Origin of the sequence: Herbivorax alkaliphila (assembly GCF_030848475.1) — a bacterium.
Classification (GTDB): domain Bacteria; phylum Bacillota; class Clostridia; order Acetivibrionales; family Acetivibrionaceae; genus Herbivorax.
Map to the genome: position 1 here is coordinate 1 of NZ_JAVDDS010000029.1, position 50,629 is coordinate 50,629.

The 50,629-nt window shown below is 31.9% G+C and carries 35 protein-coding genes, 2 tRNA genes and 1 other annotated feature; of the genes, 8 read left to right on the top strand and 29 right to left on the bottom strand.

The genetic code is table 11. The features are described from left to right. Positions 1-480 precede the first annotated feature (480 nt). Complete coding sequence (locus RBH29_RS11385; protein ID WP_306696950.1) at positions 481-1,827, bottom strand: glucose-6-phosphate isomerase; 1,347 nt, start codon at positions 1,825-1,827, stop codon at positions 481-483. Positions 1,828-2,124: 297 nt separating this feature from the next. Between RBH29_RS11385 and RBH29_RS11390 the strand changes: the two genes are divergently transcribed. After that, positions 2,125-2,346 carry an alpha/beta-type small acid-soluble spore protein gene (locus tag RBH29_RS11390; protein WP_306696951.1) on the top strand — a complete coding sequence of 74 codons (222 nt, stop codon included), beginning with the start codon at positions 2,125-2,127 and terminating at the stop codon, positions 2,344-2,346. 109 nt (positions 2,347-2,455) lie between these two features. Here RBH29_RS11390 and pheT read toward each other — a convergent pair whose 3' ends face one another. Both pheT and pheS read right to left on the bottom strand, forming a co-directional pair. Next, entirely contained in the window at positions 2,456-4,843 is a 2,388-nt protein-coding gene (pheT, locus tag RBH29_RS11395; RefSeq protein ID WP_306696952.1) for a phenylalanine--tRNA ligase subunit beta, read from the bottom strand. Between the two features lie 39 nt (positions 4,844-4,882). Then, entirely contained in the window at positions 4,883-5,902 is a 1,020-nt protein-coding gene (gene pheS, locus RBH29_RS11400; RefSeq protein WP_306696953.1) for a phenylalanine--tRNA ligase subunit alpha, read from the bottom strand. Positions 5,903-5,993: 91 nt separating this feature from the next. Next, positions 5,994-6,228: a binding site (T-box leader), on the bottom strand. Positions 6,229-6,475: 247 nt separating this feature from the next. On the opposite strand from pheS, the gene RBH29_RS11405 reads away from it, so the two are divergent. Next, positions 6,476-7,816, top strand: a complete 1,341-nt coding sequence (locus RBH29_RS11405; RefSeq protein WP_306696954.1) for a GH1 family beta-glucosidase — start codon at positions 6,476-6,478, stop codon at positions 7,814-7,816. A 102-nt stretch (positions 7,817-7,918) separates the two neighbouring features. Here the strand turns inward: RBH29_RS11405 and RBH29_RS11410 are convergent, their stop codons facing one another. The 8 genes from RBH29_RS11410 to RBH29_RS11445 all read right to left on the bottom strand — a co-directional run bounded on the left by RBH29_RS11410 (position 7,919) and on the right by RBH29_RS11445 (position 16,382). Beyond that, on the bottom strand, positions 7,919-8,113 hold the full coding sequence (locus tag RBH29_RS11410; RefSeq protein ID WP_306696955.1) for a DUF6897 domain-containing protein: 195 nt from the start codon (positions 8,111-8,113) through the stop codon (positions 7,919-7,921). Positions 8,114-8,253: 140 nt separating this feature from the next. Further along, a complete protein-coding gene (locus RBH29_RS11415; RefSeq protein ID WP_306696956.1) occupies positions 8,254-8,565 on the bottom strand; it encodes a YbjQ family protein in 312 nt (103 codons plus the stop codon). Beyond that, entirely contained in the window at positions 8,546-8,764 is a 219-nt protein-coding gene (locus RBH29_RS11420) for a hypothetical protein (RefSeq protein ID WP_306696957.1), read from the bottom strand. Before RBH29_RS11420 ends, RBH29_RS11415 begins: the two co-directional genes overlap by 20 nt. A 130-nt stretch (positions 8,765-8,894) precedes the next feature. Then, a complete protein-coding gene (recJ, locus tag RBH29_RS11425) occupies positions 8,895-11,189 on the bottom strand; it encodes a single-stranded-DNA-specific exonuclease RecJ (RefSeq protein ID WP_306696958.1) in 2,295 nt (764 codons plus the stop codon). A 4-nt stretch (positions 11,190-11,193) separates the two neighbouring features. Beyond that, the gene (locus tag RBH29_RS11430) at positions 11,194-12,027 is read right to left on the bottom strand and encodes a PD-(D/E)XK nuclease family protein (RefSeq protein WP_306696959.1); all 834 of its coding nucleotides are present in this window, start codon (positions 12,025-12,027) and stop codon (positions 11,194-11,196) included. After that, entirely contained in the window at positions 12,021-14,261 is a 2,241-nt protein-coding gene (locus RBH29_RS11435) for an ATP-dependent helicase (protein ID WP_306696960.1), read from the bottom strand. The genes RBH29_RS11430 and RBH29_RS11435 overlap by 7 nt, the downstream gene beginning before the upstream one ends. A 73-nt stretch (positions 14,262-14,334) precedes the next feature. Next, entirely contained in the window at positions 14,335-14,514 is a 180-nt protein-coding gene (locus RBH29_RS11440) for a DUF6199 family natural product biosynthesis protein (protein ID WP_306696961.1), read from the bottom strand. Positions 14,515-14,702: 188 nt separating this feature from the next. Beyond that, positions 14,703-16,382, bottom strand: coding sequence for an AAA family ATPase (locus RBH29_RS11445; RefSeq protein WP_306696962.1), 1,680 nt, complete (start codon positions 16,380-16,382; stop codon positions 14,703-14,705). A gap of 175 nt (positions 16,383-16,557) precedes the next feature. On the opposite strand from RBH29_RS11445, the gene RBH29_RS11450 reads away from it, so the two are divergent. Continuing rightward, the gene (locus tag RBH29_RS11450; protein ID WP_306696963.1) at positions 16,558-18,231 is read left to right on the top strand and encodes a stalk domain-containing protein; all 1,674 of its coding nucleotides are present in this window, start codon (positions 16,558-16,560) and stop codon (positions 18,229-18,231) included. A 156-nt stretch (positions 18,232-18,387) separates the two neighbouring features. Here the strand turns inward: RBH29_RS11450 and RBH29_RS11455 are convergent, their stop codons facing one another. The 5 genes from RBH29_RS11455 to RBH29_RS11475 all read right to left on the bottom strand — a co-directional run bounded on the left by RBH29_RS11455 (position 18,388) and on the right by RBH29_RS11475 (position 27,973). After that, positions 18,388-20,067, bottom strand: coding sequence for an AAA family ATPase (locus RBH29_RS11455; RefSeq protein ID WP_306696964.1), 1,680 nt, complete (start codon positions 20,065-20,067; stop codon positions 18,388-18,390). 199 nt (positions 20,068-20,266) lie between these two features. Beyond that, a complete protein-coding gene (locus tag RBH29_RS11460) occupies positions 20,267-21,448 on the bottom strand; it encodes a DUF5050 domain-containing protein (RefSeq protein WP_306696965.1) in 1,182 nt (393 codons plus the stop codon). 147 nt (positions 21,449-21,595) lie between these two features. Then, the gene (locus RBH29_RS11465; protein ID WP_306696966.1) at positions 21,596-24,676 is read right to left on the bottom strand and encodes a S8 family serine peptidase; all 3,081 of its coding nucleotides are present in this window, start codon (positions 24,674-24,676) and stop codon (positions 21,596-21,598) included. Positions 24,677-24,771: 95 nt separating this feature from the next. Continuing rightward, entirely contained in the window at positions 24,772-26,850 is a 2,079-nt protein-coding gene (locus RBH29_RS11470; RefSeq protein WP_306696967.1) for a UvrD-helicase domain-containing protein, read from the bottom strand. Positions 26,851-27,139: 289 nt separating this feature from the next. Further along, positions 27,140-27,973: a hypothetical protein gene (locus tag RBH29_RS11475; protein WP_306696968.1), complete on the bottom strand. Its 834-nt coding sequence runs from the start codon at positions 27,971-27,973 to the stop codon at positions 27,140-27,142. 703 nt (positions 27,974-28,676) lie between these two features. Between RBH29_RS11475 and RBH29_RS11480 the strand changes: the two genes are divergently transcribed. Next, entirely contained in the window at positions 28,677-29,528 is an 852-nt protein-coding gene (locus tag RBH29_RS11480) for a divergent polysaccharide deacetylase family protein (RefSeq protein WP_306696969.1), read from the top strand. Between the two features lie 112 nt (positions 29,529-29,640). On the opposite strand, the gene RBH29_RS11485 is transcribed toward RBH29_RS11480, so the two are convergent. Then, positions 29,641-31,578: a glycosyltransferase gene (locus RBH29_RS11485; RefSeq protein ID WP_306696970.1), complete on the bottom strand. Its 1,938-nt coding sequence runs from the start codon at positions 31,576-31,578 to the stop codon at positions 29,641-29,643. A gap of 284 nt (positions 31,579-31,862) precedes the next feature. On the opposite strand from RBH29_RS11485, the gene RBH29_RS11490 reads away from it, so the two are divergent. The 4 genes from RBH29_RS11490 (at position 31,863) to RBH29_RS11505 (ending at position 36,346) form a co-directional block, all read left to right on the top strand. Next, the gene (locus RBH29_RS11490; RefSeq protein WP_306696971.1) at positions 31,863-32,378 is read left to right on the top strand and encodes an NADH-quinone oxidoreductase subunit NuoE family protein; all 516 of its coding nucleotides are present in this window, start codon (positions 31,863-31,865) and stop codon (positions 32,376-32,378) included. Positions 32,379-32,425: 47 nt separating this feature from the next. Next, positions 32,426-32,818, top strand: coding sequence for a (2Fe-2S) ferredoxin domain-containing protein (locus RBH29_RS11495; protein ID WP_306696972.1), 393 nt, complete (start codon positions 32,426-32,428; stop codon positions 32,816-32,818). A gap of 78 nt (positions 32,819-32,896) precedes the next feature. Then, positions 32,897-34,543: a NuoF family protein gene (locus tag RBH29_RS11500; RefSeq protein ID WP_306696973.1), complete on the top strand. Its 1,647-nt coding sequence runs from the start codon at positions 32,897-32,899 to the stop codon at positions 34,541-34,543. An 18-nt stretch (positions 34,544-34,561) separates the two neighbouring features. Continuing rightward, positions 34,562-36,346 carry an NADH-dependent [FeFe] hydrogenase, group A6 gene (locus tag RBH29_RS11505; RefSeq protein WP_306696974.1) on the top strand — a complete coding sequence of 595 codons (1,785 nt, stop codon included), beginning with the start codon at positions 34,562-34,564 and terminating at the stop codon, positions 36,344-36,346. 44 nt (positions 36,347-36,390) lie between these two features. Here the strand turns inward: RBH29_RS11505 and RBH29_RS11510 are convergent, their stop codons facing one another. From RBH29_RS11510 to RBH29_RS11565, 12 genes are all read right to left on the bottom strand, one after another. Continuing rightward, positions 36,391-37,152: a hypothetical protein gene (locus tag RBH29_RS11510; RefSeq protein ID WP_306696975.1), complete on the bottom strand. Its 762-nt coding sequence runs from the start codon at positions 37,150-37,152 to the stop codon at positions 36,391-36,393. A 103-nt stretch (positions 37,153-37,255) separates the two neighbouring features. After that, positions 37,256-37,332 (bottom strand) — tRNA-Arg (locus tag RBH29_RS11515). A gap of 5 nt (positions 37,333-37,337) precedes the next feature. After that, a tRNA-Gly gene (locus RBH29_RS11520) sits at positions 37,338-37,411 on the bottom strand. A 159-nt stretch (positions 37,412-37,570) separates the two neighbouring features. Then, the gene (locus tag RBH29_RS11525) at positions 37,571-38,164 is read right to left on the bottom strand and encodes an XTP/dITP diphosphatase (RefSeq protein WP_306696976.1); all 594 of its coding nucleotides are present in this window, start codon (positions 38,162-38,164) and stop codon (positions 37,571-37,573) included. Beyond that, positions 38,121-38,912 (bottom strand): ribonuclease PH, encoded by a 792-nt coding sequence (gene rph / locus RBH29_RS11530; RefSeq protein ID WP_306696985.1) that lies wholly within the window; start codon positions 38,910-38,912, stop codon positions 38,121-38,123. Before rph ends, RBH29_RS11525 begins: the two co-directional genes overlap by 44 nt. 21 nt (positions 38,913-38,933) lie before the next feature. Then, positions 38,934-40,025 carry a GerMN domain-containing protein gene (locus RBH29_RS11535; RefSeq protein WP_306696977.1) on the bottom strand — a complete coding sequence of 364 codons (1,092 nt, stop codon included), beginning with the start codon at positions 40,023-40,025 and terminating at the stop codon, positions 38,934-38,936. A gap of 133 nt (positions 40,026-40,158) precedes the next feature. Further along, a complete protein-coding gene (gene galE, locus RBH29_RS11540; RefSeq protein ID WP_306696978.1) occupies positions 40,159-41,148 on the bottom strand; it encodes a UDP-glucose 4-epimerase GalE in 990 nt (329 codons plus the stop codon). A 260-nt stretch (positions 41,149-41,408) separates the two neighbouring features. Then, entirely contained in the window at positions 41,409-45,848 is a 4,440-nt protein-coding gene (locus RBH29_RS11545) for a PAS domain S-box protein (RefSeq protein WP_306696979.1), read from the bottom strand. A gap of 29 nt (positions 45,849-45,877) precedes the next feature. Next, positions 45,878-48,250 (bottom strand): response regulator, encoded by a 2,373-nt coding sequence (locus RBH29_RS11550; protein ID WP_306696980.1) that lies wholly within the window; start codon positions 48,248-48,250, stop codon positions 45,878-45,880. A 178-nt stretch (positions 48,251-48,428) separates the two neighbouring features. Then, entirely contained in the window at positions 48,429-49,637 is a 1,209-nt protein-coding gene (locus RBH29_RS11555) for a hypothetical protein (RefSeq protein WP_306696981.1), read from the bottom strand. A 5-nt stretch (positions 49,638-49,642) separates the two neighbouring features. Continuing rightward, positions 49,643-50,194, bottom strand: coding sequence for a PilN domain-containing protein (locus RBH29_RS11560; protein WP_306696982.1), 552 nt, complete (start codon positions 50,192-50,194; stop codon positions 49,643-49,645). Positions 50,195-50,217: 23 nt separating this feature from the next. Then, positions 50,218-50,629, bottom strand: a 412-nt coding sequence (locus RBH29_RS11565) for a type IV pilus biogenesis protein PilM (RefSeq protein ID WP_306696984.1), incomplete at its 5' end; no start/stop codon positions are given.

Sequence of the window (50,629 nt, forward strand, 5' to 3'; positions counted from 1 at the left end):
TAGAAAATGATAATAATTTAAAACTTTTTTATTGCAGATAAAATTGTTGTTTTCTGCTAACTAATAATGTACAAAAATGCCATTACACCAAACATTAACAGTATTAATAAAACAAAAAAGTACTTGAAAAATTTCTTCAAAAAAGTGGATTCACTTTTTCTATAGCCCCTGATGGAATAAGTTCTTGGAACTAAATCATAATCATTATTGAAATTAAAAAACATAATAATCACCCCTTAATTTAAATTATACAACCTTGCATATCCAAAATCTAGTGGATAATGTTAGCAAAGTTTATACTATACAACTTAAGAAGGTTGATTTTCTGGTGTTTTTGAAAGTTTCATTAAGAAAAATGGCAAAATTTAATTAAGACTCTAGCTGCTCCCATGTCACAGAAAATTTCTCTTAACATGTGAGCAGTACTGCATTAGCAGCAAAAAGTCTTAAAAACACTGACAATAAAGCCTGATTCCCAATTTATAGACGTTCTTCAAGCTTCTTTTTTTCGTCTTCAAACCCTGGTTTTCCAAGCAGGGCAAACATATTTTTCTTGTACGCTTCAACACCTGGCTGGTCAAAAGGATTCACTCCAAGAATATACCCACTGATACCACAAGCCTTTTCAAAAAAGTAAACCATATTTCCAAAATAGTACTCATTAATCTGTGGTACAGTTATTAAGAGATTAGGAACACCACCGTCATTGTGAGCAAGTATTGTTCCTTCCATTGCTTTTTTGTTGACAAAATCTATATCTTTATTAGCTACAAAGTTAAGACCATCAAGGTTTTCCTTGTCTTCTTTTATTACAATGTTCTTTTTTGGTTTATCTACTTTTATTACAGTTTCAAATATGTTTCTCAAGCCATCCTGTACATATTGTCCCATTGAGTGAAGGTCTGTTGTAAAATCAACTCCTGCTGGGAAAATTCCCTTTTGATCTTTTCCTTCACTTTCTCCATAAAGTTGTTTCCACCACTCGGTAAAAAAGTGTAGTGAGGGTTCGTAATTTACCATTATTTCAATTGTTTTGTTTTTTCTGTATAATGCGTTTCTCACAACAGCATATTTATAACAGTCATTTTCTTTTAAGTCAGGGTTATTATATAATTTACAGGCATCAGCAGCCCCTTCCATCATACTGTCAATATCTGCTCCCGACACAGCAATAGGAAGCAGTCCAACAGCTGTCAAAACTGAAAATCTTCCTCCTACATCATCAGGTACTACAAAAGTCTCATATCCTTCTTCATCAGATAATTTTTTCAAAGCACCTTTCTGCTTATCAGTGGTAGCATATATTCTTTTTCTAGCACCATCTCTGCCATATTTATTTTCCATATACTCTTTAAAAATTCTAAATGCTATAGCAGGCTCTGTAGTAGTTCCTGACTTAGAAATAATATTTACAGATATATCTTTTCCTTCAATTACCTCGAGTAACTCTGCAATATATGTAGAACTAATATTATTTCCTACAAAATAAATTTGAGGTGAATTTCTCTTTTCTTTTGGCAGCTCATTATGAAATGTATGTGAAAGCATGTCTATTGCTGCTTTAGCTCCTAAATACGAACCTCCAATTCCTATAACAACTAAAACCTCTGAATCAGATTTAATTTTTTGGGCTGCTTTTTTTATTCTTGAAAATTCCTCTTTATCATAGTTTAAAGGAAGATCCACCCAACCTAAAAAGTCATTACCTGCTCCTGTCTTGTTGTGAAGCATTTCATGGGTTGTCTTTACAACATCCTCAAGATATGATACTTCATTGTCATTAACAAACTCCCCTGCTTTTGAATAATCAAACTTAATTTTTTCCATGCAAAAAACCTCCAATATATTTTTCTCTAATGATATTTTACTAAACAAATACATAGATTAAATTTGTTTTTATTTTAACAAATGATACCTCTTAGTGCAATAGAATAATTTAATGTTGGGAGTATGTTATTTTTATATTTCTAGAAATGATATTTCACATTTTAATAAATTTTAGACAAAATTATAAAATATCTTCTTACAAGGTTTTTATTTCTGTGTGTTTTATTTTGTTTTTTGCTAAAAATAATGTTGAAGCACAAAATAAAACACTTAGTAAAAAAAGGTTGGTGAATTAATATGGCTAAAAGAAATACGCCATTAGTACCAGAAAGCAGAGATGCTCTTAATAAATTTAAAATGCAATGCGCTGAAGAAATCGGACGTTTACAATATGTAAAAGAAAACAACGATCACTATAAAGGAGATTTACCTTCAAGAGTTAATGGAGAACAAGGTGGACCTATCGGTGGACAGATGGTTAAAAGAATGGTTGAACTGGCAGAAAAACAAATGCACTAAAAAAAGGAGGCAGTGGCCTCCTTTTTAGAAGTTAGATGTTAGATGTTAGATGTTGGATGTTGTAACCAGGGGGACTGCCCCCCCTGGTTTTTTGGTTTTCTGGTTTCTTTTATCTTAGTTCTGCACCAATGTTCTTTTTAAGTCCATCAAGGATTTTTTTCATAGCCTTATTTACATCTTCTTCCTTAAGGGTCTTGTCAGCTGCCCTAAATGTTATGGAATAAGCCACACTTTTCATACCATCAGGAACCTGCTTACCCTTATACACATCAAAGAGTTTTATTTCTTCTAAAATTTTGCCGCCTCTTTGTTTTAATATATCTTCTATTTCTTTTACCAATACTTCATCTTTTACAAGCATTGCAATATCTCTTGTCATTGCTGGGAACTTCGGAAGTGGCGTGTATTCAAACTCTAAAGATGCATTATCAACAAGTTTCTCAATTTCAATTACACCTATATATGTTCTTTGAGGACATTCAAATTCATCTGAAACATCAGGATGAATTTCTCCTATTGTGCCTACATACTGATCATTTATTTTTACAACTGCCGTTCTTCCTGGATGAAAAGTTGGATTATTCTTCTCTGGAACAAAATCATATTTTGTTATTCCAAGTACTGAAAATAATTCTTCTACCACGCCCTTAAGTGTATAAAAATCAGCTTTTCCATACATACCTAATGTCAATACAGGTTTTTCAACTGGAAGCTCTTTTACCGGCTGTTGTTTTGGAATATACACAAATGACTTTTCAAAAAGTCCCACTTCTTCTATCCTTCTATTGTAATTGGTGCTTATCACCTGAAGCATTTCTGGAATTGTTGTCGTTCTCATAATGCTAAAATCTTCTCCAAGTGGATTTTGTATATCCACTGTATTTCGAAGCTCACTTTCTTTTGGAAGCTTAATTCTGTCAAATACCTTTGGGCTTGTAAAAGAATAGGTATATGTTTCAGATAACCCACATGCAATCATTGTATCTTTAATCATATCCTCTGTTTTTTGCTTAAAAGTTTTCTTCCCTAGTGTAGAAGCTTTACCTGATAAAAGTGTTGCTTCTATATTATTGTACCCATAAAATCTAGCTACTTCTTCAGCTAAATCAGCTTCCCTTTCTATATCCTGTCTAAAACTTGGAATCTTAACAGTTAAATCACTCTCATTAACTTTAAATTCTAATGATTTGAAAATTTTTATCATTTCCTCTACTGTAACATTTGTACCTAGAAGTTCATTTATACTTTGGGGACTAAACTTAAGCTCTCTATCCTGTTGCTTTTTCTCATAACAATCAATTACACCTTTGCACACAACACCTGCATTAAGCTCTTCTACAAGCTGCACAGCTCTATCTACTGCCAAAAGCGTGTTTTGAACATCCAACCCCTTTTCAAACCTTCCTGAAGATTCTGTTCTAAGCCCAAGTTTTTTTGCCGTAATTCTAACTGAAGGACCATTAAAATTAGCAGACTCAAATAAAATTGTCTTGGTCTCTTCACTTATTTCTGAATTTGTAGCTCCCATAACGCCTGCCACTGCCACAGGTCTTTTTTCATCTGCAATTACAAGCATTGATGAATCAAGTTTTCTATCTATATCATCTAGAGTTTTTATCTCTTCACCTTCTAAAGCTCTTCTTACAATTATTTTTTGACCCTCAATGTCTGTAAGGTCAAAAGCATGCATAGGCTGACCGTATTCTAACATTACATAGTTTGTTATATCAACAATATTGTTTATAGGTCTTACCCCTGCCGCTTTGAGCCTATCTCTCATCCATTTAGGTGAAGGCTCTATTTTTACATCTTTAACTATTCTTGCTGCATATCTTGGGCACAAATCAGCATCTTTTATTTCTACTTCTGCATATTTTTGAGCTTCATCTCCCATTTCTTTAAGGCTTATATCAGGCTTTTTAAAGTCTTTATTTAAGGTTACAGCTGCTTCTCTGGCAAGCCCAATAATACTCAAACAATCCGGTCTGTTTGATGTGATTTCAAATTCTACAATAGTATCATCTAGTCCTAAAACCTCTTTTATATCAGTTCCCACTGGATAACTCTGTCCAATTATATAAATCCCATCATCAGGAGCGTCTGGATAATCTTCTTTAGAAAAACCCAATTCCTCTACTGAGCACATCATACCCTCAGATACCATTCCTCTAAGTTTCCCTTTAGATATCTTTTTGCCTTCTGCTAAAGTGGCTCCAGCTAAAGCAATTGGAACTAAATCTCCCTCATTTATATTATCTGCCCCTGTTACAATTTGAATATCTTCATTTCCCGTATCTACTTTGCAAACTTGAAGCCTGTCTGCATTAGGATGCTTTTCCATTGATAAAATTTTACCAACTACAACTTTGCTAATTTCTTCTCCCTGCTCTTCAAGTCCCTCAACTTTAGAGCCTGACATGGTCATTTTATCAGCAAAATCCTTATATTCTAAATCTATATCAACATAATCTTTAAGCCAATTTATTGGTGCCTTCATAATAATACTCCTTTCAAAATATATTTCAACATATTTATTTTAAAACTGCTTTAAAAATCTTATATCATTTTCATATAAAAGCCTCATATCATCAATATTAAACCTTCCCATGGCTGTTCTTTCAGCTCCAAGTCCAAAAGCAAAACCGCTATAAACTGAAGAATCTATTCCACAACATTCTAAAACGTTAGGATGTACCATTCCTGCTCCTAAAATTTCAATCCAGCCTTCACCTTTGCACACTCTGCATCCTTTTCCTCCACATGTCCAGCATGAAACATCAACTTCCGCACTAGGTTCAGTAAAGGGAAAATGATGAGGTCTAAGTCTTATATCAGTCTTTTCTCCAAATACGCTCTTTGCAAAAATCTTTAATGTACCTATTAAGTCTCCCATTGTAACACCTTTATCTACCACAAGACCTTCTACCTGATGGAATATAGGAGAATGAGTTGCATCCACTGCGTCTGAACGATACACTCTCCCTGGGCATATTACTTTAATTGGAGGCTTTTTGTTCTCCATAACTCTTATCTGAACAGGCGATGTCTGGGTTCTTAAAAGCATGTTTTCATTTATATAAAATGTATCCTGAACATCTTTTGCAGGATGATTTTCAGGAATGTTTAGTGCTTCAAAGTTATAATAATCTTTTTCAACTTCAGGACCTTCTGCAATTTCATAGCCCATACCAATAAAAACTTCTGTGATTTCGTCTATAACACTAGTAAGAGGATGCTTTTTTCCTAAGCTTTTTACTTTGCCAGGCATGGTTACATCTATGACTTCCTCTTTAAGTCTTAAGTCTCTCTCTTTTTTGGCAAGTTCTTTTTTTACATCTACCAGTCTGTTTTCTAAAAAACTTCTTATTTCATTTGCCATCTGACCTACTACAGGCCTTTCCTCCGGTGTTAAAGAGCCCATACCCCTTAATACAGAAGTAAGTTCACCTTTTTTACCTAGGTATTTAACTCTTACATTTTCTAATTCTGAAATAGTCTCAACATTACTAATTTCAGCTTCTGCCTTATTTTTAATGCTGTTTAATTGCTCTTTCATACCTTGTATTCCTCCTTATAATCTTAATTATATTTACAGAAAACTTTTTAAACATCTCAGTGCTCAAGACCCATATAAAAAACCTCCATCCCTATGGGACGAAGGTTATATCGCGGTACCACCCAATTTTTTATACACCAAAAGGTATAAACGCTCAATGCAAGTAACGGTTGCTGCCGGCATCTCCTACTTATTATTCATGTTCAGGATACGGCTCCAGAGTGAACTTCATCAGCTTTTCTTTTCTTAAAGATACTTTCAGCCTATGGTATCTTTTCTCTTTAAATTAGCTAAAAGCCGCTTACTCTCTCTATCATTGCCTTTATTTAATAGTTTTCATAAATTATAGCACAAATCAACTCTACACACAAGAGGTCAAATATTTTAAAGATGTATTTTTAATATGTGTATAAATACCCTTTAATTATTCCGATACTTATAGTGCATGTTATATAAATGCTTGCTCAATACTTATATTTTAAGCTATAATACAAAGGTACTAACTATTATTACTAACACTTTAAAAATGTGAACTGGTAAAAAATTATATAACTATTATAAGGATGTGAAAAAATGTCAAGTGTTACTTTTCCAAAAAACTTTATATGGGGTAGTGCAACATCCTCTTATCAAATTGAAGGTGCCTTTAATCAGGACGGAAAAGGCAAGTCCATCTGGGATAGTTTTTGTCATACCCCAGGGATGATTCAAAATGGGGATACAGGTGATATTGCATGTGATCACTATCATCGCTATAAAGAAGACATTTCTTTAATGAAAAAGATTGGGCTTGAGTCCTATAGATTCTCTATTTCCTGGCCTAGAATTTTTCCTGAAGGAAAGGGTCAGGTTAATGAAAAAGGATTAGATTTTTATAAACGTCTTACTTACGAACTGTTAGAAAACGGAATTAAGCCTGCTGTAACTCTTTATCACTGGGAACTCCCCCAAAAACTTCAAGATATAGGAGGCTGGCAAAATAGAGATTTAACTGATTATTTTGCCGATTATGCTGGATTTATATTTAAAAAATTAGGAGATCTCATACCTTTTTGGATTACTCATAATGAACCTTGGGTAACTGCCTTTTTAGGACATATGACAGGGGAACACGCTCCTGGAATCAAAGACTTGAAAACCGCTTTAGACGTATCACATAATCTTTTACTCTCCCATGGTAAAACTATTGATATTTACAGACAGCTAAACCTATCAGGAAAAATTGGTATGGCACTTAATTTTTCAACTAAATATCCTGCTTCAGATAAGAAAGATGACATTTTAGCTTGTGAACTATCAGATGGAGTTTTAAACAAATGGTTTTTATATCCCCTGTTTAAAGGTGAGTATCCTCAAGATGTAGTTAAGTTTTATTCAGATAGGGGAATTAATTTTGATTTTCCTTCAGAAGATATGAAAATAATTGGTGCTGATATGGACTTTTTAGCAATAAATTATTACACATCAGAATTTGTTAAATACGATCCTGTTAATGGCTTTGCAGGCATAAATGATAAACTTAATCAATTTGAAAAAACTCAAATGGATTGGATTGTATACCCAAAAGGCTTATACGACCTTCTTTTGCGTCTTGATAATGATTGTAATAAAATAGATTTGATTATAAGTGAAAACGGTGCCGCCTTTGAAGATAAAATAGATGAAAGTGGCCAAATTAATGATGTCAAAAGAATGAACTATATTAAAGAGCATCTAATACAGGCACACAAAGCTATTGAAAAAGGCGTAAACTTAAAAGGATATTATTTATGGTCTTTAATGGATAATTTTGAGTGGAGTTTCGGATACACAAAAAAATTCGGTATTATACATGTAAATAACAAGAACCAAAAAAGAACAATAAAAAACAGTGGCTATTTATACAAGGACATTATAAAAAATAACGGCTTTTAAATAAAACCTCGATACATCACCTAACTTAAGGAAGGTGTCTTACAGCGAATCCAATAAGTTTTCACTATATAGGTGGAGTAAACTCTCCACCTTGATTATTATTTAATCAAGGAGTCTAAAACTATAAATTTTAATTAAATTAACATATTCAGACTTTTTATTCCTTTTCAATTCTACCCATCCTTCTTTGCAGTCCCCTACTACTCCCTTTGTACCTATTTTAAAAACCTTTGAACAAAATGAATGATATAAAACAACTCTTCTGCCGACATACTGTTTTAAATAGTTATTATTCATAATAAAATAACCACCCTTCAAATTTATTTCACCAGTTCAAAAAATGAATGTGGAATTAGCAGCAGTCAACAATATGTCCAGCGATTTCCAAAATCAATCTATATAATAATTGATTTTTTTACACACAAATGGTATGAAATTTATCTGAATTTTACAGCAGTTCCATATACTAAAATCTCTGCTGCCCCCTGCATTACATTGCTTGTAGAATATCTTACATTAATGATTGCATCTGCTCCTAATTTTTCAGCTTCCTGAACCATTCTCTTTGTTGCTAAAGCTCTTGCATGATTAATCATTTCAACATATCCCTTTAACTCACCTCCTACAATAGTTTTAAGACCACTCATAAAATCCCTTCCAACATGTTTTGTCTGAATTGTCGAACCTTTGACAATAGACAAAGTTTCAACCTCTTTTCCTGAAATAAAATCAGTATTTACTAAGATCATCTTTTTCTTCCTCCCTTATTTCGTTTATTCTTTCAACTAGTACTGTAATAAATGGTGCCATAATAGCAAGTAATACTACACTTACAATAATCTTAACGGCTACTGGAATATCTATATCTATTAATATAGGCAACCCTATGGATATTATAAACAAAACTATAAATATAATTATTAATACAGGCATAATAACTTTTTTCACATTTTTTACCCTCTTTCCAAAAATTATATTTAGTCATGTGCTTTAAAAACATTTTTTAAATAGTCTCCTTAAAACAATTATACCATGTATTCATGGTATAGTTAATAGTTAATTTGTACTGTAGAAAATATTATTTTAAATATTCTTTAAATTTATTCCCTTCCATCTTTAAAATAAATTCTTTATATGCATTTTTCTCCACAAGAGCATTTTTCAGGCTTTTTTCTGCAAAAGCAATATTTTTATCATCCACTTTTCCATTACCCTGAAACAAAAACACCCTGCTGTGATCTTCGCTTAAAATATACACTATCATACCTTTTGCCTTAAGATATTTAAGGCTGGCTTTAATAATACTCTCTTCGACACAGAGTTTTTGTGAAAAAACCTCTGTATATTCTCTTCCGTCCTTATTCTTTATAGTATATTTTATTGTCCCTAAAAAATTCATTAAAAAGCCTTTAAACGAGTAATCCGGCATAAGTGTAAAATTGATAATTATATTTTCAGGATCAGCTAGTGCTATAATTTCTCTAAATATGGATGTATTTGCAGGGGGAGAAAGAAAAACAACATCTTTTTTGGGTTTTATATTAAATCTATTCACTGTATCGTCTATGGAACACTGTGACCTTAACCCTTCATAAAAAATTTGTGCATCTTTGTATTTTAATAAAAGAGTGTTAATGGCTAATTTTCTCTCATCAATAATATTTCCTTCAAAAAGCACTTTTTTAATACCTGAACTCTCAACCATATGACCTAGTGTCAACTGAATATTATTGTTGCCTCTATATGTATTTATTCCAATTTTGTATGTGATATCAAATATTTTTCCCTCTAAAGATTTGTCTTCACCAAACCATTTAACAGCTGGAATCCTTATATTGTTTTCATCTTCTAGAACCATTATATGGTGATTTTTCTCAGTCTTTCTATCACTTATAACCCTTACATTTGAAGAATAAAACTCTGGAGCTCGAAACCCTTCTCCATAAGGACCTGCACTTTGAAGTCTAGAAAGAAGTTCTTCTGAAATCTCTTCAAAGCAAAGCTCCATATCCACATCTGCTATTATTGTATCTTTAATAAAATATTTTTTTTCTGCTGTTATTTCAATTTCTCTGACAAAATCCTCAAGGTTCTCTTTTTTCAACGAAAGACCTGCTGCCTGTGAGTGCCCGCCAAATTTCAAGAGATTCCCACTGCATTCTTTAATCAACTCATATATATTTATTTCCTCTATTGATCTGGCAGATCCTACTACTGTACTTCCATCATCTTTAATCGAAAGTAATATAGAGGGCTTTCCATATAATTCACAAATTCTACCTGCTGCTATTCCAACTATTCCATGATGCCAAAACTCTCCATATAGTACCAAAACAGTCTTATTCTTTTTTTGTGTCTCAACCATTTCTATGGCCTCATCAATTATTTTTTGTTGAACCCTCTTTCTTTCACTGTTGAGAATGTCAATTTTTTCTGCCATCTCTTTAGCCAAATCCAGTTCTTTACACAAAAGCAACTCCACTGGAAGCCTTGCCGTATCCATTCTTCCTGCCGCATTTATCCTTGGTGCTATCTGAAATGCAATATCCTCTTCATTATCTATACTTCCATTCTTATTTACTATATTAAAAAGTTCACAAAGTCCAATTCTTTCGGTATTAATCAAACATGGCAGTGATTTTTTTAAAAGGTACCTGTTCTCACCATTAAGACTTACCACATCTGCAATAAGTGACATTGCTAAAAGATCTAAAAATTCATCTCCAATATCACTATCGCCTTTTTCTTTTAAAAGAGCTATGCATAGAAAATATGCCATAGCACAACCCGAAATATTTCTCGCTCTGTGACCTTCTTCTAAAAGTTTGGGATTTAATATAACATCTGCACAAGGAGTTTCATCAGGAATGCTGTGATGATCAGTTAATATTACATCCATTTTAAGTTCTTTTGCCAAATTTATCTCATTTATATTGGATATACCACAATCACAGGTTATTATCAATGATACCCCTTTTTTATGAAGATTTTTAATAACTTCCTCATTCATTCCATACCCTTCTGTAAAGCGATCTGGAACATGATAAATTACAGACTCTGTGTAGTTTTTAAGACACTCTACAAGGGTAACCGTACTTGTAACACCATCAACATCATAATCACCATAGATACATATCAGTTCTTTAGAATCTATGGCTTTTAAAAGCCTTTTTACCGCTCTGTCCATATCAGGAAATTCTTCCGGCAGTGTAGGACTGTAATATTCATCATTTAGCATGATTTTGACGGTGTCAGGGTTTTTATACCCTCTGTTGTAAAATATTCTTGCAATAAGATTATCTTCTCCACAGGCTTCTATAAGCTCTATAGGTATTTTTGCTCTTTCATTTAATATATTTATCGCTACATCCACTTTTTTAAGTCAACTCCTCAATATCATCCCACTCTAACTCGTCTAAAAAGTCTTCATCTTCTTCCATTGCCTTGTAATCAACCTTTTCATTGTTGCAAAACCAATTAAACTCACAGTATTTACAGCTTTTTTTGTAAAGAACTTTATCAAAGTTAGAGTAATCGTACTCTAGTATTTTTTTAATTTTCTCCTTTAACTGTTTTTCAAAGTTTGAGTGCATCATATCGCTATAGTTTATTTCAGCCAGCACCCTTTTAGGCTCAGGCTGCCAATAGTACATATTTATATTTTCACTTGGAATTTCTCTTCCTGTCAAAAGTTTTATCTCTTCTTTCAAAACATAGAGATAAACAACTGTTTGAAGGCTTCTTTCAAGTCGTATTCTTTGAAATTTTTCATCTTTTTTAGAATTCTCTTTATCCTTAACATGTGTTTTCCAATCCCAAACTTCAATTCTATCTTTATCTATAATAATCAAATCATAATTTGCCTCAAGCCTTAAAACTCCTTTAGACATTCTTAGTTTATACTCTGGAAAATACCTTTTTGAATCCTCCTTTTCAAAACTTCTCATAAGAGAAGATACCCACCTGTCTAGTTCTTCGTAGCCTTCCACATCCTCTGTAAGTCCTGGTTCTATCCCTTGAAAGTACCTATATGCCATAAGATGAAAGTTGTTTCCCATCTCAAGCCTTTTTCTAACCTCTTCTCCTAAATAATTATCCCATTTTAAATTCTCTAAATATCTTTTTTTGAATTTCAAAGGGCATTTGTCAAAAGTTGAAAGGGAGTGTTGAGTAAATAAAAAATAGTTTTCAAATCTTAAATCATTCACCATTTACTTCCCACCTCCTCAATATATTTTTCAAGCTCTAAAATATACTTAGAAGGAAGCACTTCACTTCTTTTACCTACATTGTGCTGGTGTGATGAAAAAAACAAGTACTCCTTTGCCCGGGTAATACCCACATATAAAAGTCTTGTTCTTTCTGAAATTGTCTCTAACTTAGACTTTAGTATTTGATTTTTTCCATCCCCTTCATTAAAAATCTTTTCCATTTCTGATTTCATTATTGCCTGGGGATTTTTAAACTTTTCTTTTAAAAACCAATACTCTCCTACAAATTTATCTTCAAGGGTAACGGGAAAATCTGAATTATTAATGCCTGTCAAGAAAACAATATCCCACTCAAGTCCCTTTGACTTATGATAAGTTGCCAAAGTAACCATTCCCGGTTTTGGTTCATACCCCTTTAGTTCCCATACTATCCCTGAAAAAAAGTTAAATATATTTTTAGGACTTAAAAGTTCTAGTGCAAGATCGTTAAGCTTCCAGTGAGGATCTTGGCTCATAAGATACCTTACATCTCCTGCAACCTTTTGTGCTATCGCCCTCTCTTCTCTGTCAAACTTTAATTTTTCAGATATAAACAAAATAAGCTTTTCTACAATGGCATTTGGAAACTCTAGAAGTTCCCTCATCATATCCATGCTGTCTACAAAATCTGACCATATATCAGTCTTTAACAATTCTTTTGGTATTTCTGAAATTTCAATCTCCCCTGCAACTGGATAAAGAAGCTTTTCTACAGGATACTTTTTTAAAAAATCCTTAAGTTGCTCCTTTTGGTCTTTTGTCTTTTCTTCCCCTTCGTCTTCAACTTCTTCACTCTTCTCATCATAGGAATCTGTTAAAAAACACTCATTTAACATATCAAAAAGCTTCATTCCACTTTCAGGTAGCGAAATAAAATCAATCACTCGTCCAAGCTTTCTAACAGTCTTATTTTTTTCACTAGAAGTATTCTCAAGCTGTTCATAGGGTATTTTTTTAGCCTCTAGCATATTTAATATTACTCCCATTCTCCAAGCAGCAGGAACTAAAATTGAAATGGACTTATCGGGATATTTTTTTAACATGTGCGCAGTTTGAGTTACAACTGCCCTTGCTTCATCTTCCCAAGAATCAAATATAGCAGCCTTTATTCCATATTCGTCTATTTTAGGATTTGGCATTTCATCATTTTCATCAACTGGTTCTATGTACTGGGGAAGAAGACTTTCCCTGCAATCTGAAACTGGATGTTGTTCTCTTACATATCCTACAAAGTAGTTTGCCAAATCAATTATCTCTTTTGTATTTCTGCTGGACTGGGTAATTTTATATACAGTTGTGGAAGGGTCTTCACAAAAGCTTTTAAAGAGTGTAAAATCACTGCTGCTAAAGCTTCCACAAATAGCCTGATTACTGTCTCCCACCCTTAAAAGATTTCCATTTGAAATCATTTGTAATATTTCACTTTGAATATAATTAGAATCCTGTGCCTCATCTTCGCAGACAAAGGAATATGTCTTCCTGTATTTTTCTAAGAGGTGTTCATCTTCTACAAGCATTTTCTTTGCATTGTAAAGCATGTCATCAAAATCTAAAAATCCTCCAATTTTAAGCTTCCTGTCATATATCTCATATATTTGACATGCCCAGTTTAGTATAGATTCTTTGGGGATATTTTTGCACAACTTCTTTGCATCTCTAGAAGTTATTCCACGTAGTTTAAAGTCACCTATAGCAGAGAGCATTATGCTACACAGCCTGTCTTGCCAGTTTTTGTGAATTCTTCCAGCTTTCCCAGCACCTAAACCATCTATATCTAAATACATCTTAAATTCTCTTTCATTATGTCTTTTCCATTCATCAATTGCACTTGAAATTAAATGTATTTTTGAAACCCCATCAATTACATTAAATTCCTCATTGGTAACCACAAGATCAGGCTTTTCCTTTATTATTTGAAGGCAAAGACCATGTATTGTAGATACAAAATAATCTTTTGTACCTAAAATATCTTTTTTTTGAAGTTCTGACGCAATTCTTTGTTTAAAATTATTAACTGCACTGTTCATATATGTAACAATCAGTATCTTTCCAGGCTTATTAATACCCTTAGTTATCATTTCAACTGCCCAGTGGGACAGACAATAAGTTTTTCCTCCACCAGGAATTGCAGGTATTGCACAATATCCACCCCTATACTGTTCTACCAGCTCTTTTTGTCCTTTTCTAAGTCCCATAATCCCCCTCCGAAACCTTGCTTTTAAAGACGTATTAGCCCCACATTATCAAGCTACAATTATTTTGCTAATATTAAAGCACTAGACCTAGCACTCCTACAATAATGCAAATAACGCCACCTATACGTGTTGCTAAAAGATTACCTTTAGATGGCTCTGCAAATTCATAAGATTCAACCCTTTCTGAAATTATTAATAAAATTTTAGGAAGAAATATCATAACAAAACCAAATAGTATAAGTAAAATTCTCAAAAACACTTACCTCCTTTAACTTCAATATTTTCCTTTTAGGATTTAATCATCTCTTCAAGAAATCCTGACAAAATTCCTTTTTCATTAAATTTAAAAAACTCTTCTCTCTTCAAAGCTCTTAAGTATATTTTCAAATGCCGAGACAGTTTTTAAATTCCTCAAATCTTTACCATATGAAAAGTAATTACCTAAACTGTTTCAACCTTTACTTCTTTGCCTTTAAACGCAATACCTATTTTGACAATATCATTAATTCCAAGACCCTTTAATTCTTCATCATACTTTTTATCCTCTATCTGCTTTAAGGCAGCTTCAAGAGCTGTTTGTATTGTTTCATTTTCATATTTATCTACTTTTTTAAACTCAATTATTATACCCTTTTTACTTTTATCCTTTGGTATAATCATAACATCATATCTTCCATAGCCTGATTCTCTATTTGACTTTATATCATATTCCTTGTCTATATATACAAGCATTCCAAGTACAAATGCATGATAAAAACTTTCTGCTCTGTCTTCCCCCACATCATTATAGCTTAAAACATTCCTGACTGTTCGAGCAAAAATCTCATAAAATGTATAAATATCTCCTGAAAGCAAAGCTTTTAGCATTTCATTTACACTTCCACCTTTTATCGTCTCATCAAACCAATTTTCTAAAATATTTCTAAAAAAGTAGTATACCTCTTTATTTGGTGCTTTGAGGTCACAGTAAACTCCTTCTTCTTTTAAATATAGCTTAACAGGTTTTAAATAACCACTCATAAGTATAAAAGACCATATACTTTTATCAGACTTTTTTATTTCGCTGTAAACTATATTTTCATCTATTTTTACATCATCAACAGTTCCACCTTCAATTATATTTTGAATGTTAAACTGTATACTTCTATCTCCAGTTGTTGCAAGCTCTTTTATAATTGCATTTCCACTTGTATTTATCCAGTAAGGCTTTAGTGTACCCTTATGTATATACATAACAATTGACCAAGGATTGTAAATAACTCTTTGATTTTTTTCCCCAAATAAATATCCATTATACCAGTCTCTGACTTTATCACCTTCTTGTATGCCATAATACTTTAAAATCTCTTCCACTTCACTTTGAGTAAATCCAAAATATTCACTATAATTGTCACTTAATATAGTGCACACATTTAAATTATTCATGTCACTGAATATACTTCCCCTCGCAACTCTAAAAATCCCTGTCAAAACACCCTTATGCAAATTTTTATTATTTTTAAAACCTGCACTCATAAAGGCTTTCATAAATTCTACCACTTCTTTCCAGTGTCCATGTATATACGCTTCATTTAAAATTGTGTCATACTCATCTAAAAGCACATAAGGCTTTTGCTTATGGTGCTTATAAAGCATTCTTGACAAAATCTCTATACTATTTATATAGTGCTCATCCTGAGCCTTATCAAGGGCTATCTTTTCAAAAAACTCTCTGTCAGCCAATGTCACTTCTTTAGAATCCATTAAATATAAATGCCTGTTAAATTCCACTTGAATTACATGTTTTATAAGTGCAAAATTCAAAGACCATTTACTTGTTTTTACATCTTTAAATGTCAAAGTTATAACAGGATATTTCCCCTGCTCTTTTCTATATTTATCGCCTTGAGCCCATATCTTATAACTTTCAAACATATAGCTGTTGTCTTTTTCACTTTTTTCAAAGTAGTAATTTAATAAAGACATGTTAAGTGTCTTTCCAAACCTTCTTGGGCGTGCAATTAAAATAATTTTAGAACTGTCATCAATTATTTCTTTTATAAATAGTGTCTTATCTACAAAATATAAATCTTCTTCAATTATTTTTTCAAAATCATCTACACCTACAGGTTGCCTTTTCATACTCATCACCCTTTAGTTTATTATTCATATGTTTATTATAACCTTATACCATCATAAGTTGCAATTCAAAACCCATATTATGTGTATTTAATTTTTCTTTAACTTTAATTTGAATAAATCTAAATAATTGTGTAGACTATATTTAGATTTATTATTTAGAAGTGGAGGAGTTTTTATGAAATTATTAAGTTTTGGGGTGGGGAAAAATGTTGTTGTATCTACTGTACTAATTTCCCTCTTTTTGAGTATGTTCAGTGTTTTTTTTACAACAAGTGCAAGGGCACAAGATGAGGCACATATCAAAATAACTTTGTATGGTGAGGGTCAACCTATAGAATCTGTAGAAGTACTAGACTTTGTATTTTTAGGCTTAAAAAAAGTTACTGGTGATGAAGAAAAAAATCTTAATTCTAGCCCAGATGTAAAATGGACATCCAGTAATACTGATGTTGCTACTGTAAGAGACAGAATTCTAAGTCCATTATCAGGAGGCAAAACAGTAATAACTGCTGAATATGAAGGTTATACTGACAGTATTGAAATAGAAGTTTTAGAAAAAGAAAAACTCGAAACCAATTTAAAGATATCTATAAGTGACACAACAGTAGAATATGTAGAGGGATTAGAAAATTATAGAGCATTGAGCTTAATGAAAGTTACTACTTACGGAGAAAAGAGCAAAGAAGATAGCATTGCAGATATTCATAGTATAGAATGGACATCCAGCAATACTGAAGTTGCTACCATGAGAGGCAGTATTATTGTTCCAGTATCAGAAGGCAAAACAGTTATAACTGCTGAATATGAAGGTTATACTGATAGTGTTGAAGTAGAGATAGTAAAAGCAGAATTGACTGAATTGACTTTTTTTAATGTAGAGGAAATGGAAGAAATAGATTTAACTTTATTTTTTAATAAAATCAGCCCCTATGGCTTAGGATCTAAGGTAAAAAGCGAAAGAGGATATGAATATTCATTATATACTGAAATACTTACTGACATTGAAGAACCTGTTTGGGAAGTAGATGATCCTGATATAGTTGATATTCAAGATGGCATACATGTGAAAAACATTTTTGCAAAAGCACCTGGTTCAACTACTATAACCTTAAAATACAAAGGCTTGGAAGAATCCATTAATGTTAATGTTACAAATCCAAAGGTAAAAGATATTAGTTTATCAAGAGAAAGAGTTGCAGTGCCTGTACCTAGAGCTTTTTCTCTAGATTTATATGCAACATTAGAAGACGGTTCAACAAAAAATATCTCAAGGATTGCAGAATGGTCATCAAGCGATATGTCAATTGCTACTGTAGTAACAGGTCTTCCTTATGCTGGTGAGACATCAATAAGGGAAAATGAAAAAGCTGTTATAACAGCTGAATATGAAGATTTTGTTGGTACTGTGGATGTGTTTGGTGTAACAGGTACGACAATTGAAATAACTGTAGATGCCCCTGTTATGGCAATAGAAGAATATTTGGCTGACAGTAAAGATGAAAAAGAAATAGATCCTGGAAGAGGTACTAAGCCTATAATCAGAAATGACAGAATGTTATTGCCTATTAGAACCGTAGTTGAAGAATTTGGAGGAGAAATAACATGGGATGATTCCACAAGGGAAGTTTCTATAACCATGTTTGATAAGAATATCGTTTTGACTATAGATAAATATGTGGCAGTAGTAAATGGAACAGTTGAAGAAATGGATGTGGAACCAATAATACATAATGATCGTACAATGCTGCCATTAAGATTTATTTCTGAAAACTTAGGTTTAAAGGTAGATTGGGAGCACGAAACTAGAACTGCTTCTATAACTGATTATGATTGGGAAGATCAAATTTAATGAACTCCTTTAGTAAAGCTAAACATCATGGCTTCATGTGGAGATTTTAATCTACATTATAAAAAATGGAGTATTGCAATAAGATTAAATAATTTAGAAACTAAAACAGCCTGAATCCTTTTATAAAAAAGATTCAGGCTGTTTTATACTTAACAATTAAACTGATTCAACTTTTACTTCTTTGCCTTTAAAGGCAATACCTATTTTGACAATATCATTAATTCCAAGACCCCTTAATTCCTCGTCATACTTTTTATCTTCTATCTGGTTTAAAGCAGCTTCTAAAGCTTTATCTATTGTTTCACCTCTTAAATCACTTGCCTTTTTAAACTCAATTATTATACCTTTTTTACTTTTATCCTTTGGTATAATCATTACATCATATCTTCCATAGCCTGATTCTCTATTTGACTTTATATCATATTCCTTGTCTATATATACAAGCATTCCAAGTACAAATGCATGATAAAAACTTTCTGCTCTATCTTCCCCCACATCATTATAGCTTAAAACATTCCTGACTGTTCGTGCAAAAATCTCATAAAATGTATAAATATCTCCTGAAAGCAAAGCTTTTAGCATTTCATTTACACTTCCACCTTTTATCGTCTCATCAAACCAATTTTCTAAAATATTTCTAAAAAAGTAGTATACCTCTTTATTTGGTGCTTTGAGGTCACAGTAAACACCTTCTTCTTTTAAATATAGCTTAACAGGTTTTAAATAACCACTCATAAGCATAAAAGACCATATACTTTTATCAGACTTTTTTATTTCGCTGTAAACTATATTTTCATCTATTTTTACATCATCAACAGTTCCACCTTCAATTATATTTTGAATGTTAAACTGTATATTCCTATCTCCCGTTGTTGCAAGCTCTTTTATAATTGCATTTCCACTGGTATTTATCCAGTAAGGCTTAAGTGTACCCTTATGTATATACATAACAATTGACCAAGGATTGTAAATAACTCTTTGATTTTTTTCCCCAAATAAATATCCATTATACCAGTCCTTAACCTTATCCCCTTCTTCTATTCCATAATACTTTAAAAGTTCCTCTACTTCACTTTGAGTAAATCCAAAATATTCACTATAATTGTCACTTAATATAGTGCACACATTTAAATTGTTCATGTCACTGAATATACTTTCCTTTGCCACTCTAAAAATGCCAGTCAATACCCCTTTGTATAAATTTGGATTGTTTTTAAAACCTGCACTCATAAAGGCTTTCATAAATTCTATTGATTCTTGCCAGTGTCCATGTATATACGCTTCATTTAAAATTGTGTCATACTCATCTAAAAGCACATAAGGCTTTTGCTTATGGTGCTTATAAAGCATCTTTGACAACAATTCTAAACTATTAGTATAGTCTTCTACACTACCCTCAGCAAAACATATTTTCTTAAATTCTTTTTTTTCGCTTTCAGTTATTTCTTTTGATTTTTCTAAATATAAATGCCTATTAAACTCTCCTTGTATTGCTTTTTTAATCAAACCTAAATTTATATCCCAACTACTTGTTTTTACATTTTTAAACGTCAACGTTATAACAGGATATTTCCCCTGCTCTTTTGTGTACTCTTCACCTTGTGACCATATCTTATATTTTTTAAACATATAGCTGTTGTCTTTTTCACTTTTTTCAAAGTAGTAATTTAATAAAGACATGTTAAGTGTCTTTCCAAACCTTCTTGGGCGTGCAATTAAAATAATTTTAGAACTGTCATCAATTATTTCTTTTATAAATAGTGTCTTATCTACAAAATATAAATCTTCTTCAATTATATCTGCAAAATTATCCACACCTACAGGTTGCCTTTTCATACTCATCACCCTTTAGTTTATTATTTATATGTTTATTATAACCTTATACCAGTATAAGTTGCAATTTAAAAGCTCATTTTATATAAGCAAAAGACTGTCAAATATTAATCTGACAGTCTAATCTTATTTGAGGGTTTATTGTCTTAAACTTAAAAATCTAAAATATTTAATACTTTATTTTTTTACCATTAAGTATATTTTACAAGTCATCTACTTTTTGCTTATTAGATCCATCCCTCTTCATTCTATGTAGATGCATTATAGCACTAGCTCCAAATGCTTTTAATTCTTGTATCTCCTCTAGGTCACGATCTAATACATACAAGTAAATCCAATCGTCTATTATATTTAATCTATTTGATAAACTGTCATCAATCTTTGTGATATCACTACCATCCATACGCATTTTGTGTAGTTGACCAAAATTACCTATTTTCCCCTCAGTTTTTGCTGTTGGAAAGAGAACAGTCTTACAAAAATAAATCCAATCATCTACTATATTTAAAGTTGTAACTGGTTTGTCAAAAATTTGTGTTTTGTTCTCCCCATCAATATCCATCCTATGTATCCCTGATTCATCACCGTACTTTATGTAATAAATCTTATCATCTACTACATTTATTGCACGTGATAGATCATTATTTAATTTTGTTCTATCACTTCCATTTGTTCTTATTTTATAAATATTCAAATTGTCATTTTTATTTGAATAATATATCCAATCTTCTACTGCATTTAAATATCTCGCCCTATCATCAGTCAATATCTCTTCATTACTTCCATCTATTTTCATTTTACCAATTCCATTACTAGAATAACTATAAATCCATTCTCCTACTATATTCATAGTCCCCCCCCATGTATCGCCTACCCTTTCAAATTCACTTCCATCAAGTCTTATTCTATAAATTCTATCATCATTAAAATAAATCCAATCTTCTATTATATTTATATTTATATTTCGAATATCTGGACTTAGGCTTAAATCTTCTTCCCATAATGTTGTTTTGCTACCATCAGATTTTAGTTTTTGTATACCTATACCAGTTTCAGTACCGTAAGCATGAACTATCAAATCTCCTCTTGATGAAACCAATCCACCATTTACTATATTACCAACACTGTTACCTCTCTCATCAGAATCTATTATAGATATTTCTGTTTCTTCCTCATCTTTCTCTTCATTAGTCGATTCTTCCTGTTCTTCATCAGATTCTTGAGCTTTAGAATTATCAACAGATGGTTTCACTTCTTTACCATCTTCACTATCTAACTCTATATTTCCACATCCCTGACTTAACAGCAAACCTGCTATTAATACACTCATCATCATTATCTTTAGTAAAACGTTTCTTGCAATGATTTTCTTTTTGATAAGCATTTATAAACCCTCCTGTTTTTAGATTAAAAACTTCTCAGGGATGAAATAATCATCCCTGAGATAATATCTTTTTATTTTGCCTTTTATAGCTTAGAACAAATTTTATTCAGCTTTTGAATCTGTTCTTTTTACTATAACCACTAAGCTTTAGAATTTTTCTCTTAATTCATCCCTTAGTTCTTCCATAGGAAAATATTGTCCTGGGCAATTGTTAGGAACAAATTCACCATGCCCTTTTACGTTATTAACATCTGTTATATTAAATTTCAACATGGCTTCATACACTCTTTCAACTAATGTGTCAAATTGTTCTCCCGGAAGTGGTTTATTATTTTTATGATAATCGCCTTCTACACATATTCCATATGATATTTTGTTGTTGGTTTGGTTTCCCGCATGTGCACCTCTGTAATCACCACGTCCAATAAATACACGTCCATTATTTTCAATATACTCATTATAACCAATTCCCAACCATTGGGCTCCAGAAGGTGGTGGCTCAACTGTGTAATAGTGATATGTATGACACTGATTTACAGTGTAGGACTCAGCAAGTGCGTGGTGTATTGAAATATATTTTACTTCACTAAAGTCTAATGGTGGCAAGCCTCTTCTTGATTCACCATGAGCTTGATCTGGTCTAAACATAAACTTTGGATCTAGCACTTCACCATAATAGCAGTCTTTACTTTTGTTAAAATTAACAACTACTGCCATTATGTCAAACATATTAACTGCACCATTGTTATACACATCTGCTTCTGGTTTGTATCCTTCTTCTCCTTTTTGTCTATTAAATGCTGGAACAAGAATCATAATGTCATTCATATTTATACCACCATCTGATGTAATATCACCTGCTAGTATTTCAATTGGATAATCTTCAATTCCTATTATAGTATGGTTGGCTTTAAGAAACTCTTCGTCTTCTTCTCCTGTGGGTTCCTGTTCAGTTACAACATTTTTAATAGTTCTATCTAAGTATCCATCTTTTGAAATAGTTATGTCAAGATTTCCTTGTGGAACATTATTTATTTCAAAATAACCACGTCTATTAGTTGTAGTACTAAGTCTTGTACCTCCTACAGACACTTCGAATCCATTGCTATCCAACTCAGGTCTGCAGGGTTTCACGTATCCCGAAATAGTGTGGTCATTGTTATTTGATAAAATCATTAGTGGCGAACTAAATGCACTTACTGTTGCTGCTGTTTCTGCTGTCTCAGGTACGTACTCAGGTAAATGACTATTTATAGTATTTTCTTCTGTGCTAATCATTTCATGTTCAGTAATTTCATTTTCATGCAATTCAAATATACTTGCCCCTATTACTGATGATTCATCTGAATGTTCAATGCCTATTATTGTTTTATTTTCTCTTAGTACTTCAAACTTTATTTTACCTAATATATTTCCACTTTCAACTATATTAGCACTTCTATAGTCGTCTAATGACATATATGTAGCACCAAAAGTCAAATATCCTTCATAACTGTCATTGTGTAAAATACCAATTGGATTATAATTCTCATTTGTTAAAACATCTCTATCCCATATCATCTCACCTTCAGTATTTTCTCCTGATGACGGAAACTCAGATATCATTTCCAAAAGATACCTTTGCAACAATACATAATCAGTTGAATCAACTACACCATCCCCATTAATATCAGCTACATAATAAAAATCTTCTTTCTCATCGTCAGAAACATCAAAATTATTCATTATATACCTATCTAATATTACTGCATCAGTTGAATCCACTACTCCATCTCCATTGACATCTCCTTTTAGTCTATTGCTTTCTACAGAAATTGATGATTTTGTTCTTCCACATTCATAAGGAGTTAAGTCTTCTTTAACAGGTCTCACTACATTCGAATCATATGAAAGCTTTATTTCATACCCAGAAAATGATGCTATGTTTTCAATTTCAGCTTCTACAGTTATTATATCGCCAACTGAAGCTGTTGTTTTATCAAAATTTATTGAAATTTCTGGTCTTGTACTTAAAGCCGCTACTCCAAATTCTTCAACAGGTTCTTCATTGAAAATAGGAGGTTCATTTAATAGAGTAGCAGTAGCATTTAGCCATCCTGATGAAGACACTTTACCTTTTAAGTTTTGTGATTTAGTTACATTTTTAAGTATCCTATCCTTAATCTCTTGTAAAGTTAAATTATCATCATGACTCTTTAATAGTGCTGCTACAGATGTAATATGAGGAACTGCAATTGATGAACCACTCATATATGCATATCTTTCATCAGTTGCAGTACTTATAATGGAAACCCCTGGTGCTACAATATCAACATTCTCTCCATAGCTTGAGAATTCTGAAAGTTCACCATTGTTATCTATTGCTGCAACAGATATAATATTGTCAAGTTCATGGGCTGCTGGATATATTGGAGCTCTTTTTGTACTTTTCCCTTGATTACCTGCTGGAAAAACAAAAAGTCCCTCTGTATTTGAGATTACATCTTTTAATGCCTGATTATAATGAGCTGTTCCCCAGCTACAATTAAATATTGATGCCCCCTTACTGGATGCATATTCAATAGCTTTAATTGCATCAGATGTTTTCCCTCTTGTTCCTTCCATAACCTTAATCGGTAAAATCGTCACATTTGGAGCTATTCCTGTTATACCATTTTCATTGTGAGATGCTGCAATTATGCCACTTATATGTGTACCATGCAAATCACCAACAGAACAATTATAAACATCATTTGTATTGTCTACAAAATTCCATCCATTTACATCATCAATTAAACCATTTCCATCAGTGTCTTCTCCATCTATACTTTCTTTGCCATCTATACTTTCTTTGCCATTAACAAATATGCTGTCTGAAAGTTCAGGATGATTTATATCAACACCAGTGTCTATTACTGCAACTACAACATCTTCCGAGCCTTTTGTAATATCCCAAGATTCTAGCACATTCATATCTATGTCTTCTATTCCTTCTTGCTCTAGAACAGTCTGACCATCATTTTCAATTGCCCATTGCTGCTCATAGTGTTCCATATGTGAAAACTCGTACGCACCTATAAGATAATCATGTTGTGCATATGAAACATTCGGGTGATTATTAAGATGGTTTAATAAAGACTTTATTGAAACCTCTTCACCAACTTCAATAGTCTCCATATTTAGTGAATCACTGATTCTATCAGTTTTGAAATTTACGATATCCATTTCAGAAACAACTTGATTTATCACTTGTTCAGACTTTTTAATATCTTCATATACAACTATTATGCTTTTAAATTCCTCATTTTCTTCTATTTCATTTGAGTAGTAGTTGTAATCTTCACTTATTTCCCTCCAGATACAATCATCTCGTCAAAATATTCTGACAGTATGCCGTCATTTTCATAGCCGTTGGCTGACAGTATGGATTCAAAAGTTATGAGCTTTTCACCACATCTTTTTAAAATTGACCTCATTAAAACTGCCAAATAGTGTTTTTGATTTTTTTCTTCAATATCTTCCGTATAAATATCTTCTGGATTCCAGGTCTTTGTAAGTACATGTAAGTTAGTTATTTCCTTTACACTCCTTGGTGTCCAGTTACTGCTGCTAAGGCTTGTAATGATAGTTACCTTGCTTTTCAAAGAACTTGCTAGATAGGCTACCGGCGTTGATAAAAGCACAAAATTGCCGCTAAGCTTTTCTTCTAATTCAAATATGCTCTCTGCTGACTTTATTCCCTTCCTTACCACATCGAGAAAATCCCTGCTGGCATTTCTGTCAAACCTTGAAACCACATCTACAAAAGACTGTGCACTGTCAATAAGTTTTTTTGCTTCAAGAATATCTCTTTGAGATACATCTTCTGAAATAAGTATCTCTAAAAAAACTTTCTGAAAAAACTCATTTATTTTAAGAGGTTCTTCCCTCTCTCTGTATTCCTTTATCCATTCTCTAATATATTCATATTTTTCAACATTATAATAACCCACTCTCTCTACAAGCCCCGGAAACTCTATATCAGGAAATTGAGCAAAAGGCCTTTGGCTTAATACCTCCCCTGCAAGCATGGAACTTCTCACAGGATCAATTTTTAAAACCACCCTTATGAGAGATTTAACATCGTCTCTTCCCGGCATAAAACCATATGTTGGGTGACATAGCTGAGCTAGCGTTATCAACCCTTGTGAAAAGGGATTGTCTATAACCCTGCTCTTTCTGGTAAGATTTTTAATTTCATATCCTCTCTTTTCTAACGCTCTTGCTATAACAAACTCTGTAACTGGATCTGCATAGTTTGAAATCACAACTATATCTGATGGCTTATAGCCTTTTTCATCAATAAGATGTATTATTCTCTCTCCCACATTCTCAAGCATCTCACTCCTGAGTTCAAGAGGTGGAACTCTTTCAATTTCAGGCCGCAGTTTAAACTTATTTGGCACTCCATTTTCTATACTCTCAAATAGCATGTCTGAAAACTCAGTCATAAATTCCTTGCATGTATGACATTCTTCTATTTCAATGTTATCTAATTTATCTATTAACTCTCTTTTTGTATATTTGTGATTGCTACCAAAAGCTTCCCCATAGCCACCTTCATGATTGTATCCTAAAAGGCAAGTTTTAAGCCCCGGCATCAGCATATTTATAAAATCCACTTCTGTAGGAACACATTCTTCTATATTATCCACAATAAGGTGGTCAATTCTTTTAAATAACTGCTCTTTATATGTAGAATCTTTTAAAAGATAATTATTATAAAGTTCTACAGCCATTCCAAAGTCAAATATTCCAAGCTCCATACAACGTTTTCTATATTTTTTTAAAATATCATCTGCTTCATCATACACACTCTTTTTTATTTCATCCTTTTTTTCTAAGGCAGAATACAGTCTCTTTCCTATTTCTTTGTGTGGAATATCTGAAATAGCAGCCCTTACAAGGTTTGAAGTAAGGTCAATTGCAAGGCGATCTGTAAAAGAGGTAACACCTTCAAATGCCCCCTTGTTTTGCCTTCTCCATTCAATAACTATGGATACTAAAAACTGAGCTGCCTCAAAGGTTAAAAAAACCGGTCTTACATCCTTATTTTTTATTTCATCACAATTTTTTAATAAGAGAGGATAATATGTCTTAATTTCTTCCTGTATAAATCCATAGTATGACGTCCTTAAAATAGCTCCTGAATGCTCAAGTATTGTTTTTGTTCTCCACTCTAATGACTGGGTTCTGTTTAAAAGGAGAATGAGTATTTTCTCACTAGGTATTTTAAGCTCTGACACCATGTATTTATATCTTTCCAACAACAAAGTGGACTTACCACTTCCAGTAGGTCCTTTTAAAATCAGTTTGGAATTATCCTCAGGTAAGTTTATGATCTTCTTTGCAAAATCATTAAATATAATAGTATATCCCTCCAAAAAAACTCAAATCTTTTCGTATATTATACCATTATGGGAATATTAATGAAAGAAAAAAATGAGGGTTTATAGCAGACCTTCTATAAAATTTAACAGTATTATATTTTCCAAAAAACAGTGTTTGTTTGGATGTATATTATTTAAGTTAAGAATAATGTGAATCAACATATTTATGTATGAGAAAAGTAATCAAATGGTTTATAAAATGGCATTAAAAAGCTAGAGAAAACCATCTCTAGCTTTTTAATGCCATTTTATTAATATATCATTGCATATAGTTTCTATCTTATTAAAAAATATCTTCCATGAGAAAACGTCCAATCATGGTACCCCAGTGTTCCCATGATCTGCGATCAGGGCCTGACCTCACTGCCAATTGTATATAATACTCACCTGGACGATCATTGTAGAAATCTGGATCAACAGTTGCTGTTACATAATATGCCCTCCTGTTATTAGGATCTTGGGTTACATTTACATCACTCGCCCAGTAACTGGCATGCATTCCACGACTTCTACGCATAGACTCAACATGGCTCAAACCAATTCTAAAATCGTCAGCATCTATAGCGTCTACGTGAATATTATGTACATATGCATCAATTTGTATTTTCCCATTATTTAATCCAGTAATAGAAACTTCATCCACAACATTAAGAAGTCCATCATATATCCAATTTGAATTTATGACCTTTAATTCTTGTCTAAAAATAATTCTGTTATTATTGTCCCTTGCAAATATCATGACTTTATAACGTCCTTCTTCTGGAAGCGTAATATCATTAAAGAAAATAGCTCCATCTTGTCCCCCTGAACTTGTAACTCTTACATCCGCCACTTGCCAAGGTTCATATGTCCCTGAACCAATAGAAGTCTCTTTTGAGGTAAATATTGTTGTCCTGTGTGGATCAACTCCATCACTAGAATTAAAATAAAACTTAAATTCCGATCCTCTAGTATATATTGCATTAACAAATCCATCATCGTGATAATAAGTCTGATATGTATCCATGGCAAGGTTAATACCACTTGACGTACTTGCAATAGCAATGTTAGAAATAAGTGAAACTACTAATACTGAAACAATTAAACTAGCGATAATCTTACTTTTTGTTTTTAGCATAATAAATCCCCCAATTATTTTTTAATCTAGATTTTTGCTTATTACTTTTTATGCAGATTATTGTAAAATCCAGATAAAAACATCAAATCTACATATAAAACAATAATTTGCACCTCCTATCATGAATATTTAATTAAATCCATTGTTGAAAATATTTTTTATATTTTTAATAATTAATAAAAATAGTAATTTATCAGTAAATATAAATATATCTTCAACAAAAAACTGATTTTATATATTGTATTTTATCATGCACAAAAAATAAAAATCGTTACTTTAGTCACTACTTTTATTTTTTATATCAATAAATATAATAATCAAAATACATTTCCCAAGATAGATTAAAGCACACAAAAAAATAAATGCCCGACATTACGCCAAGGCATTTATTAGGGGGTTAAAATGTATTTTGTGAGGTCATTTAAAGTATTAACCTATTATTGATTATTTATTCAATAATTTATAAGTTTTTTATTATATTATTCTAAATCACCAATTATTGATATTTGTCCTCACTAACTTAATGTCTGTTTTTTCACCGAACCAACCTTTTTATGTATTATATTTAAAGTATTGTATGTTTGCAGATAAACTCATAACAATTATTTCTAATATTAAATTATAATTTTAAAATTTAATGAATAGGTATAATAGAATGATTTATTTGTTTTAGATTAAATACTAAAAAGGAAAGGGTTTTTTTATGAAATCTATTTGTTTTATAACTCTTCAAAAAAAGCACATTGTCCGTTCAATTATTATTATTTCGCTTATAATTTTAACTATATTAGCAATCAGCATTTTTGCATTAGTAAAAAAAAGTCCTCCTTTTTCACCTGTATTAGATGGTGAAATAAGTGAACAAAATGATACCACAAGGACAGGGAAGCTTGCGATAGTAATAGATGATTTTGGGTCAAGTCGTGATGGTGTTGAAGAAATGATGTCTATAGAAAAACCTTTAACTTTTGCTGTTATGCCTTTTCTCCCCCATTCAGAAATAGATGCAAAAAACGCCCATGATAAAGGTTATGAAGTAATTGTACACCTTCCTATGGAACCGTATCACGGTAAAAAAAGCTGGCTTGGCCCAAAACCTGTAATGTCAGATATGGATACCTTAGACGTTATGGAAATCGTAAGAGATTCAATTGAAAACATTCCTTATGCAAAGGGATTAAACAATCACATGGGCTCTAAAGCTACCAGCAATGAAAAAATAGTATCTGGTATAATGGACGTTTTAAAAGAAAAAGAACTTTATTTTTTAGACAGCCTCACAACTGATTCTCCCGTAGGTGAAAAAATAGCAGAAGAAAAAAGTATAACTTACTACCAAAGAGATATTTTTTTGGACGGCCAAAAGCCAAAAAATCATATAAAAAACCAGCTTAAAAAAGCTGGTGAAATAGCATTAGAAAAAGAATACGCAGTTGCAATAGGTCATGTTGGAATGGAAGGTGGCAAAGTCACAGCAGAAGCAATCAGTGATATGATACCTGAATTTGATAAAAATAACATACAATTAGTTTTTGTCTCTGACCTTCATAATTGATATCATAATGCAGGCAAACCTTTCCTACTTCCACCTTATCTCGTTCTATGACTCCACCTGAAGCCTCGATCTTTAGCTTTAGCTAAACGAGTTCACTATTTCGACCATCTTTTTATACTAAAGATGGCGTATTTTTTTGATTATCTATATCTAATTTAAAATCGCAAGAATTAACAACCAAGTCCTTGGAATTTTTTTCAGGACAATACTCAATATTACATTGAAGTCCAGTGCTTGAATTATAAATATGTCTTGGTACAGTAACGTAAAGAAATTTATAAAGCCGCATTCTCTGCTCTAATGACAACTCATCAAATTTAAGTCCAATATTTTTATGACCATCTTCTGATGCTTTTTTATATTCAATATGTCCCTTTAAATTCAATATACCATCAGGTAAACATACCCTCACATTGCTTTTGTTTGTTGTAATATTTTCATCTAAATCTTCTAATCCAATTCCTCTATTGGATATATCTTTCACACTGGCATTTAACTGAGTTCCTGTCAATTCCACAACTCTACTGTCTAAATGCACATGAAATCTATATCCATTTCTATAATAATCTCTTTTTAAAACATTAAGCAAAGTCAAAAGTAATAGATATCCGTTAAGACCTGCCCATAATACCGCAACAACTGCACTAACTTTTGAAGAATAATTTATAAATGTTTCCCCTATAAGATTTATAATCCCAAAAGAAAAAGATAAAACCACAACAGCAAAAACAATAATATGCAAAAATACTTCGTGACGTTCTTTTACTTTAATGGAACTCTCAACTGACTTTGGGGTAACTCTAAAAGACAGTTTCTTTGAAAAAAACAAACTAAATGATGCTCTTATAAAGGTAAACATTTTAAGAATATTATACTCTTCTACAGGAACATATTTAAAATAACCTCGTCCTAACGCCTTATTACTAAGTATAAGAAGTAAAAAATAAGGTGCCCAGTGAATAAAAAATTCATAACCACTTGTCAATTTAAAAGGCAATATACCTGTAAATAACACTATTACAGGAACCATTATATAAATTAACTTTTGATAAGATTCAAAGTAAGTAAAAATTGCGGAAAAATGAGCTAAACGCTGTTTTATAGTTAGTCCCGGTACAATTAGAGGATTGTTTTTACTCTTTAAAATTTTCATTGCCCCCTGTGCCCAGCGTAATCTTTGAAGATTAAAAGCATGGATAGACTGAGGGGCAATTCCAAAAGCTAAAACCTCATTATGATATTGTATTTTCCAGCCTTTAGAGTTTAACTTAATTGAAGTAAGAAAATCCTCTGTAATACTTTCTGTTGCCACTCCACCTACATTTTCTAAAGCTTCCCTTCTAACTATCGAAGGACTTCCACACCAAAAGGCAGCATTAATAGAATTCCTCCCTGGTTGAATGACATGGTAAAATAGCTGTTGTTCATGCCAATTAGAATTATTTTTTGGATGTTGAACAGAATCTAAATTGTAAAACTCTTGAGGCATTTGCACAATAGCAGTTTTTGAGTCTTTAAAATAACCTAAAGTTTTTTCAATAAAATCTGGCTGGGGAACCATATCTGCATCTAATATTACAATAAACTCACCACTTGTTTTTTTCAATGCCTCATTTATATTTCCAGCCTTTGCATTCTTATTATCCTCTCTTGTAATATACTCGCAACCTAACTGTTTAGAAAGCTCAAACACCTCACTTCTTCGCCCATCATCTAAAACATAAGTTTTATGCTCGTAATTCATGTTAATTGCTCCAATCAGCGTCGCCTCTAGGACTTCTATATCTTCATTATATGTAGGAACAAAAACGTCAACACTTCTATTTTTTAAAGGTGTTACCCTCTCCTCTTTTTTTATATCTTTAGTCATTAGTGCAAATAAAAAGTAGTTAACAATCCCGTACAACTCCCCAAAAAGTAAAACTAATGAAAATAATAAAGCTGAATGGTTAATAGTTCTTGTAATACGCCAGAACAAATAGTAAGCTATGTAAATTCCCGTAATTGCAATAATAAACTTAATGGCTTTATCACTATAAATATTAGACATATAATCACTCCCTTTAAAAGTTATAATTTGTTTTTTCAATAAAATACTGCTTGTTTAAACTCTAGTTCTCTACACTATTTTAATTGCTACCCATAAAAATTAATTGTTAATCAAAAATCTGATTCTAACAGGTGTATGTCATTTATGTAAATAAAAATATAGAAGAAATATTATGGAGTAAATCATAACCTTTAGTAATAAACTGTGTTAATAAGGAAATATTATATATAACTGCAAATATAACATTTTTAATATTTAAAAATCATAAAGGGATGGTGAACATTTTGACAAAGCCCCAGTCTATAAGTATAACTAAGCCCATAAGTGAAGATTTGCCTGAAGAAAAATTTAATGAGCTCGAGACATTTATTGACGGTATGGAAACTACTAAAGGAGCATTAATTGAAATACTCCATAAAGCTCAACAAATATTTGGCTATCTTCCCAGAGATGTACAGCTTTATGTAGCAAGAAAGCTGGGTATTCCAGGAGCAGAAGTTTTTGGTGTGGTAAGCTTCTACTCATATTTTACTACAAAACCAGGTGGAAAACACACTATCAGTGTGTGTATGGGAACTGCATGCTTTGTAAGAGGTGCAGATAAAATTTTAGAAAGGTTAAAAGAAAAGCTGGATATTGAGTCTAACGAAATAACAAAAGACGGTCTTTTTACTCTAAAAGATGTTCGGTGTGTTGGAGCATGTGGACTTGCCCCTGTTGTTATGGTAGATGACAAGGTATATGGACGTGTAAAAGAAGATGATTTAGACGATATTATAAAATCTTATAAACAAGAATAATGGGTTATATAAGTCAATAGGAAAATTTTAAAATCAGGAGGTGTAATATGAAAATAAAATCACTAGAAGAGCTGCAAAAAATACGAGAAGAACATGAAAATAAAATAAGTTTAAGAGATACCGGAGACGACACAGGCGATAAAATTGAAATACTTATAGGGATGGCAACCTGTGGTATTTCTTCAGGTGCAAGAGAAACCCTTAATACCTTTGCAGAAGAAATAGCACGAAATAAACTTGATAACGTAAAGATTGTAACTGTTGGATGCATTGGATACTGTCACTCAGAACCTGTTGTACAGCTAAATGTGCCTGGACAAGCCCCTGTACTATATGGAAATGTAAAAAAAGATAAAGTCCCTCTAATAGTAAATAATCACATAAAGCAGGGGAAGCCGGTGGAAAATTTAATACTCAAAGTAGATTTTGAAAGAGCGTAATTTAGTATCCTTGGTTTTAAATTAGAACTTTTAAAAAAGCAAATTTTTTGAGAATAATAGCATAGAAGGAGGCTAAAAATGGCAATAACTCGTACAAATATTCTCATCTGCGGTGGTACAGGCTGCCTAGCCACTGAAAGCGAGAAGGTTCAAAGAAATCTTGAACTCATACTAAAAGCCAGAGGTTATGATAAAGAGGTAAAAATTGTTAAAACAGGGTGTTTTGGCTTCTGTGAACAAGGGGCAATAGTAAAAATTGAGCCTGAAAATGTTTTTTATGTTCGTGTTGGTCCAAAAGATGCCAAAGATATTATAGATGAACATATTATTAAAGGTAGAAAGGTTGAAAGGCTGTTATATAAAGAACCCTCTGCAAATGACAGAATTGATAAACAGGAAAACATACCTTTTTATAAAAAGCAACTCCGTATTGCATTAAGAAACTGTGGACTGGTAAACCCTGAGGACATCTACGAATACATATCTTTAGGAGGATATGAAGCATTAGGTAAAGCTATAACAAAAATGTCCAGAGATGAAGTTATAGAAACAGTTAAAAAATCAAAACTTCGTGGTCGTGGTGGTGGAGGCTTTCCCACAGGAGTCAAATGGGACATTGCTAGACAACAAGAAAGCGATGTTAAGTTCATTGTATGTAATGCTGATGAAGGTGACCCAGGAGCTTTTATGGACAGAAGTATTCTAGAAGGTGATCCTCATAATGTATTAGAAGCAATGGCCATAGCAGGACATGCAATTGGTGCAGATAAAGGTATTGTCTATATTCGTGCTGAGTACCCTCTTGCCATATCGCGTCTTAAAACAGCAATAACACAGGCAAGAGAACTTGGCCTTTTAGGAAAGAACATTTTTAATACTGATTTTAGTTTTGATATTGATATAAAATATGGTGCTGGTGCCTTTGTATGTGGCGAAGAAACAGCCCTTATAAATTCATGTGAAGGTAAAAGAGGAGAACCAAACTATAAGCCTCCATATCCTGCAGAAGAAGGTTATTGGGGGCATCCTACCTGTGTAAACAATGTTGAAACTTTATCAAACATTCCACCAATTATAACAAAGGGAGCAGATTGGTTTTCTTCAATAGGCACTGAAAAAAGCAAGGGAACAAAGGTTTTTGCCCTAGCAGGAAAAATTAATAATGTCGGGCTTGTAGAAGTTCCTATGGGAATCACTTTAAGAGAAATTATTTACGATATAGGTGGAGGAATACAGGACGGAAAAAAATTTAAAGCTGTTCAAACAGGTGGTCCTTCCGGTGGTGTTATCACTGAAAATGAGCTGGACACTCCAATTGATTATGACAGCCTTACAGGAATTGGCTCAATGATGGGATCAGGCGGAATGATTGTCATGGATGAAACAGACAATATGGTTAATATAGCTAAATTCTATCTTGAATTTACCATGGATGAGTCATGTGGAAGGTGCACTCCCTGTCGTGTAGGAACAAAACGGCTTTATGAAATGCTCAATAAAATAACCAGCAAAAAAGGTACCATTGCGGATCTTGAATCTATGAAACAGCTATCATACATGATTAAAGACGGCTCACTTTGTGGTCTTGGACAAACAGCACCTAATCCGGTTATAAGTACCATGAAATACTTTTGGAACGAGTATTTATCCTTTATAGAGTATGTAGATAACCCACAGGGTGAGGGAAAGTATACAGCAAAAAACAAAATAGGAATTGAATCTTAATATTAAAGAGGTGGAATAATGGCTGGAAATCAGAAAAAATATGAGGATAAAAAAATGTTAAGTGTTATAATAAACGATCAGAAATTACAGGTTCTAGAGGGCATCACTATACTAGAGGCAGCTAATCAGGCAGGAGTAAAAATACCCACTTTATGCCACCTTGATTTGCATGATATTAAAATGGTAAATCAAACAGCTTCATGCAGGGTATGTATGGTTGAACTTGTTGATTCAAAAAACAACAGAAATAAATTGGTACCCTCATGTGTAACAAAAATAACTGATGAAATGATTATACGTACTGATACATTAAGGGCTATAACATCAAGGAGAATGGCTGTAGAACTTTTATTGTCCAATCACCCCAACGAATGCTTTACATGCCCTAAAAACACAAATTGTGAGCTTCAGTCTTTAGCAGCAGAACTGGGCATAAGAGAAATCCGCTGGGAAGGAGAACGAATGAACTATCCAAAAGACATGTCCAGTGATGCTATCGTAAAAGACTCCAATAAATGTATCTACTGTAGACGTTGTGAAACCATGTGCAATGAAGTTCAAACCTGTGGAATACTGTCAGGTATAGGCAGAGGATTTAATTCTTTTGTAGGTCCGGCCTTTAACATGCCCATGGTTGAATCATCTTGCACTTACTGTGGGCAATGTGTTCAAGTTTGCCCTACAGCAGCACTTACAGAAGTAAATCATACAGACAAGGTTTGGGAAGCTTTAAATAACCCCGACAAGCATGTAATTGTTCAAACGGCTCCTGCAATACGCGTTGCTTTAGGTGAATTGTTTGGAATGGAAGCAGGTACCATTGTAACAGGTAAAATGGTAAATGCCCTTAAGAGATTAGGATTTGATGCTGTTTTTGATACCGACTTTGGAGCTGACCTTACAATTATGGAGGAAGCTTCAGAACTTATTCATCGCATGGAAAATAATGAAACGCTACCAATTCTCACAAGCTGTTGCCCCGCATGGGTAAAATTTATAGAGCATCAGTTTCCAGAACTTTTAAAAATTCCATCCACTTGTAAATCACCTCATATAATGTTTGGAACTATTGCAAAAACATATTATGCAGAGAAAAATGGAATTGACCCTGACAACGTAGTAGTAGTATCAATAATGCCATGTATAGCAAAAAAAGCTGAAGCTAAGCGACCTGAGCTCACTAAGGATGAGCACAACAACGTTGATATTGTGGTAACAACAAGAGAACTTGGTGCAATAATAAAGGAAGCTGGTATTAAATTTGAAGATTTACCTCAAAGTGAATACGATAAGCCTTTAGGTGAAACCACAGGAGCTTCTGTAATATTTGGAACTACTGGAGGAGTAATAGAAGCAGCCATCCGTACAGCCCATGAGTGGATGACAGGAAAAGAACTTGAAAATGTTGAGTTTAATCAGTTAAGAGGCAGCGATGACCTTAGGAAAGCCACTGTACAGGTAGGAGATAAGGAGCTTAAGATAGGAATTGCAAGTGGACTTGGAAATGCCCGTGAACTTTTAGAAGAAATACGAGAGGGTAAAAACAAATATGACGCCATTGAAATCATGGCCTGTCCAGGTGGCTGTATCGCAGGAGGTGGCCAGCCATACCATCACGGCAACTATGAAATCGTTAAGAAAAGACAGGAAGCAATATACAAAGAAGATCGCAATAAAAAATATAGAAAATCCCACGAAAATCCTGAAATACTCAAACTCTATAAGGAGTATCTAGGTAAGCCATATGGAGATGTTGCCCACAACCTTTTACACACCCACTACGAGGAAAGAGAAAGAATATAAAATGAGACAAGGGGACGGTTCCCTAAGGGGACGGTTCCCTTATCTCAATATATAGGAATATATACATTTTGACTCAAAAGTTCAAAAATCTCATGAGGATATTCAAAATTAAATATATCAAACTCTAACTGATATGTAAGCGGCACTTTTCCACCTTCACAAGATTCTGGTTTTCTTTTTGAAAAAAACAAAAACTCATTTATAAAAGTAACTCTTTGACATTCTGGAACTTTATTTTTAAAACATAATATTACATATTTATATCCCAATCTAACTTCTTTGTGCCCGTGTCCGTGAGGGTGTCTTCTAAAAAAGTTACGAAAATGTCTGTAGTGACTTTCTACTTTATCATATTTTTCAAAAAGAATATCTTCAACATCATCTATGGAAAATGATATAGCCCTTTTACCATTAGAATAAGTTACATCATTGCCATTAAACTTAATATAAGTTCTAGGAAAAAGAAAAAGAGCTTTTCTAACATAATTCAACAAAGATATAATTATAAATATAGATACCAGAAGATCTGTCACTGGACTTTTAATTCCAAGAATTAAAACACCAAAACCTTCAGACATAAAAGATAATCCTAGAATCATAAATAAAGTAATTATTGAAATACAACATTTAAAATATGTCAAGCCAGATATTTTATATTTATATTCTCTAATTCCTGAAATATCTACACGACTGGCCTGCTCCACAAATCTAGTTTTCGATAGGTTTGGAGATACAAACAAACTAGCAACTCCAATTAAAAACACTGCACCTAAAATAAGTAAATAAATTTCCAAATAGAACCCCATATTTTAACCACCTCTTTTTGAAACAAGTGAGACAAGAGAACCGTCCCCTTGTCTTTTTTTATATAACAAAGACCCTAAAGCCTTTTGACTCTAGGGTTTTTGTTGGCCTGCCCGAAGCGATTCGAACGCCCGACCTACGGATTAGAAGTCCGTTGCTCTATCCAGCTGAGCTACGGGCAGATAAATGGAGCGGGTGAAGGGAATCGAACCCTCGCAATCAGCTTGGAAGGCTGATGTTCTACCATTGAACTACACCCGCAATTTATTAAATTTTGTCCAACTCAAGCTGACTTTTTTTGTCCAACTCAAGCTGACTTTTTATATTATACAAACATAAAACCAATTTGTCAACTGTATTTCATAGAATTTTTTAATGTTTTTTTTTTGCCACTGATATTTGAGCCTAAACTTTATAGGCTCAAACCCTCTTTTCAAGCTCTTGAGCCATCAACCTCAAAGCCTTTCCCCTATGGCTTATTTTGTGCTTTTCTTCTGGTTTCATTTGAGCTGTAGTCATATTAAATTCTGGCATAAAAAATAGTGGATCATATCCAAAACCATTGTTTCCCTCTGGCTTAAATCCTATATATCCTTCACAAATTCCCTTTACAGTAAATTCATCTCCACTAGATAATACCACTGCAATAGCACATACAAATCTAGCTTTTCTATTTTCATACGACACATCTTTTAAAAGCTCCAACAATTTATTGTTTCTGTCCTCATCACTGGCTTCCTCACCTGCAAATCTAGCTGAATAAACGCCTGGAGCTCCATCTAAAAAATCCACTTCAAGACCGGAATCGTCTGACATTACCATCTCACCTGTCATCTTATGTACTTCCCTAGCCTTTATTAAAGCATTCTCCTCAAATGTAGTGCCATACTCTTCAATATCTTTTGTTATACCTTCATCTTTCATAGATACAACGTCAAATGGAAACTTCGCCATTATCTCTTGTATTTCTTTAAGCTTCCCCTTGTTTTTCGACGCCACTATAAATTTTTTCATCTTTACTAACTCCCCCAACTTCATTTGATATGCTACCCAATACATCTTTTTGCATAGTTATCAGCTCACTTATTCCTTTTTGTGCTATAGCCAAAAGTTTATCAAATTGTTCTCTCTTAAAAGGATTTTCTTCAGCTGTTGCTTGAACTTCTATAAATTCATCTTTTTCAGTCATTACAACATTCATATCTGTTTGAGCACTTGAATCTTCTTCATAGCACAAATCAAGCATTTCCTTATCTTCAACAATACCCACACTTATAGCTGCCAAAAAATCTGTTATAGGTATTTTGTCTATCAACCCTTCATCTTTAATCTTTTTGCATGCATCAACTAAAGCTATAAAACCACCTGTTATAGATGCTGTCCTTGTTCCTCCATCAGCCTGTATTACATCACAGTCTACGATTACAGATCTTTCTCCAAGAAGATTTAAGTTTACAACAGATCTCAATGACCTTCCTATCAATCGCTGTATTTCATGACTTCTGCCTGAAAGTCTCAATTTATTAATATCTCTTTGATTTCTGTTAGATGTTGCCCTAGGGAGCATTGAATACTCTGCTGTGACCCATCCCTCTTCAGTGTTTTTCTTAAATGGAGGTACCCTTTCTTCAACTGTCGCAGTACAAATAACTTTTGTATCCCCCATTTCAATTAAAACTGATCCTTCTGCATGTTTAGTATAACCTCTTGTAATTTTAACAGGTCTTAAATCCTGCTGACCTCTACTATTAATCCTCAATATTTTCCCAACCTTTCTATAACATTATACTGTGTTTATTTTATCAGGAATAGGGATATCCCTTGAAATATCTGTTCCTTCAGGAAGTTCCCCTTCTTTTCCTTCTATCATTATTCTTATGTTTTTAATATCTTCAATTTGTTTCATACTGTATAAAATCTGTTTTAATATACCTTTTTCTCTAGAAGTTCCCCCATAATTTCTAATCTCACCATTAAAATTCAATATAAGTGTATCTTCTTCTAATTTGCTGTCTATCAGACTAACGCCTGAAGGCAATTGAGAAAATACTTTTTTGTCAGCATAATCTTTTCCGAGTAATCTTACAATTTCACCACATATTTCTTCCTCCTCTATTCCTATATACTCAAAAGACATTGGAAGTAAGCATTCAATTTCTTCACCTAAACTTTTATAAAAATAAACATCAACCTTATTTACCTTATCTTCTATATTAACTTTTTTGGAATTAATCAAAACATTTTCTCTGTTTAGATAACCCGATATGTCAGTTCCATATTCAAGCTTATCCTTTTCTCTTCCCCCAACAAGTATTTTTACATCATCAATTGTATCAAATTCAGTTAATGAATAGACAACAGAAGAAATAATGTTTATCTCCTGAGTTTTATCCTCATAGCTTAAGAATCTCTCATTAAAATCTACAATCATAGCATCTTCTTTTATATTCATACCTAAAACAACTGTGCCTTCTGGCAACAAGGCAAATAAATTGTAAGACTTTAAATGCTTTTTATTCTCCTCATTTTTAATCATACTTTCTATAACAGCCCTCGCTATACCTTCCTGTCTTTCAATATTTCTTGTAACAGGCACTATCATATCGTCACTATCCCTGTAATAGACTGTTATCGCTACTTCTCCATTTGCTTCTAGTTCTTCATCCTCTTCATCTTCTTCATCCTCATCATCTTCACTTTCATCATCTATTTCCTCCATTTCAGAGTATAGAGAATCATATGTATCAACAATTTCATCTTCTGTTCTTACGTAGTCATTTTTCTCCTCTTCATCTGAAACATTATCTACTGGTATCTGACATCCATTCAAAAATAATATTATTACAAAAACAACAATCCATGTAAATCTTCTCATTATTATCTACTCCTTACAGATTAAAATATGTTCCACTGTAAGTATAGACATGTAAGAAGAATAATATAATTTATTATACAATTATTTTTAAAAAATATAGATATTTAGATTTAAAAAATACATTCACATCAAACTATTTATCGTTATATCCATTAGGATGATTTTTATGCCAATTCCATGCAGTTTCTACTATTGACTCTAAATCATTCATTTTAGGCTTCCATCCCAATTCTTTTTTTATTCTTTCTGAAGATGCTACTAAAACTGCAGGGTCTCCCGGCCTCCTTGGAGCATCAACAGCATCTATAGGGTGTCCTGTAACTTTTCTAACAACATCTATAACCTCTTTTACTGAAAAACCTTTCCCATTTCCTAGATTATAAATGTCACTATCACCATTTTTTCTAAGCTTACCAAGAGCCAAAACATGAGCCTGTGCAAGGTCAGAGACATGAATATAATCTCTTACACATGTTCCATCAGGCGTATTATAGTCATTTCCAAATATTTTAATTAAATCTCTCTTTCCTAAAGCCACTTGAAGTACTAATGGAATTAAATGAGTTTCTGGATTGTGATCCTCACCTATTTTACCAGTTTCATGTGCCCCGCTGGCATTAAAATATCTTAGCACAATATGCTTTATTCCATATGCTCTATCTGACCACTTTAATGCTTTTTCAACAGTTAGTTTTGTCTCTCCATAAGGATTTGTCGGAAATGTTTTATCTGTTTCTAATATTGGTATGTTTTCTGGCTCACCATATGTTGCAGCAGTTGATGAAAACACAATTTTATCTACTCCCGCTTCCTTCATTGCAGTTAAAAGATTTAGCGTAACAATAACATTATTGTTGTAATACTTCAATGGGTCAGAAACACTTTCACCTACTTCAATATATGCTGCAAAATGTATAACTGACTCTATATCATTATTTTTAAATACACTTCTTATAAACTCAATATCCCTTAAGTCACCAACTATTAATTTTCCTCCTAATACAGCTGGCTTATGACCTTTTTCTAAGTTATCAACCACTATAACTTCTTCATTTCTTTCAACAAGTTCTGCAACAGTATGACTACCAATATATCCAGCTCCACCTGTAACTAATACGGCCACTACAACACAACCTTCCTTATCAATATTTTCTTACATTGACTTATATAAGATATATAATAACACAATTATAACATTTTTAAAAACTCAACTTTTTATTTCGGTATGATAAGTATAAAAAAGTCGGCTTCGCCAATTTAAGGCTAAGATAATCCTTTAAAGCACAGCCTTTCGGTAGACTTTTTTGCTACCATAAAGCAATGCACTTTCTTAGACATTAAAAAAATTTCTAGTTAGCACTATAAATCATTTCAAATTCATGCTTAATCTATGTTTTCTTTACCATTTGAATACTTATGAATAATGTTGATTACTTCATTAATATTGATCGGCTTACTGAGATATTCATCCATTCCTGCTCTATAGCATTTTTCAGCATCGCCTTTCATTGCATAAGCTGTCATTGCAATTATTGGAGTGTGTTTTTTATCTTTTTCTGCTATTCTTATTTGTCTTGTTGCATCATACCCATCTAAAACAGGCATTTGGCAATCCATAAAAACGATATCATAGTCTTTTTTTGTACATGCCTTAACTGCTTCCTCTCCATCCACAGCTACATCGCAAGTTAATCCTTTAGTTTTAAGTATTTCAGAAAAAAACTTTCGATTTACTTCATTATCTTCAACAAGAAGAATTTTTAACCTTTTTTCAAACTCTACCTCTTTTAAAGTGTGTCTTGTTACAAAAGTTTCTTCATTATTTTTACTTTTATATTTTTCATCTAACACAATTGAAATACAATCTATCAACTCTCTTTTTGTAAAAGGCTTAGAAAGATATCCAGAAAATCCTACATTTTTTGCTTTTTCAGCATCTCCTTTTATAGCTAATGAAGTCATCAGTATTAAAGGAATGTCTTTAGTTGCAGGAATAGCTTTTATAGCATTTGCTAAGTCATGACCATTCATATTTGGCATATTAAAATCTAACAAAACAAAGTCATATTTAATATCTGCACTTGAAATAATAAGCTTTAAAGCATCTACTGGATCTTCTGCTTCTTGCACCATACAACCTGCTTCCTCAAGGTATATTCTTACAATTTCTCTGTTAATTGCATGATCATCTATAACTAATATGTTTTTTCCTTTTAACAATGAATAATCAAAAACTATACTCTCTACTTTATCATTACTCTTTTTTGCTCTTATAGTAAAAGTAAAAGTAGAGCCTTTTCCCTCTTCACTTACCACATTAATTTCTCCACCCATCATTTCAACAATAGACTTACATATTGAAAGTCCAAGACCAGTTCCTCCATATCTTCTCGTAGAAGAGGTATCTGCTTGAGTAAATGGCGTAAAGAGTTTATCAGCAACATCTTTTTTCATGCCAATTCCTGTATCTTTTATTATAAATTCAATAGTATAAATACTTTCACTTTCCTTTTTTAATCCTGTTTCTACCAGTATATATCCTTTCTCTGTAAACTTAATTGCATTACTTATAAGGTTTCCTATAATCTGTTTTAACCTTGTAGGGTCACCTATAATAAAATTTGGAGTGTCCGATTTTGTTAAAATATTAATTTCCAGTCCTTTTTCTTTTGCTTTTTCAACATATTGTACTACAGAGGCCTCTATTGTTGTAATAAGATTATATGAAATGTTTTCAATTTCTAATTTACCAGCTTCAATTTTGGAAATATCTAAAATGTCATTAATTACATTTAGCAGGGTATCAGTTGAATATTTCATCTTTTCTATATAAGATAGTTGTTGCTTATGGAGACCTGAATTCTCTAAAAGCTGCATGAATCCCGTAATACCATTCATTGGAGTTCTAATCTCATGGCTCATGTTGGCTAAGAACTGGCTTTTGGCAATATTGGCAACTTCAGCTTTTTCTTTTGCTTTAATCAACTCTTTTTCTGCTAAGACTTTTTTTCTTGCGTCTGTTAAAATATTTGCCAAAAGTTTAAGATACTCGACTTGACAATCACTCCAGTGTTTTTCTTCTTTTACAGAATCAAAACCAAAAAAACCAACAACAGAATCGTTATCAATTATTGGAACTGAAAACAAAGATTTTATACCCTGTCTTTCAAATTCTTCTTTCTCTTTAACAGCCTCTACTGGAAGATTTTTGACTTTATCTATCATTACAAATTCTTTATCCATTATTTTTTCTTTCCACCATGGTATACTATCTACTTTGTAATCTTGAATTGATTCTCTTTCAGAGAGTATTCCATCTTCGCACCATTCATGGGTATTTGACATTAACTCTTTATTCTCTGAAAATAAAAACATATAAGATCTGTCTACTTTAAAAAACTTTCCTACAATTTTTAGCATTTCATTTATTTTATTATCAATGTTTTTGCTGTTTGCTCTTACAAAACTAGAAGATATTTTAGCTACAATTTTTTGAAACTCATTTTGATATGCCAATAATTCCTCATTATTCTTTCTATCTGTTATATCCCACCATGTGCCAATTATTTCAACTACATTTTCATTTGCATTTACTACTTTTTGCCTGTCATAAAGCCAATGGTATTCGCCTTTTATATCTTTAAATCTATATTCATCGGAAGAATTATTTCCAGCTAATTTATTTTTAAGATTAGGATAATCTTCAGGATGAACACAACTTAACCAAAATTCTATATTGTCAATAAATTTAGATGGTTCAAATCCTATGACATTCTTAACATTTTCATTGATATAAGTAAGTTTAGGAGTTCCATCTATCACTTCAAAAGAATAAATGACAGCAGGAGTATTGGATATAATTGTATCTAATCTATTTTTACTTTTTTTAAGTTCAATTTCAATATTCTTCATTTCTGTTATGTCTTGAACTATGCCAACAGAATTGACAGGAAGACCTTCTTTATTAAATACAGTCTCACATTTTTCTTTTAGCCATTTAATCCTGCCATCCTTCATAAGTAAACGGTGCTCTGTTTTGTATGGCTTTTTATTCTTAATGGAATTAGAAAAATCCCTAGCTACCTTTTCTCTGTCATCTGGATGAATTGTATTTAAAAAAGCTTCATACGATGCACCAAACTCACTTTTATTAATTTCAAAAATATCATAAATTGTATCCGACCAGATGAGCTCGTTTTTCTTATGTAAATACTCCCATCTGCCAAGCTTTGCAATTTTTTGTGCTTCTTTTAAAGAGGATTCACTTTTTAAAAGCTTTTCTTCTGCCCTTTTCCGCTCTGTTATATCTGTTTGTACTCCAAAATGTCCAGTTATTCTTCCTTCCTCGTCATAAAGGCAAATATAATCTCCCTCAATAAACATTTGAGAACCATCTATACGTCTTTCATTTGTTTCTACATGCCATCTGCCTTTATTAAATAGCCCTTTCCAGATATATCGTCCATGTTCTAAATCATGTTTAAACAATTCACAAGGTGTTTTCCCTATAAAATCCTTTTCTGTTGATCCATATTGTTCTGCCATTGCCTTGTTGACTTTCTTCATTTTTTGGTTATGAAATACATAATCTAATACCTTTTCTTTATCAATGGAGTCATTCCATATAATAGGTTCATCTAACATCATAAAAAAGAATCCGTTTAATGATTGGGAAAAAAAGCTTTCTTGCAATTTTTCCATAGATTTACGCTCTGTAATATCGCGACCAACACCTTGAATTTCAACAACGTTTCCCTTTGAATCTAAAATGCTACTATCTTCCCATGAAATCCATCGCCATCCATTAACCGTCATAGCTCTTTGCTCAATATAAGCTCTATAAGGCGGCAAATAGAGTTTTTCCATCTCTTTTAAAGTAGCTTCTAAATCATCTTCATGAACTAAAGGAGCAAAAGATTTTCCTATTAATTGTTCTCTAGTCTTTCCAAATGTTTTGGAATACATTTCATTAACATATGTAAAACAGTTTTTTTGATCTACTCGAACAATCATGTCTTTTTGAGATTCTAAAATTCCTTTTAGGTACTCTTCATTTTTTCTAAGCTCATCTTCTATTTTTTTTAGCTCAGTTATATCACGAGCCACTACTAAAATTTTTGGCATCTCATTAGATCTATTTGAGATTAATGTAATCTGAGCATCGTACCATTTTCTTTTTTTGTCCTCTTCTAAAAAATATTCCACTCTTTTTGATTCTTTTTTTCTAATACTTTCTTTAATAGCATTTATAATAACCGAAATCGCAGGTTCTGGAAAACCGATTTCATTAATTTTTTTTCCTACAAAATTTTCAGGTTGAATAAAGAGATTATCAGAAAAAGGTTGAAAGAATTCCTCGAATACTAGGTTGTTATCTAATACAAATATTAAGTCAGACATACTGTTTAATAGTATTTCAAGTTTATTATTTAGTCTTTTTGATTCAAACATTTGTTTTTTTGAATCTGAGATATCTGTAAACAAGGTAACAAAGTAATATTTTTTGGGAGAGTAGACATTTACATTATACCATCTTTTTAAGCTTTGTGAATATTGACTAAAATTACTCTTATTTGCATTTAATGCTATGTTCCCGTAATAATTAATCCAATCAAAGTCACTATCTTTAAAATCAGGAAGTATTTCTGTTATTTTTCTTCCTATAACTTCAGATTTATTAAGACCTGTAAAATATTCAAAAGATTTATTTACATCAATAAATTCATAATCTATAGGGTTATCATTACTATCGCATACTAGCTTATGATATGCATATCCTACAGGCAACTCTTTTAATAGCTGCTTATAAGAATTAATGTCCATTATTAATACTCTCCTCTTTTAAACTTTTTTCACCTCTTATTATTTTCTACCATATCAATATATTTAATTATCTCTTTAACTTTAAATGGCTTAGATATGTAATAATCCATTCCAGCTGATATGCACCTATCTTTATCTTCTTTCATTGCATAGGCAGTAACTGCTACAATAAGTATTTTCTCGTTATCTCTTTTAATTTGTCTTGTAGCTTCAAAGCCGTCCATAACAGGCATCTGACAGTCCATAAACACTATGTCGTATTGTTTTATTTTACATGCTTTTATAGCCTCTTCTCCATTTGTAGCAACATCACAATGCAAGCCTTTTGTTTTTAAAAGCTTAATAAAATAAATTCTGTTACATTCATTGTCTTCAACTAATAAAATTTTAATTTTCCTGTTAAAATATGACTCCCTTAGTGAGTGCCTTGTTATAAACAAATTATTTTGTTTAATATTCTCCTTAGTTATTTCTAGTACTGTTGCAATAGAGTCTAAAAGTTCATATTTTATAAAAGGTTTTGAAATATACGCTAAAAAGCCTGATTTTTTCGCCTTGTTAGCTTCCCCCTTTACTGGGCAGGAATCTAAAAGAATCAAAGGTGTTTTTTTTGTAAGAGGAATAGCCTTTAATGCAGCAGCTAAATCAAATCCTGTTACTTCACCAAGATCTTTTTCTATCAATATTACATCATACTTAGTGTCTCCAATTGATTGAATTATAACTCCAAAAGCTTCTAGAGAATCATCTATTTCATCGCAAGTACAACCTGTATCTTTAAGATAAGTTTTTATTATATTCTTATCCTCATCATTATTATCAACAATCAATATTTTCGTGTTTTTTAAATCTGAATAATCCGATGATTTTATTGAATATTCATCCTGTGTTTTTTTAAATACTAGTGAAAAAGAAAAAGTTGAACCCTCTCCTTTTTTACTTTGTACTTCAATTTTCCCTCCCATCATTTCAACAATATTTTTACATATAGGAAGACCAAGTCCTGTACCACCATATTTTCTTGTAGTTGATGCATCCTCTTGCCTAAATGGCATAAATATTTGATTAATGTAACTTTCACTAATTCCTATTCCTGTGTCTTTTATTTCAAAGAGTATTTTACATATTTTTTCTCTTTCATTAATCAATCCCACACTTAAACAAACGCTGCCTTTATCAGTAAACTTAACGCCATTGTGTACTATGTTTGATATAACCTGTCTTAATCTGGCTGGATCTCCAATTAGCATTTTAGGTACATCAAAATTAAAAACAACACTTAATTCTATATCTTTTTCTAATGCTTTGGCACTAAACTGTGCAACAGCTTCTTCAACACTTGACCTTAAATTAAAAGCTATATTTTCTATTTCAAGCTTCCCAGCTTCAATTTTTGAAATATCGAGAATATCATTTATGACTGCCAAAAGAGCATCTGAGGATCTCTTGATATTTTTTAAATAAGACTTTTGTTCCTCATCAACCTCTGTCATATCTAATAATTGCAAAAACCCAATTACACCATTCATAGGTGTTCTTATTTCATGACTCATATTTGCAATAAATTGACTTTTAGCAACATTTGCAGCTTCTGCTTTTTCTTTTTGTCTTATAATCTCTTTTTCTTTTTCTTTAACTTCCGTAATATCTGTATGAGATCCTGCCATTCTATAAGGCTTTCCATCTTCATCCCTTAAAGCTTCTCCTCTAGCTAGCATCCATAAATAATGTCCTTCTTTGTGCCTGAATCTAAACTCCATATTATAAAAAGGTATTTTACCCTCCAGATAATTATTTACATATTTCAAAACATTCTCTTTGTCATCAGGATGAATTCTGCTTTCAAATGTAGAAAAAACATTTTCAAGTTCTTCGTCTTTGTATCCAATCATATCTTTCCATCGGGGAGAAAGAAAAAGTTTATTTGTTTTAACATCCCAATCCCATATACCATCTTTAGATCCATTGATGGCTAACTCAAATTGTTCTTGACTTCTTTTTAAGTTTTCTTCCATTTCTTTTCTTTTAGTTATATCGTATGCAACCTGTAAGTGTACATCTCTTCCATCTAACCATTTTATAATACTTTCTTTACATTCATACCACTTCTTTGTAACAATACTTTTGTATTCCCATATATGTGTTTTGTTTTTGTTTTTTAAAGCCTGGTTAATATGGCAAAAGTCACAAACTCCTTCTTTTTCTCCATGAAAGACCTGCCAACACTTTTTCCCCTTAACATTTCCATATTCTCTTTCTACATTTTCATTGATAAATAGAATCTCATAGGTTTTTAAGTCAGCAACATATATGAGAGCATCTACTCTATTTAAAACAGTATTTATAACATAATATGATTCCTTTAAATTCTCTTCTTTAATTTTTAATGTATTTTTATTCATTTAATTCAGCTCCAAACCAGTTAAATACATTCTGTAATATATTTCGCTAATAAAATAAAAACTCTTTAGTTATTTCTCTTATCATAAAAACTCCTTTAGCTAAACGAGTTCACTTTCTTAAATTTAGCACTCATAAATTATTTGTACTGTTTAGTATTTTTATACTACAATATCTCTACTATCTTAAAATGCTAATATCTCCATAAGTGTAGTCTATATTAACTCTCGAGTAAGACTTATCATCATTAATAATTTGAATTTCTAAAGGCATAGAAGATTTATTATATATTGATAGATTAATGCCTGAAGTATCGTTTTCAAAAACTCTTTTAGATGAGTCTATTAAAATTAAAATAACATCCTCTAAAGGCTGAAATTCTAATTGATTATGGCTATTTGAACCTTCTTTTTTATTTTTATACTCAAATAAAAATATATCATTATTTTCAGTTATAGATATTTCAATTTCTTCTATTTCCCTCTTAGTTGTTTGATATAAATTCATCAAAGTATCATTTAAAGAACTTCTTGAAGATAGGCTAAATGTATAATTTCTCATTTGTTTTGCAAAAGGTAGTAGTCTAATTAGAAAATCATATTCCTTTGCATCTGTATAATAGTATTCTTCTTTAGAAAAGTCATTTAAATTGTTACCTGTTCTAAATATATTTTCTTTTTTTATAGTTTCAGATGATGATAAAAACTCTTTTATAGATAAATCTGAAAAATTTGCATATCTATCTGCAATACCAAAAAAAACTATATCTAAATTGGCTTTAATTAAATTATTTCTATCAATTTCAGCACTATATTTTTCTAACATAAACTTATTACTAATACTTCCAATATAAGAAAGAAATTTTATATGCGAACTTTCAGGACCAATCATCTCAATATTTGCAGAAATTCTATAAACTGATCCATTTTGAATATCTCTAAATTCTTCAGGAACGCTTTCTTTATTTCCTTTAATAAAACCTAAATTTTTAGCAAATTCTAATGAGTTTGAATTGTAAAAGTTATCCACACTTATTTTTGAGAGATTATTAATTTCTGTTTCTGGCTTAGAAATATCTATACTCAAAAGCTCTATACCTGAAAAATCAGAAAATACACTTAATAATATAAACAAATCATTCTGTTTAATATAAGGTGGTAATGAGTTTCTTATATTGTTAATTTCTTCAATAAAAAATTCCTTTTCTGATTCAATGTTAGCATACTTTTTTTCGTTATTTATTATATTTTTTTCTGTTATTTTAAGCTCCTCAATATCAATACTTAATTTTTTTATTGTATTCATTTGAGGAATCAGCACTAAAATAATGTAAACTGTTAAAATAATTAGTGCAGGTATTAATATATATACTCTTCTTTTTTTAGTCATAAAGCTCACCTCCTAGTATTAATTTTTATTTCTAATCTAAATGAATAATTATCAACTCCTGAATCCGTATTATAGTTAGCTAAAGTTTGAGATAGTCTAACAGATGAAAAATAATTATCATTTTTTAAAGACTCAATATATTGTGCTATATCATCCTTAGATATGGCAGATCCTATAATATAAAAATCATTACTGTCTGAGAAATTAATATTTACTATAGAAACACCCTTAGGTAAACTTTTACCTAAATGATTAAAGATTTTTAATATATCAATTCCTTGAAGATTTACTTTTTCAGAGTTTTTTCTTCTTTCACTTATTTCAGAAAGTATATAATCATACTCCGAAAAAAGTGATATTTTATCTTCTACCTTCAATAATTCGTATTCCAATAATTTTTTCTGAGATGACAAATTTTCAATTAAAATAAAAGGATAATATAATAATAATATAATAATTGTCATTAATGTTATAAGTGTAATTATTTTTATTTTTTTCGTCCTAGCTTCTTTTTTTATTATAAAATATTTGTCCGGTATTAAAATCATTTGACGCATTACTAACCCTCCTATAATAAAAACTATCTTATAAATGCTCCAAAAGAATTAATTAGTTTGTAAAAATCCTCATCAAATAATTGTCTTTTATTCTTTTTTTTGTATTTTACGAAATCTCCTTTATCTATTAAAAAAGCTGGAATATCAAAATATCTACTTATAAAATCTTTCAATCCCTTTATTTTTGCATTATCGCCAAAATAATAGATTTTTGTTATAGTATTGCTATTATTAAGTGAATAATAAAAGTCAATAAATCTATTTATATTTTCAAAAGTTTCATCTAAAATTGATTGTATTTCTTTTAGATTTATTAAAGGGTCTTCTGAGTTAAGATTAAGTATTTCAATCATAAAGTCTTCTGCTTCAGTTTTTGACATGTTTTTATTTGACGTTAAAAATGAATTAATACTATTGAAACCACTTTGAATTAAC

Bases quoted from the DNA above. Each gene is read 5' to 3' on its own strand.
- RBH29_RS11385 (WP_306696950.1), bottom strand. From the start codon at position 1,827: ATGGAAAAAATTAAGTTTGATTATTCAAAAGCAGGGGAGTTTGTTAAT.
- pheT (WP_306696952.1), bottom strand. From the start codon at position 4,843: ATGAAGGCACCAATAAATTGGCTTAAAGATTATGTTGATATAGATTTA.
- RBH29_RS11480 (WP_306696969.1), top strand. From the start codon at position 28,677: ATGAAATCTATTTGTTTTATAACTCTTCAAAAAAAGCACATTGTCCGT.
- RBH29_RS11555 (WP_306696981.1), bottom strand. From the start codon at position 49,637: ATGACTAAAAAAAGAAGAGTATATATATTAATACCTGCACTAATTATT.
- RBH29_RS11535 (WP_306696977.1), bottom strand. From the start codon at position 40,025: ATGAGAAGATTTACATGGATTGTTGTTTTTGTAATAATATTATTTTTG.
- RBH29_RS11455 (WP_306696964.1), bottom strand. From the start codon at position 20,067: ATGAAAAGGCAACCTGTAGGTGTGGATAATTTTGCAGATATAATTGAA.
- RBH29_RS11550 (WP_306696980.1), bottom strand. From the start codon at position 48,250: ATGAATAAAAATACATTAAAAATTAAAGAAGAGAATTTAAAGGAATCA.
- RBH29_RS11510 (WP_306696975.1), bottom strand. From the start codon at position 37,152: ATGGGGTTCTATTTGGAAATTTATTTACTTATTTTAGGTGCAGTGTTT.
- RBH29_RS11430 (WP_306696959.1), bottom strand. From the start codon at position 12,027: ATGGTGAATGATTTAAGATTTGAAAACTATTTTTTATTTACTCAACAC.
- RBH29_RS11500 (WP_306696973.1), top strand. From the start codon at position 32,897: ATGGCAATAACTCGTACAAATATTCTCATCTGCGGTGGTACAGGCTGC.
- RBH29_RS11405 (WP_306696954.1), top strand. From the start codon at position 6,476: ATGTCAAGTGTTACTTTTCCAAAAAACTTTATATGGGGTAGTGCAACA.
- RBH29_RS11560 (WP_306696982.1), bottom strand. From the start codon at position 50,194: ATGCGTCAAATGATTTTAATACCGGACAAATATTTTATAATAAAAAAA.
- RBH29_RS11475 (WP_306696968.1), bottom strand. From the start codon at position 27,973: ATGCTAAAAACAAAAAGTAAGATTATCGCTAGTTTAATTGTTTCAGTA.
- RBH29_RS11495 (WP_306696972.1), top strand. From the start codon at position 32,426: ATGAAAATAAAATCACTAGAAGAGCTGCAAAAAATACGAGAAGAACAT.
- pheS (WP_306696953.1), bottom strand. From the start codon at position 5,902: ATGAAAGAGCAATTAAACAGCATTAAAAATAAGGCAGAAGCTGAAATT.
- RBH29_RS11505 (WP_306696974.1), top strand. From the start codon at position 34,562: ATGGCTGGAAATCAGAAAAAATATGAGGATAAAAAAATGTTAAGTGTT.
- RBH29_RS11545 (WP_306696979.1), bottom strand. From the start codon at position 45,848: ATGGACATTAATTCTTATAAGCAGCTATTAAAAGAGTTGCCTGTAGGA.
- RBH29_RS11390 (WP_306696951.1), top strand. From the start codon at position 2,125: ATGGCTAAAAGAAATACGCCATTAGTACCAGAAAGCAGAGATGCTCTT.
- RBH29_RS11435 (WP_306696960.1), bottom strand. From the start codon at position 14,261: ATGGGACTTAGAAAAGGACAAAAAGAGCTGGTAGAACAGTATAGGGGT.
- RBH29_RS11525 (WP_306696976.1), bottom strand. From the start codon at position 38,164: ATGAAAAAATTTATAGTGGCGTCGAAAAACAAGGGGAAGCTTAAAGAA.
- RBH29_RS11485 (WP_306696970.1), bottom strand. From the start codon at position 31,578: ATGTCTAATATTTATAGTGATAAAGCCATTAAGTTTATTATTGCAATT.
- RBH29_RS11450 (WP_306696963.1), top strand. From the start codon at position 16,558: ATGAAATTATTAAGTTTTGGGGTGGGGAAAAATGTTGTTGTATCTACT.
- RBH29_RS11460 (WP_306696965.1), bottom strand. From the start codon at position 21,448: ATGCTTATCAAAAAGAAAATCATTGCAAGAAACGTTTTACTAAAGATA.
- RBH29_RS11410 (WP_306696955.1), bottom strand. From the start codon at position 8,113: ATGAATAATAACTATTTAAAACAGTATGTCGGCAGAAGAGTTGTTTTA.
- RBH29_RS11415 (WP_306696956.1), bottom strand. From the start codon at position 8,565: ATGATCTTAGTAAATACTGATTTTATTTCAGGAAAAGAGGTTGAAACT.
- RBH29_RS11445 (WP_306696962.1), bottom strand. From the start codon at position 16,382: ATGAAAAGGCAACCTGTAGGTGTAGATGATTTTGAAAAAATAATTGAA.